This is a genomic window from Plantactinospora endophytica (assembly GCF_016862915.1).
GTDB lineage: Bacteria > Actinomycetota > Actinomycetes > Mycobacteriales > Micromonosporaceae > Plantactinospora > Plantactinospora endophytica.
In genome coordinates this window covers 1-54,860 of record NZ_BONW01000008.1, presented here as the reverse complement: position 1 = coordinate 54,860, position 54,860 = coordinate 1, and the positions used below count along the sequence as shown (strand labels likewise).

Here is a 54,860-nt window from a genome sequence, read left to right as displayed (position 1 = left end):
TCCGGCTACGAAAGAAGGACCGATGGGAATGATCAAGCGGGTCGGCATGGGGGTCGCGGTGGCCGCACTGGCGATCACCGTGCCCGGGGTGGCCTTCGCCACCGACCGGGGCACCTGGGACCGCGCCGAGTTGCTGAAGTTCGCCGCGCTGCCGGCCGAGACGTTCGTCCCGGGCAGTGAGCCGGCCGGGTCCCTGCTCGGCGGTACGCCCACCAACGGCGTCGTCCCGCCCTTCGCCGACCAGCCGGTGCAGGGCTTCAGCGGCGTACTACGCAACAGCGACGGCACGTTCGACGTACTGTCCGACAACGGGTTCGGCAACAAGGCCAACAGCGCGGACTTCCTGCTCCGGATCCAGCGGGTCGGCCCCGACTTCGACTCCGGTGAGGTCGACCTGCTCGGCGGGATCACCCTCACCGACCCGGACGGCAAGGTGCCGTTTCCGCTGACCCGCCCGGACCGGGTACTCACCGGTTCGGACTTCGACGTCGAGTCGATCAGCCGGACCGCCGACGGGACGTACTGGATCGGGGACGAGTTCGGGCCGTGGCTGCTGCACTTCGACCGGGCCGGCCGGCTGCTCGCGGCGCCGGTGCCGCTGCCGGGGGTCTTCGCCCCGGAGAACGCGACCCGTGGCGGGACGGCGGCCAACCTGAACAGCAGCAAGGGTTTCGAGGGCATGGCGCAGTCCCCCGACGGCCGTACGCTCTATCCGCTGCTGGAGGGTACGGTCGCCGGTGACGCCCCCGGGACGCTGCGGTTCAACGAGTTCGACATCGCCACGAACGCCTACACCGGGCGGCGCTGGACGTACCTGCTCGACGCCCCGGGCAACGCGATCGGCGACGCGATCGCGGTCGACAAGGACCGTTTCCTGATCATCGAGCGGGACAACGGCGAGGGGGCGACGGCCAAGGTCAAGAAGATCTACCTGGCCGACCGGCGGGACCGCAACCGCGACGGCCAACTCGACAAGACCCTGGTCGCCGACCTGATGGACATCGCGAACCCGAAGCGGGTGGGTGGCTTCGGCAAGACGTTCACCTTCCCGTTCCAGACCATCGAGGACGTCGTCATCCTCGACGACCGCACCCTGGCGGTGCTGAACGACAACAACTTCCCGTCCTCCAACGGTCGTACGCCGGGGCAGCCGGACGACAACGAGTTCATCGTGATCAAGCTGGACCACGACCTCGACGCCGACAAGCGGGTGCTGCGGCGGTACTGAGGCCGCGTCGATCCGCCGCCGTCCGGGCGGCGCGGGCAGGTGTCGAACGGAATCCCCGTTCGACACCCCGCGCCGCCCGGGGTCAGTCGGCCGCCGAGGCGGTCGCCGCCGGCTCGGCCTGCGGCAGCGGCTCGCCGGTCTCCAGCAGCGTCTTCAGGCTGGAGAGCAGCTCGGCCCAGCCCTCGCTGACGGTCTCCAGCAGCGGGCTGCCCGGCGCGAACCCCTCGTGTACGACGATCAGCCGCACCGCCCGGCCGCGCGGTTCGATCTCGAAGCTCACCTTGCTGCGCGGCTCGTCGGCCAACTTGGCCACCTCGGCCGGATCCATCTCGTACGCCCTGGCGAACTCCGGCGTGAAGCTGTGCCAGGAGTACGACAGCCGACGGTACGGCTCCGCCTCCAGCACGACCTGCTCCGGGTCGGCGATCCGTACGCCGTTGTGCAACCAGGCCATCTCCGAGCCGACCCGCCAGTCGGTGTCGAAGGTGACTCCCCAGTACCGCTCCGTGAACGCGGGATCGGTGAGCGCCTGCCAGAGGCGTTCCGGGGTGGTGTTGATGTAGCTGGTGTAGACGAATTCGCGCTCGCCCATCGGTTCCTGCTCCAATGCCCTCTTGAGGTCGGCGAGTGCGTGCACCCGCCCCTGGTCGTACTGGTTGATCCAGCGGTCCGCAATGGCGTTGATCGGCTCGGCGTTGAGGTAGTGCAGCTTCTCCCGGCCCCGCCAGAGCGTGGTGACCAGGTTGGCCGCCTCCAGCACCGCCAGGTGCTTGCTGACGGACTGCCGGGTCATCGCGAGTTCGGTGCACAGCTCCCGCAGGCTCTGCCCGTTACGGGTGTTCAGGCTGTCCAGCAGCCGGCGGCGGCTGCCGTCGGCCAGCGCCTTGAACACCTCGTCCATCCCGACCATCCCCCTAACATGCAGCCAACTGGTTGCCTGAACAATAGGCAGCCAATTGGCTGCATGTCAACCCACGCCGATCCGCAGCGCCGAGGATTCGTGGTTTCCGATGCCCCGCCCTGGGTAGAGCTCGAACAACGGACAATCGAGCAGGAGGAGCAGCATGACGGCCCGAACCGAATACCACGTCGTTCCCGAGGCCAACGGCTGGAAGGTGGAGCACGGGTCGACGGTGGTCGGCCACTACGACACCAAGGAGACCGCGCTCGGCGCCGGCCGCGACGCGGCCAAGGCGAACCAGCCGAGCCAGCTCGTCGTACACAAGCAGGACGGCCAGATCGAGACCGAGCACACCTACCGCGACGACCCCTTCCCGCCCGCCGGATGAGAACGGCCGCCGGAACCCGGCGGACCCCCACGCAGCGGCCCACGCCAGCACGCTGGCGTGGGCCGACTCGCGTCTCGGACAGTCGGTGCCGGACGATTCTTCGGGGCCGGGAACAACTGCCCGGCCCCGACAGGTGACCTCGCGGGACCCGTCAGGCGACGGCCTTGCGGGCCCGCTCGGCGTCGTCGGCGGCCAGGGCCAGCCGGGCCAGCCGCTCGCAGTCGGCGTACGTCCGTGCGGCGAGCGCCGCCCGGACCGGGGCCAGCGACCGGCCCGACATGGAGAGGCTGGTCATCCCGAGGCCGACCAGGACCGGGGCGAGCAGCGGGTCGGCCGCCGCCTCGCCGCAGACCCCGACCGGCTTGCCAGCGGCGCGGCCAGCCGTACCCACCTCGGCGATCAGGCGCAGCAGCGCCGGCTGCCACGGGTCCAGCAGTTCGGCCAGTACGCCCGACTGCCGGTCGGCGGCGAAGGTGTACTGGCTGAGGTCGTTGGTGCCGATGCTCAGGAAGTCGACGACCTCCAGCAGTTGACCGGCGCGCAGCGCCGCCGCCGGCACCTCGACCATCACCCCGGCCTTCGGCAGCCCCGCCTCGTGTACCGCGTCGGCGAACTGTGCCGCCTCGGCCCGGGTGGCCACCATCGGCGCCATCACCCAGACGTCCGCCCCGGTCTGTTCGGCCGCCCGGGCGATCGCCGCCAACTGGGTACGCAGCAGCTCCGGTCGTTCCCGGACCAGCCGCAGGCCGCGTACCCCGAGGGCCGGGTTCGGCTCGTCGGTCTGGTGCAGGAACGGCAACGGCTTGTCGGCGCCCGCGTCCAGGGTCCGGATCACCACCCGTCGCCCGGCGAGAGCCGCGAAGACCTCTCGGTATGCCTCGGCCTGCTCGGCCAGCTCCGGCTCCCGGGTCCGGTCCAGGAAGAGCAGTTCGGTGCGGAACAGCCCGACTCCCTCGGCGCCGTCGGCCGCCGCCAGGTCCCGAGCCGCGCCGATATTGGCCAGCAGTGCGACCGGGTGCCCGTCGGCCGTCCGCCCCGGGCCGGAGGTCGCCGCCACCGCCGTGCGCCGCTCCCGCTCGGCCGTCTCGGCGGCGGCCAGCTCGTCCGGGTCCACGTCGACCCGGACCGCCCCGGTGGTGCCGTCGACCAGCACGACCGTGCCGTCGACCAGGTCGCGGGCGCCGGAACAGGCGACCACTGCGGGCAGCCCGAGCGCGCGGGCCAGGATCGCGGTGTGGCTGGTCGGGCCGCCGGACTCGGTGACCAGTGCGACGACCTGCTCCGGATCCAGGTCGACGGTGTCGGCCGGGGCCAGGTCCCAGGCGGTGAGCACGTACCGGTGCCCCGGCGAGGGCACTCCGGGCATCGGCCGGCCGAGGCAGACCGCCACCGCCCGGTCGCGCAGGTCGTCCAGGTCGGCGACCCGCTCGGCCAGGTACCCGCCGGCCGCCTCGAACGCCGCCCGGTGGGTCGCGAAGGCGGCGTCGACGGCGTGCGGTGCGTCCGTCCCGGCCAGCACGTGCTCGCGTACGGCGTCCAGCAGCACCGGGTCGTCGGCCATCATGGCCTGCGCCCGGAGTACGTCGACCAGGGTCTTCTCCCCGGACCGGTCGGCCCGGCGGGTCAGTTCGGCGACCACCTCGCGCAGCGCCGCCACCGCCCGATCGGCCTCGGCGTCGGGATCGGTCACCGGCACCGGTGCGGGCAGCGGCGGCACCGGGGCGACCCGGAGCACCGGACCTCCGGCGAGCCCCGGGCTGACCCCGATCCCGTGCAGCGGCGCCGGTCCGGCCGGCTCAGACATCGGCCGGCTCCTCCGCGTCCAGGTCCCGGGCGAGCAGGTCGGCGAGGCTGTCCAAGGTGGCCTCGGCGCCCTCGCCGTCGGCCTCGAGTACCACCTCGGTGCCCTGCTTGGCGCCGAGCGAGAGCACCGACAGCATGCTGTTCGCCGGTACCGCCCGCTTCTCACCGGTCCGGATGGTGACCCGGACCGGTGCCGCCCCCGCCGCCGCGACGAAGAGCGCCGCCGGGCGGGCGTGCAGGCCGCTGGCGGAACCGACGGTGACCGTACGGGTAGCCATGGGAGCCTCCCTCTCAGGGTTCGATCGTGACCTTGATGGCCTCGCCCCGGGCGACCACGCCGAAGGCGTCGATCGCCTGGTCCAGCGGAAGCCGGTGGGTGATCAGATCGGACACCGGCACCGCGCCGGTGGCGATCAGGCGGAGCGCCTCGGCGTTGTGCACCGGGCTGGAGCCGTTGGCGCCGACCAGCATCAGCTCGCGGTAGTGCACCAGGTTGGAGTCGAGCGAGATGATCGGGTTGTCCTTGGGCAGGCCGCCGAAGAGGCTGATCCGACCCTGCCGGGCAGCCATCTGCACCGCCTGCTCCTGGGCCGCGCCGGAGGCCGCCGCCGTGATCACCACGTCGGCTCCGCGCCCGTCGGTCAGCTTCAGCACCTCGTCGACCGGGTCCACCTCGGAGCCGCAGATCGCCGCGTCCGGATGCACCAGTGCGGCGGCCATCTCCAGCCGGTCGCGGTTCAACTCGACCAGGAAGACCCGGGCGGCGCCCCGGGCCCGGGCCAGCCGGACGTGCAGGCAGCCGATCGGGCCGGAGCCGATCACCACCACGTCGTCGCCGTCGCCGACCAGCGCCAACTCCTGTCCGTTGAGTACGCAGGCCAGCGGCTCGGCCACCGACGCCTCGGCGAAACCGACCCCGTCCGGAATCCGGTTCAGCCCGTCCACCGCCAGCACCTTCGCCGGCACGACCAGGTATTGCGCGAAGCCGCCCTCGTAGTGGTAGCCCATCGACTCCTGATTGGGGCAGACGGTCATCCGGCCCCGCCGGCACTCGGCGCAGGTGCCGCACGGGATCGCCGCGATCACCTGTACCCGGTCGCCGGGCGCCCAGCCGGTCACCTCGGACCCGGTCTCCACCACCTCACCGGCGATCTCGTGCCCCATCACCCGGGGCGGGTGGATGTGGTGGTGCCCGAACTTCGAGATCTTGACGTCGGTACCGCAGGTGGAACAGTTGCGTACCCGGATCTTGACGTCGCCGGGCCCCGGAGTGGGCTCGGGCACGTCCTCGATGCGTACGTCACCGGGTGCGTGGAATCGAACGGCCTTCATCGGTTGCTGTCCTCCGGCGCCGGCACCAGCAGTGCCAGCACGTCTTCGGGTTCGGTGGCCTCGCGCAGCGCACGGGCCCGGTCGGCGTCGAGCAGGATCTCGGCGAGGCTGGCCAGCAGCTCGACGTGGCCGTCGCCACGGGCGGCGATCGCCACGCAGACGGTGACCGGCTGGCCGCCCCAGTCGACTCCGGCGGGAAACCGGAGCACCGCGAGCGCGTCCCGGTGCACCAGGTCCTTGCCGGCGAGGGTGCCGTGCGGGATGGCCACCCCCTCCCCCACGTACGTGGAGACCGAGCGCTCGCGGGCGAGCATCGTCTCGACGTACCCGGGATGCACCGCTCCGGTGTCGACCAGCGCCTCGCCGCAGCGCCGGATCGCCTCGTCGCGGTCGGCGGCCTCCTCGGCGAGCCGGATCGCCCGCCGGTCGAGCAGGTCGCCGGTCAACTCAGCCACTGACCTCACCACCCGACTCGATCGCCTTGACCACGGCGGTCACCGCCGGGTCGCCGAGGAAGACCTGGAACGGCACCACGACCTTGTCGGGTGCGGCGGCCCGGGCCCGGGCGGCCAGCCCGTTGTGGGTGATCACCACATCGGCGTCGCCCGGGATGGAGTTGACCGGGGTGTGTTCCACCGTGACCGAGAACTTCTTGAGCTGCTTGCGAAGTTGGCTGGCGAGCATGACGCTGCTGCCCATCCCGGCGTCGCAGGCAACCACGACCTTGTGGATGTCCTTACCGTTGATGCTGCCCATGGCAGTACCCCTTCCGTTCGTACGCTGGTCTGGTCAGCCCTCGGCGGTGGCGGAGCGGGCCACGGCCGGGCTGGTCTCGCGGTCCCGGGTCCCGGTCGTCGGCTCGGCGGTCGCGGGGCCGGTCGAGGTCGGGTCGTCGGTCTCGGCCGCGGCGTCCTCGTCGGCCTTCGGCTCCCCGTTCAGCTTGCCGAAGCCGAGCAGCGCCGAGGCGACCACGAAGGAGACCACGGTGGCGACCAGTACGCCGAGCACCATGCCGAACCAGCCGCCCCTCGGAGTGACCGCCGCGTAGGCGAAGATGCTGCCCGGCGAGGGGGTGGCGACGAGTCCGGCGCCGGTGACCATGAAGGTGCCGACCCCGGCGGCCCCACCGGCGATGGTGGCGAGGATCAGTCGCGGCTTCATCAGCACGTACGGGAAGTAGATCTCGTGGATGCCGCCGAGAAAGTGGATGATGCCGGCCGCCGGCACGCTGGGCCGCAGCGAGCGGGGTCCGAAGAGGAAGAAGGCGAGCAGCAGGCCGAGCCCCGGGCCGGGGTTCGACTCGATCATGAACAGGATCGACTTGCCGGTCTCCTGCGCCTGCGCCACCGCCAGCGGCGACAGTACGCCGTGGTTGATCGCGTTGTTCAGGAACAGCACCTTGGCCGGTTCGACGAGTACGGAGGCGACGGGCAGCAGGTTCTGCCCGATCAGCCAGTCCACTCCGCTGCCGGCCCAGTCGCTGAGCCGGCCGACGACCGGGCCGGCGCCCCAGACGCCGAACAGCGCCATCGCGCCGCCGACGATGCCGGCGGAGAAGTTGTCGACCAGCATCTCGAAGCCGGGGCGGATCCGGTCCTCGACCAGCTTGTCGAAGAGCTTGATCAGGTACGCGGCGGCCGGACCCATGATCATGGCGCCGAGGAACATCGGGATCTCCGCGCCGACGATCATGCCGACCGTGGCCACCGCACCGACCACCGCGCCGCGCTGGCCATGCACGATCCGGCCGCCGGTGTAACCGATCAGGATCGGCAGCAGGCTGAAGATCATCGGGTCGACCAGCTTGGCGAAGTCCTCGTTGGGCAGCCAGCCGGTCGGGATGAAGAGCGCCGTGATCAGGCCCCAGGCGATGAACGCCCCGATGTTGGGCATGACCATTCCGGCCAGGTGACCGCCGATCCGCTGGACCTGGGCTTTGAAGCCGCTGCCCTGGACCTGCGGTGTGTATGACATGGCCATGAGGGGGACTCCTTCGCAGAGTATGGCCCGCGTTACCGAACGCGGCCGGGTTCGAATGTCATGCCGTCGGCCTCAGGGGTCGGCCGACGTTCGGGGTGCTGTCGCTGACTGCCTGACATGACCGGCTCAGCCCTGTGGCAGCAGTGGCCGGACCAGGTCCGGCCGGGGGTGGACTCGGACGGTGTTCCGGAGCAGGTCGGCGGGACCGGGCATCCGGCTGCCCGGCAGGCTGACCGCCGCCGCGCCCCAGGCGAGCCCCTCGGCGAGGGCGTCCGGGCCGCGCGCGCCGGCGGCCAGGAAACCGGCCAGCAGCGCGTCGCCGGCCCCGACCGTGCTCTTCGGCTGCGCCACCGGCGACTCGCCGGTGACCACGCCCTTGGCGTCGACAAGTACCGCGCCGTCGGCGCCGAGGCTGGCCAGTACGGTGCCGGCGCCCCAGGTGCGGACCTGGGCGGCGGCGTCGACCACGTCACCGAGGGACCGCAGCGGGGCGCCGACCGCCTCGGCCAACTCCTCCCGGTTCGGCTTGACCAGTGCCACCCCGGCCTCGGCGGCGGCCCGCAGCGCCGGTCCGCTGGTGTCGACCGCGAGCCGCACCCCGGCGTCGACCAGCCGGGCGCAGAGGTCGCCGAAGGCCGCCACCGGCAGTCCCGGCGGCACGCTGCCGCAGGCCACCACCCAGTCGGCCGAGTCGGCCGCCGCCAGCACCGCCCGGGTCACCTCGGCGAACTCCGGGCCGGTAAGCACCGGGCCGGACTCATTGATCTTGGTGACCGTGCCGTCCGGCTCGGCGAGGGTGATGTTCGACCGGGTACGCCCGGCGATCGGCACCACCAGCAGTTCGACGCCCTCGCTCTCCAACAGCCGGACGAGCTGGGCGCCCTCCTCGCCGCCGACCGGCAGCACCGCCCGGGACGGTACCCCGTTGGCGAGCAGTGCCCGGGAGACGTTGACGCCCTTGCCGCCCGGGTCGAGGTGTGCGGAGGCGGCCCGGATCACCTCGCCCCGGGCCAGCCTGTCGATCTCCATCGCCCGGTCCAGGCTGGGGTTGAGCGTGACCGTGAGGATCATGCCCGCACCACCCGTACGCCGGCCGCCTCCACGTCGTCGGCGAGTTCCTCGTCCAGCCCGCTGTCCGTGATCAGCAGGTCGAGGTCGGCCAGGGTGCCGAACCGGGCCAGGTAGTCGTTGCCGATCTTGGTGTGGTCGGCGAGCAGCACCACCCGGCGGGCGGCGCTGATCATCGCCCGCTTCACCGCCGCCTCGGCCGGGTCCGGCGTGGTCATCCCGCGCTCCACCGAGCAGCCGTTGGCGCCCATGAAGGCGACGTCGACGTACAGCTCGGCGAGCGGTCGCAGCGCCCAGTCGTCCACCGTGGCCAGCGTCTTGCCGCGCAGCCGGCCGCCGAGCAGCAGCACCGTGAGGTTGGGCTTCAGGCCGAGCGCGGCGGCCAGCACCGGGGAGTTGACCACCACGGTCAGTTCGCGGTCGGCGGGCAGGAGCTGGGCCAGCCGGGCGGTGGTGGTGCCGGCGTCGAGGATGACGGCGCCCTCGTCGGGCAGTTCGGCCAGTGCCGCCTTGGCGATCCGCTCCTTCTCGTCGATCAGTACGGCGTCCCGGGCGGCGAGTGCGGGCTCGAACCCGATCCGCTCCACCGGGATCGCCCCGCCGTGCACCCGGCGGAGCACTCCGGCCCGCTCCAGCACGGTCAGGTCCCGGCGGATCGTCTCCGCGGTCACGTTCATGCCCTCGGCCAGCGCCATCACGTCGACCCGGCCCGCCTCCCGGGCCAGACGCAGGATCTCCTGCTGACGTTCCTCGGCGTACATCCGTGAGATCTCCCGCCCGATCGTTTTTGCTTGCTTTCTGTTTACGCCCGTTCTTGTGGTCCGTCAACATCCGGCTGTAACAGTTCGGTCATCTGCGCGACCCGGGCCGGCATGATCCGAGACATACCGCCCGTGGTGACAGGCATGGTCCGGGAGGTCCGTCAACCCGGGCAGCCTGCACCAGGACGGACGAGTCCGGACCCAAACCGACAGGGATCTCCGTTTGTGTGGTTTCCGCCGAGGAGAGTAGTGATCTTCGGCGGGAACAGCCGGTGGCGCATCGATTAACTTCACCGCCACCCCCTACCGGCGGCGGCTCCGACTGTCGAGGATGGAGCCGACCCGCACACCCCGCGGGCTCCGTCCGAACAGGAGGACACCTTGGCCGTACCCGCCACTGCGCACTGGACCCCCCGTCCGCTTCCGGCCACCCCGGCCCGGGCCCGGCGGTTCCTGACCACCTTCGCGACGCTGGCCGTCCTGGTCGCCGGCCTGTTGGTCGGCCCGGCGGTCGTCGCCCCGACCCAGACCGACTCCGCCTCGGCCGCCGTCTACAGCTCCTGCACCATCGCCCGCTGCGCGGACGCCCGGACGGCCCGCAGCGGCTGGGCCAGCCGGGGCTTCCCCACCGCACGGAACTGGTACTCCTGGAGCGGCGGGCTCTACAACTACGCCGGTGGGCAGCACTTCAACCGCGAGGGCCAGTTGCCGACGAACGCCACCTACTACGAGTACGACGTCTACCCCCGCAACCGGGGTGCGGCCCGGGACGCGTACCGGATCGTGGTCAACAAGGCCACCGGGGCGACCTGGTTCACCCCGAACCACTACACGGACTTCTACCGGCTCTGACGCGCCTCTACCGGCTCTGACGCGGGCGACGGCCGTCCGGTGCCCCGTCACCGGGCGGCCAGGCCGCGAGCGTACGCCGGTCAGTAGGTGCCGGGGTCGGCCAGCAGCGCGGCGACGGTGCGGGTCATCACCGCGCGGGCCTGGTCCACGCCCAGCCCGAGGCCGTCGCGCAGCATCGACCAGCTCGGCCACATGCTGGTGGCGACCAGGGCGTGCACCAACTGTTCCCGACCGGCCCCGGCCCGGTCGAGTTCGTCGGCGAACAGCTCCTCGACCTCGGCACGTACCCGGTCGACGTGCTTGCGGCGGTTGCGGTGCAGCGTGGCGGAGACCGGCTCGCGCATCTGGGCGGCGCGGGCGGCCGGCGCGATCAACTGGAGCAGCCGGGCCCGCTGCCGGCAGTACGCGTCGACCCGTCGGGCCAGCGGCAGCGTCGGGGAGATCGGCCGGTACGCCGCGTCCTGCTGCCGGAGCACCTGCTCGCCGCTGGCCTCGAAAAGTGTCTCCATGTCCTTGAAATTCGTCCACAGTGTCCGCAGCGACACCCCGGCCCGCTCGGCGATCCGTTCCCCGGTCGGCCGCGGGTCGCCCTCGCCGATCAGGGCGAGGTGCGCCTCGACGATCGCCGCCCGGGAGCGTTCCGCCCGGGCGTTGCGCCCGTCGACCCGGGCCGGCGGCTCCGCCCCGGTGGCGCCGAACCGGTCAGTCATCGGCCGACCCTTCGAGATCCCGCTGCACCCGGTTCATCCCGTGCAGCCAGCGGTCCGGGTCGGCGGCCCGCCGGGTGTAGTACGTCGCCACCTCCGGATGCGGCAGCACCAGGAACCGGTCGTCGGCCAGCGCCGCCACCACCAGCTCGGCGACCTGCTCCGGAGTGACCGCTCCGGCGGCCAGCAGGGCGGCGCCCGGCCCCTCGCCCTGCTCCAGCATCGGGGTGCGGACGCCCTGCGGGCAGAGCGCCTGCACGACGACGCCCCGGTGTGCGTAGCTGGCCCGCAGCCACTCGGCGAAGGCCAGCGCCCCGTGCTTGGAGACCGAGTACGGCGCGGCGCCGAGCAGGGTGAGCAGGCCGGCCGCCGAGGCGGTGACGAGCAGCCGGCCACGCCCGGCGGCCAGCCAGTCCGGCAGCAGTTCGCGGGCGGCGTACACGTGGGACATGGTGTTGACCCGCCAGGCGTGCTCCCAGGTCTCGTCGGGGGCGTCCAGCCCGCCGGTGCCGGGCACTCCGGCGTTGGCGCAGAACAGGTCGATCCGGCCGAACCGCTCCCGGGCGTGCCGGACCAGCGCGGCGACCTCGGCCGGATCGGCCACGTCGGCGGGGAAGACCTCCCCGCCGATCCGGGTCGCGACCGACCGGGCCGCGTCGCCGTCGAGGTCGTTGACGAGCACCCGGGCGCCGTCGGCAGCGAACCGGGTGGCCAGGGCCGCGCCGATGCCGGAGCCGGCCCCGGTCACCACCACGGCCGCGCCGGCCAGCGCGAATCCGAAACTTTCTGCATTCACGATGCAGATACTATCCCGACTATGGTACGCCTCGTCAACGCCGCCCGGCCATCCCGACCGCTGCGGACCGCCCGGTCGGACCCGACTCGCCGCAACCGGCCGGGCGGCAACCTCCGTCGATACCGGAAGGGCGGTCACCTCCTCGGCACCCCGGGCTACCAAGCCCGGCGGACCCGCCGGATCGCCGGTCGCCGCGTCGCCCGTTCGGGCGTGGTGAAAAGCTGATGGGCATGAGTTCCGAAAGCGCACCGCCCGCTCCGCCGGTCAGCACGAGCCCGAACGACCCCGACGACGCCGCCACCTTCGCCGACCTCGGGCTGCGGACCGAACTCCTGGACGCGCTCGGCACGCTGGGCTACGAGGAGCCGACCGCCATCCAACGGGCCGCCATCCCGCCCCTGCTGGCCGGCCGGGACCTGCTCGGCCAGGCCGCCACCGGGACCGGCAAGACGGCCGCGTTCGCGCTTCCGCTGCTGCACCGGCTGCCGGCGGACCGAAGCTCCGGTGCGCCGACCGCGCTGATCCTGGTGCCGACCCGCGAGCTGGCCGTGCAGGTCTCCGAGGCGATCCACCGGTACGGCCGCGACCTCGGCGTACGGGTGCTGCCGATCTACGGCGGTCAGCCGATCGCCCGGCAACTGCGGGCACTCGACGGCGGGGTGGACGTGGTGGTGGCCACTCCCGGACGGGCGCTGGACCACATCGCCCGGGACACCCTGCGGCTGGACAGCCTCGCGACCGTGGTACTCGACGAGGCGGACGAGATGCTCGACATGGGGTTCGCCGAGGACATCGAGACGATCCTGCAACACGTACCCGAGCAGCGCCAGACGGTCCTCTTCTCCGCGACGATGCCGGCCCGGATCGACGGGATGGCCCGGCAGTACCTGAGCGATCCCGCCCGGATCGAGATCGGCCGGCAGCCCGCGCCCACCGGCACCGCCCCGCTGGTCCGGCAGACCGCGTACGTGGTCGCCCGGGCGCACAAGCCGGCCGCGCTCGGCCGGGTACTCGACGTCGAGGCGCCGACCGCCGCGATCGTCTTCTGCCGCTCCCGGGAGGAGGTCGACCGGCTCACCGAGACGATGAACGGTCGCGGCTACCGGGCCGAGGCGCTGCACGGCGGCATGACCCAGGAACAGCGGGACCGGGTGATGGGCCGGCTCCGGGCCGGCACCGCCGACCTGCTGGTGGCGACCGACGTGGCCGCCCGTGGGCTGGACATCGAGCAGCTCACGCACGTGGTCAACTACGACGTGCCGTCGGCGCCGGAGTCGTACGTGCACCGGATCGGGCGGGTCGGCCGGGCCGGCCGGCAGGGTGTGGCGATCACCCTGGCCGAGCCCCGGGAGCACCGGATGCTCAAGACGATCGAGCGGACCACCGGACAGCGGATCTTCGTCGACAAGATCCCCACGGTGGCCGACCTGCGGACACGGCGGCTGGAGATGACCCGAGCCGCGCTGCACGAGAGCCTGCTGGAGGACGACCTCGACCCGTTCCGGGTGATCGTGGAGACCCTCACCGACGAGTTCGACGTGATGGAGGTGGCGCTGGCAGCGGTCAAGCTGGCGCACGAGTCGGCCGGCGGCCCGGTCGACGAGGAGGAGGACATCCCGCAGCTCGCGTTCCGGACCGAGCGGGACGGCCGGCCCCGGCGCGACGGCGGCCGGGACGCCGGTCGGGACGACCGGCGCGGCGGCCGGCCCCGCTCCGGCGACATGGCCTGCCTGTTCATCGGGGTCGGCCGGCGGGCCGGGATCCGCCCGCAGGACCTGGTCGGTGCGATCACCGGGGAGACCCGGGTCAGCGGTCGGGAGATCGGCTCGATCGAGATCGCCGACCGGTTCTCCCTGGTCGAGGTGCCGAGGTCGGCGGCGAACGAGGTGATCACCCGGCTCCGGCAGAGCACCATCAAGGGCCGCAAGGCGACGGTACGCCGGGACCGCGAGATCGGCCAACGGGACGACTGAGCCGGGTGGACATCCCCCGGGTACCGGCCGGCGGGGCGGAAGAGGCCCCTCCGGGCGGCGTCGCCGGGTATCGCGGCGGTGCATGAGTCGGGCTGACGCCGAGTGGCATGGTGGCGCTGGCCCGGTCCCGGGTGCCCGCCGCCGACATCCGGATCGGCGACGCCGAGCGGCTGCCCTGGCCGGACAAACTGGGCGGGAGGGCGGCACAACGCGACCGATCGAGCGGGCGGGCGGTCAGGGCTGGGGGCGGAGCAGGTTGCGCAGTTCGCGGGCGAACTCCGCGATGGAGAGCGCGGCGGTGAACGGCGGCAGCACGATCACCGCGATGTTGCGCGGGTCGAGCGACTGCTTGGTCAGTACGAGGCCGAAGACGATCTGCGTGATCGTGCCGATGGCGACCAGGATCCAGGGATAGAGCCGGGAGGAGCGTTGCGGGTCGATGGTGGCCGCGACCAGTCCGAGGCTGCCCACGATCACCAGACCGACCACGACGACGGGATAGAGCCAGGCCGGTGAGTCGGAGACCTCGACGCTGAGGCCGCCCGCGGCCCGGTAGGAGACCGCCAGGCCGGCCAGGTAGATGACGAACACACCGATCGCGCTGAGTACGCCGAGGAGCCGGGCCACGGCAGCGGCGCGGGGTGGTTCGGTGCCTTCCCACTGTCTCGTCATTTGTCGCCCACCACGGGATGAGATACGCCGGTTATTGGCGCCAATCATTCCCGGGTACGACGGCGCGTCCCGTCGTACGGTCGGATTGTCCTGGGCGCTTTCCGTGGCCGTACCCGAGCCGATCGAGTGGCGCCGTCGCCGACCGTCCGAGGTGGACAAACCGGGTGCCCGAGTGGCTTCGGGCGCACCGGTCCGGTGGTCCGGCCGGACGACGGTACGGCGCCGCCGGGCGGGCCGAACAGGCGCGTACACACTGTCGGCAAGCGGCCATGACACTGCCGCCAACTGCCGGACGCCCCGCCGCTCGGCGAGTGGTTCCCGGCGCACTGCCGGCGACTGCTCCGGAACGTGTGGCCGCCCCTGCGACAGCCGGACGCCCGCCGGGCCGGTGGTGCGGCTGGCCCGACGGGCGTGCGGGGTTGCTCGGCGCGGTTCACCGCCCGTCCAGGCCCACCGCCTGCCGGATGTAGTCGCGCAGCGCGTCCTGCGGCACCGCGTCCGGGTTCTTGAGCTTGACGTGCCGGGTGGTCCTGCCCACGCCCGCCAGCAGGCCGTACCCGTCGGTGAACTCGGCACCCCGGGCGAAGGCGAAGGTGAGGTGGGTTTTGCTCGGGCTGATGATGGCGACGATCCGGTCACCCCGCCAGGCGAGCGACCCGTTGTAGACCACCTCCCGGATACCCGGTGCCGTCTCGGCCATCAGGTCGCGCAGCACCCCGATGATCGCCTGGTGCGCGGCCGAGTAGGTGCTCCGGACGTACGCGTCGAGATCCGGGCCGCTGGTCGGCTCGCTCGTCGGACCGGTCATCGGAGCACCCGGGCGACCTCGACGGCGATCAGTTCCGCCCCGGCGTCGTTGACGTGCAGCCGGTCACCGGCGTCGTACTCCGGCCGCAGCGCGTCCGGGTCCGTCGGATCGGCGAGCAGACGGTCCAGGTCGACCAGGGCGTCGTACCCGACACCGGCCCGGAGCCGCTCGTTCACCCGGTCCCGGACCGCCTCGTTCGCCGGGGTGTCGTAGCCGAACGCCCCCTTCATCGGCGGGATCGTCAGACCGACGACCTCGATCCCCTGCCGGTGCGCGGCCCGGACCAGCGCCCGATGCCCGTCGACGACCTCGTCGGCGGTCACCACGGGCGAGGCGCCGCAGCCGAAGTCCGGGAAGCCGCCCCCGCCGATGTCGTTCGTGCCGATCAGGACGACCGCCGTACGCACACCCGGTTGGCCGAGTACGTCCCGGTGGAACCGGGTCACCCCCCGCTCGCCGTAGCAGGGCGAGTCGGCGAGCAGCTTGTTGCCGTTGATCCCGACGTTGACCACGCCCAGCCGGCGCCCCTGGGCGACGAGTCGCTCGGCCAACCGGTCGGGGTAGCGGTTGTCGGCGTCGGGGGTGGTGCCGTAGCCGTCGGTGAGGGAGTCGCCGAACGCCACCACCGTGCCGGTCGCGCCGAGCGACCCGCCGGTCCGACCGGACGGACCGGCGGGACCACCACCGGCGCCGGGCCGTCCCGCCGCGCGTGGCGGTACGCCGGACACGTCGACACCGGCCAGGTAGTACCACGAGTGGCTGGTGGCGCCGCCGAACGCCGCGTCGCCCGGGTCGGCCCGCCGGTCGCCGGCCGCCCGGTAACTGGTGGTGAGGCCGCCCTGGTGGAAGGTGGCCGGGCCGGTCGAGCCGGCGAAGTAGAGCGTGACGGTCACCCGGTCCAGCGCCGCGACCTCGAACGGCACCGGATCGGAGACCAGTTCCGCCCCGGCCGGGACGGTCACCGACGACCGGTGCCCAAAGGTCAGCGGTCGCAGTGTGCCGGGCCGGACGGTGGCGCCCGGACCGGAACTGCCGACCGTCGCACCGGTCAGCCGCAGCGGCTGGCTGCCGTACCGGTGGGAGAACCGGACGCGCAGCCGGGAGCCGCCGGCACTGACCCGTACCACCTGGCGTACCGATTCGCCGTTGAAACCGTCGACCGACCAGTTCGGCCCGTCCCAGTCGTTGCTGGGCACCGGGTGGTGCACGCCGGTCGCCCAGGCCGCCGACCAGTCCTGCGACCCGCCCGACCCGGCGGCGCCCACCGGTACGGCCAGTACGGCCGCCGACACGATCGCGGCCACCACGACACCGCGTGCTCTCGGAGATCCCACGGAACCGCCCTTTCCTCGGAGGTGTCGTCGACCCGGCATCCGATGCCGCCGGCCCCGTCGCCGGTGTCGACGTCACCCACTCTGCGGAGCACCCCTTACGGTTTCTTTACGGCCGTCGGTGGACCGGCCGGAAGGTGATCCGGCGGGGTCGTATCCTGGCCGCCATGCGGTTCGGCGTGCTCGGCCCGGTGGCGGTGTGGACCACCGACGGCGCCGTCGTGCCGGTGCCCGGGTTGAAGGTCCGCGCCCTGCTGGCCGCGCTGCTGGTGCACGAGGGCCGGCCGGTCTCGGCCGACCGGCTGGTCGAGTACCTGTGGGGCGACAACCCGCCGGGCAATCCGGCCGGAGCGCTGTCGGTGAAGGTCTCGCAGTTGCGTCGGGCGCTGGAGGATGCCGAACCCGGCGGGCGGGAGCTGGTGGTGTCGCCACCGCCCGGCTATTCGCTGCGGGTCGAGGCGGTCGACGCGTACCGGTTCGCCGAGTTGACCGGCCGGGCCCGGGAGACCGCCGAGCCCGGGAAGCGGGCCGCGCTGCTCGCCGACGCGCTGGCCCTGTGGCGGGGACCAGCCCTCGCCGACTTCGCCGACGAACCGTTCACCCGGGCCACCACCACGCGACTGGCGGAGCAGCGGCTCGCCGCCCTGGAAGACTGGTCGGAGGCCCGGATCGCCCTCGGCGAGCACGCGGCGGTCGCCGCCGAACTCGCCGGCCTGCTGGCCGAGCATCCGTCCCGGGAGCGGCTGCGCGGGCTGCACATGCGGGCGCTGTACCGGTCCGGCCGGCAGGCCGAGGCGCTGCGCAGCTACGACGAACTCCGCGACCATCTTGCCGAGGAGCTGGGCCTGGACCCCGGTCCGGCCCTGGTCGACCTGCATCGGGCGATCCTCACCCAGGATCCGGAGCTGACCGGGCCGGCGACCCCGGCCAGTGCTGCGGACCGGCCGACGAGCAACCTGCCGGCCCCGCTCACCGACCTGGTCGGCCGCGAGGAGGCGGTGGCCGAACTGGGCACCGTGCTGCGGCGCGAGCGGCTGGTCACGCTCACCGGCCCGGGCGGGGTCGGCAAGACCCGGCTGGCCGTCCGGGTCGCGGCGCCGTGGGCCGAGCAGGACGACGGCGCCTGGCTGGTCGAACTCGCCACGCTGCACCGTCCCGACGCGCCGGAGGTGCTGGACCCGCTCGCCGACATGGTGCTGGCGGCGCTTGACGTCCGGGACACCGCCCCGGCCGGCCGGCCGGAGCCGCAGGTCGACCGGCTCACCCGGGCCCTGCGTACCCGACGGCTGCTGCTGGTGCTGGACAACTGCGAGCACCTGGTCGAGTCCGTCGCCGAGCTGGCAGGCGGGCTGCTCCGGGCGGTACCGGGGCTGCGGATCCTGGCGACCAGCCGGGAACCGCTCGGCCTGGCCGGCGAGGTGGTCTGGCCGGTACCCCCGCTGACGGTCCCCGGGCCGGCCGACGCCCCGGACGTCGAGACGGTACGCCGCTCCCCGGCGGTACGGCTCTTCGTGGCCCGGGCCGCCTCCGCCGCGCGCGGGTTCCGGCTCGACGCCGACAACGCCCCGGCCGTCGCCACCCTGTGCCAGCGGCTGGACGGGTTGCCGCTGGCACTGGAACTGGCCGCCACCCGGGTCCGGGCGCTCGGCGTACCCGGTCTGCTGGCCGGGCTCGACGACCGGTTCCGGCTGCTGGCGACCGGTCACCGGGGTGCGCCGCCGCGTCAACAGACCCTGCTCGCGATGATCGACTGGAGTTGGCAACTCCTCACCGATCCCGAACGCCGGGTACTGCGCCGGTTGGCCGTGCACGCCGACGGCTGCACCCTGGCCGCCGCGCAGGCGGTCTGCGCGTCGGACGGCGAGCCGGCCGAGGACGTACCCGAACTGCTGGCCCGGCTGGTCGACCGCTCGCTGGTGGTGGTCACGGAGCGGGCCGGCGACGAACCCCGCTACCGGCTGCTGGAGTCGGTGGCCGCCTACTGCGTCGAGCGGCTGCACGACGCCGACGAGGTCCGGCGGATCCGCGACCGGCACCGGCGGCACTACACAGAGCTGGCCGAACGGGCCGAGCCCGAACTGTACGGGCCGGACCAGCGGCGCTGGCTGCGCCGGCTGGACGCCGAGGCGGCGAACCTGCGGGCCGCGCTGGACAACACGCTACGGGCGCCCGACCCCGACCTGGCGCTGCGGCTGGTCAACGCGCTGACCTGGTACTGGTTCCTGCGTGGCCGGCTGACCGAGGCGGAACGCTCGCTGCGCGCCGCGCTGCTGCTCCCGGGCGGGTCCTCCCCGGCGGCCCGGGCCCGGGCGACGGCCTGGCACACCGGCATCCTGTTCCTGCGCGGCGACGTCGCGGACTGGCCGGCCCGGCACGCGGCGGTGATGCGCGGCTACGCCGAACTCGACGATCCGACCGGCCGGGCCAGGGCCGAATGGTTCCTCGGATACGCCGAGATCGACCTCGGCGACGTGACCGACACCGGTCTGCTGCTCGACCGGGTGCTCGCCGCGTTCGAGGCGGTCGGCGACCGCTGGGGCGTGGCGGCCACCCTCGGCCTGCGGGCCAAGCACGCGCACGTGACCGGCGACGTCGCCGCGCTCGACCGGGACGGCCGGCGCAGTGCGGACCTGTTCCGGGAGATCGGCGACCGGTGGGGCCTGCTCCAGGCCACCGAGTGGCTCGGCGCGCACGCCGGGCTGACCGGCGAGTACGACCGGGCCGCCGAACTGCACCGCGACGGGCTGCGGATGGCCGAGGAACTCGACCTCTGGGCCGATGTCTCCGGCCGGCTCTCCTGGCTCGGCTGGGTCGCCATGCAGCGCGGCGCCTACCAGGAGGCGCGGGAGTACTGCCAGCGCGGCCTGCGGCTGGCCACCGAGCAGGCCGCACCGCTGCTGGTCGTCTTCGCCGAGTTGGGGCTCGCCTTCGCGGCCCGCCGGGCGGGCAGCCTCGACGTCGCCGAAACCCACCTGCGTGGTCTGCTCGACACGGCCGATCGGCAGGACAGCGGAACGGGCCGCCCGCTGTACGTGCCGAGTGTGCTCAGTGAACTCGGCTACGTCGAGGAGTTGCGCGGCGATCCGGCCGCCGCCGTGGCCCGGCACCTGGCGGCGCTGGCCGTGGCCCGGGAACTCGGCGCCGCCGGGGACACCGCCCAGGCACTCGCCGGGCTCGCCGGGGCGTACGCGCTCGGCGGCCGGTACGGAGACGCCGCCCGACTGCTCGGCGCGGCCGACTCCGCGCGGGAGTCGATGCGGCTACCGGTCACTCCCGCCGAGCGGGGCGACCTCGACCGGGCGACCGCCACGGCCCGGAGCGGACTGGGCGAGGCCGACTTCGCCAGCGCCTTCGCGCAGGGCCGGCGGCTCGATCCCGAACAGCTCCGGGAACTGCTCGACCGGGCGCTGCCGACGCCCACCGGCTGACCCGCTCGGCGGTCGAGAAGATCGCGGTCGTCCAGGGTGGGGAGCCGGGCCGGCCCGGCCGCAGTCCGGTGTACCCGACCGGCCCCGGGCCGGTCGGAGTCCGCTGTGAACGGCACAGACCGGGTCGCCGCAGCCCGGTGTGGACGGCCGAGCCCGGGCCGCACGCCGGCCCTCGCAGCCCACCTCAAGCCGGCCGCCGGCCGGAGTCCGGTGTGGACGGCCGGCCCGGGACCGTCCCCGGATCAGTCCGCCGGCAGCGCGGCGGCGACGACCTCGGCGATCCGGTGGAAGCTGCCGTAGTCACCGGCGGTCACCCGGTTCTTCGCCACCGCCACCACGATTCCGGTCCGGGTGTCCGCGTACGCGGCGGTGCCGCCGCTGCCGGCCATTCCGAACAGGGTCGGGCTGTCCAGCGGGCCGGGAAAGCCGATGTCGTAGCCGAGTCCCCGGGTGACGGGGAAGCTGGTGATCTCGTCGGTGCCGCTGACCGCCGGACGGGTCACCTCGGACAGTCGGGCGGCGGAAACGAGCCGGACGCCGTCCACCTCGGCCAGCAGCGCGGCGTACATCCGGGCGATCGCGCGGGCGGTCAGCACCGCGCCGGCCGGGATGTCCGCGCCGAGCACGTCGGGCCGGTTGCAGTAGGCCGCCGTCGGCAGGGCCGCCGGTGGCGCCGCGGTCCAGCCGTCCACGATCCGGAAGAACGGCACCTGTTCGGCCATCGCCGCCATCGCCTCCGGGGTCAACTCCGGGGCGCCCGCCGGATCCTCCAGCTTGGCGACCCGGTCCCGCGCCCGCACCGGTACGCCGAAGAACAGCTCGTCGGCCATGCCGAGCGGCCCGGCGACCCGGTCCCGGAGCACCCGCGAGACCGGCTCCCCGGTGACCCGGCGGACCACCTCGCCGAGCAGCCAGCCGAACGACTGCGGGTGGTAGCCGGTCTTCGTGCCCGGCTCCCACCACGGGGTCGCCCCGGCGACGACGGCACACATCCGGTCCCAGTCGCAGACGTCCGCCGCGGTGGTGTCGACCGGAAGCGCCGGTACGCCCGCCGTGTGGGTCAACGCGTGCCGCACCGTCACCCCGTCCTTGCCGTGCGCGCCGAACTCCGGCCACAGCCGGGCGATCGGGGTGTCGTAGTCGAGCAGGCCCTGCTCGACCAGGACGTGCAGCACGGTGGCGGTGACGCCCTTACCGGTCGAGGTGACGTGGAACAGGGTGTCCGGGGTGACCGGCCGGCCGGTCGTCGCGTCGGCCACCCCGGCCACCACGTCGACCAGCGGGGCGCCGTGCCGGTAGACGGCGACCTGTAGGCCGCGTTCGGCACCGGACTCGACGAGTTGGTCGGCGACGTCCTGCACCTGCTTCTGAAGCTGCTCCATGGCGTACTTTCCTCTCTCGGCTTGCCGGCCGCACCGGTGGCGGTCCCGGCCGCGCGCGGCGCCGTGTCCCGTCGCGCCGCGCTGCGACCGGACCACTGTGCCGAGGGCGACTTACGGTTTGTTTACCGTTGCCCGGCGCCGGGCCGGCCACCGCCGTCGCACTCGGTAATCCAGGCCGGCTCCAGAAAATGCGCCACGCCGGTTGCTACCGTTTACCGGCACGAGTGGAAAAGGGGGTGACCCGGCGCATTGTCCCCAGTCGACAACACCGTCGGCCCGCAATTGTCCCGGGTGTCGGTCATCGTTCCGAACTACAACAAGGAAAAGACTCTCCGGGCCTGTCTCACGGCGATCTACGCCCAGACCAGCCCGGCGGCCGAGGTGATCGTCGTCGACGACGCGAGTACCGACCGGTCCCGGCAGATCGCGGCCGAGTTCCCCTGCACCGTGCTGGCGTTCCCGGAGAACCGGGGCGTCTCGGCGGCCCGGAACGCCGGTGCCGACCGGGCCGGCGGCGACCTGCTGTTCTTCGTCGACTCCGACATCGCGCTCGCTCCCGACGCGCTGGCCGGCGCGGTCGCGGAACTGCGGGCGCACCCCGGCTGCGGGGTGCTACAGGGGATCTACGACCTGACGCCGCTCTTCCCGGACGGGCCGGTGGAGTCCTACAAGCTGCTCTTCGAACACTTCTGGCGGCGGCGCGACGTCGGGGTCACCGCGACCACCATGTTCGCGCTGACCGCCGTACCCCGGGAGGTGTTCACCCTGGTCGGCGGCTTCGACGAACGGCTGCGCGACGCGGAGGACGTCGAGTTCGGCACCCGCCTGCCGGCGTCGTACGAGATCCGTACCAGCGATCGGGTGGTGGGCCGGCACGACGACGTGGACCGGCTGTGGCCGTACCTGTCGGAGCACTTCCGCCGAGCCCGGACGTACGCCGGGGCGGTCGTCGCGGCGCGCTGGGCGCCGGCCCCGACACCCGCCGGGCCGGAGTCCGCGCAGCGGCGGGCGCCGCACCGGATCGACCTCGGGTCGGTCGTCGGGTTGCTGGGCAGCGCGCTCGCGGTGACCGGCCTGCCGCTGGCCGGCTGGTCGCCCTGGCTGCTGGCCGTACCGCTGGCCGGGCTGGCCGCCTTCCTGGTCGCGGACCGGGCGTTGCTGGGTTTCGCGCTGCGGCAGCGCGGGCCGGGCTTCCTGCTGTTCGCCACGGTGATGCGGTTCCTGACCCACCTGACCGAGTTCGCCGGGCTGGCGCTCGGGCTGGGCCGGGCGCTGCTCCGCCGGTCCCGGACCGGCCGGGTCGCCGCGATGTCCCCGGAGTCGACCCGGTGACCCGGCCGACGGACGGGACCGGTCCGGCGGGTGTGATCGGGTTCGCGGGGCGGGTCGTCGACGGGGTCCGGCGGCTGATCCAGCGGCACCCCGACGGATGGCGGCGGCTCAACCAGCTACTGGTCGTGGTCTTCGTGCTGGCGCTCACCACCGGGCTGGTGCTGTTCCTGCGGGACCAGGACTGGGCCCCGGTACGGGAGCTGGCGCGACGGCTCGACCCGGTCCAGGTCGGACTGGTACTGGCCGGCGCGCTGCTGATCAACTCGGTCGGGCTGCTGCTCGGGTACCACTCCTGGCAGGCGCTCTTCGTCGACCTCGGCGCGGCGGTGGACCGGTGGACCGCCGCCCGGCTGTTCTTCGTCGGTTTCCTCGCCAAGTTCGTCCCGGGCCGGTTCGTCGCGCTGCCGGTGCTGCTCAGGATGGGCAAGGAGATCAACGTCGGGGCCGTCCGGCTGGCCGGGGTCTTCCTGCTCAGTTGGGCGGTGGTGGCGCTGACCGGGATGACCGTCGGGCTCGCCGCCGGGCCGGCGATGCTGGGCGGGACGGCCGGGTGGATGCTGCTCGCCGTACTGCCGCTGGTCGCCCTCTTCGTCCGTCCGGAGCTGCTCAACCGGGCGCTCGCCGCGTCGGCACGACTGCTCCGGCGGCCACCGCCGCAGGTCAGCGCGTCCCGGGTCGGTATCCGGCGGGCGATCACCACCCAGTCGCTGTCCTGGGTGATCTCCGGGCACCACCTGTGGCTGCTGGCGGTGACGGCCGGTGCCCCGCCGCTGCGTTCCTATCTGGTCTGTGTTGCCGGCTTCGCCGCCGCGACCGTGGCCGGGCTGCTGGTCATGGTCGTCCCGGACGGGCTCGGGGTACGGGAGGCGGTGCTGATGGTCGGGCTGGCCACCGTGATGCCGGTGGCGGTGGCCGCCCCGGTGGTGCTGACCAGCCGGCTGGTCTGCGCGCTCAGCGAGGTGGCGGTCGGTGCCGGCGGGCTGGCCATCGCCGAGTACGTGCACCGGCGCCGGCTCGGCCTCCGTCGGGGCGCCGACCCCGCGCTGACCGGCGCGACCGGGTAATTGCCGTCGCCCGATGACACGCCGCCCCGGTAGCCCGTTCCCGCAACGTCCACGGTGCCATTCCTAGTCGAGAAACGTCGGTGACACCATGACCAATGCATTCCTCCGTGCGGTGGCACATCTGTTCCGAATTCCCGTCCGGGTGCTGATCCGGTCCAATCCCAGAATGAACAGCGTGTGGTGGAACGCGCAGTACCGGTTGGGGTTCTGGCGCTATCTCGACGGCATGTCCGACGGCGAGATGCCGCTGTCGCTGATCGAGACCTGGGCGCCCCGGCCGGCGATCCTGGACCTGGGTTGCGGCACCAGCGTCAACCTGCCGCTGGCGCCCGGCCGCTACCGGCACTACCACGGCGTCGATCTCAGTTCCCGGGCGATCGAGGCGGCCCGGGCGCTCGGCCGGCCGGACACGTCGTTCGAGGTGGCCGACATCCGGACCTTCGACACGGCGGAGCGGTACGACGCGATCCTGCTCCGTGAGGTCATCTACTACCTGACCGAGGACGAGTCCGCCGCGCTGCTGCGCCGGCTGCCCGCGATGCTCACGCCGCGCGGTCGGATCGTGGTGCAGATCTACGACGTGACCCGGGCCGAGGAGTTCGTCCGGGTGATCCGGACCTGTGGCCTCTCGGTCACCGAGGAGGTCCCCGCGCGCCTCGGGGACGGTCCTGCTGTCGCCTTCTTCGTGCTCACCCGCCCGGACGACGCCGAGCGGGTCGATGGCCGGGCACGGGACGGATCCGTCGGGTGGGATCCCGCCGAGCCGACTGGTGGGCCGGGTCGCGCCGCCGATCCGGCCGCGAGGGTCAGACCCGGACCCGCCGCTCCCACCACGGCCGTACCGTGACCGGCTCGCTGCGCAGCAGTCGCCGGTGCAGGTCCTGGAGCCGGTGCCCCGGCTCCACCCCGAGCCGGTCGGCCAGGGTGATCCGGGCGTCCTCGAAGGCGGTGAGTGCCTCGGCCCGCCGCGAGGTCTGGCCGAGTACGACCAGCAGCAGTTCCCAGAGCCGTTCCCGCATCGGTTGTTCGGCGAGCATGCAGCGCAGTTCGGAGACCAGGTTCTCGACGTCGCCGAGCAGCAGGCGTACCCCGGTGGCCTCCTCCACGGCGTCCTGACGCAGCTCGGTGAGCCGGATCCGTTCCGCCTCGGCCAGTGGTCCGGTCGCCTCCTGGAGGGCCAGGCCGGACCAGCGGGCCAGCGCCACCTGGAAGGAGTCGAGGGCTCGGCACAGGTCGCCCTGGGCCCGGGCCGCCCGGGCGACCTTCACGTCGTGTTCGAACCGGGTGATGTCGACGACGTTCGACGGCAGGTCGAGGGTGTACCCGGGACGGGTGGACCGGAGTACCCGGGCGAGCGCCGGCGGCCGGCCGGGATGTTCCAGCACCCGGCGCAGCCGGCCGATGTAGGTGTGCACCATGTTCTCCACCGAGTCGGGCCGGCGTCCGTTCCAGATCGCGTCGACGATCTGCGGCACCGACATCACCATTCCGCAGCGCAGGGCCAGCACGGCGAGCACCTCCCGTTGCCGGGGCGTGCCCAGATAGAGGTTGGTACCGCCCCGTTCGGCCCGGATCGGGCCGAGGAGCAGGATCATCAGGTCGTCTTCCGGCATCTTCGCTTCCCCCTAGACAGGCATCGCGGCTTCCCCCCGCACGGCCGGGCGGCACTGCCCGGCGTCGTCGTACGACAGATCGGCACGTCGTCCCCTACCGCTCGGCAGCGGGTACGACGAACCGCAGTCCCCGGTCGAGCAACCGGGGCAGTACGGTCTCCAGGGCCGCCACGGTCTGCGACCGGTCACCGCCGCCGTCGTGGCAGAGCAGGACGTGCCCGGGGCGGCTCCGGGACAGCCGCCGGACGATCCGGTGCACGCCGGGGCTGCGCCAGTCGCTGGGGTTGACCGTCCAGTCCACCGGCACCAGGCCGAGGTCGGCGGTGGCCCGCAGTACCGTCGGCGACCAGTTGCCGCCCGGCGCCCGGAACAGCCGGGGCGAGAACCCGACCGCGTCCTCGATGCGCCGCTGCGCCTGCCCGATCTCGGCGTGCAGTCGGTCCGGTGGCAGCGCCGCGAAGGGCTGCGGGTGCGACATGGAGTGGTTGCCGACCAGGTGCCCGGCGTCGTGGATCCGGCGGGCCAGCCCGGGGTGCTCGGCCACCCTGGCGCCGATCAGGAAGAAGGTGGCCCGGACCGAGTGCCGGTCGAGCAGGTCCAGCATCCGGGGCGTCCACTCGGGATGCGGCCCGTCGTCGATGGTCAGCGCCACGCTGTGTCCGGGTACGCCGAAGACCGGCCGGTTGCCGTCGCCGAGCATCGGCCGGCGGGTGGCGAACTGCTGGGCCCGGAGCGCGAACAGCAGGTAGTGCAGGGCCTGGGCCGACAGGTACGGCCAGGAGATCCGTCCGGCGCCCGGCTCCGCGTTCATCGGAGCGGTTTCGCGGCGGGCAGCCGGGCCGGGCCGAAGTCCCGGTCCACCAGGTGCCGCAGCCCGCCGACCACGGCACCGGCGACGACGGTCAACTGGACCAGCAGGTGCACGGCGTAGAAGAAGACGGCGAAGCCGGCGCCGCGCTGGCGGAGCACGAAACGGAGCAGTCCCGGGTCGGCGGCGGCGAAGAGGGCCAGCAGGCCGAGCGGGACCAGTAACAGTCCGGGTGTGTAGAGGCCGAGTGGCAGGGTCGTCGGCACCAGTGCGGCGGTGAGCAGCCCGGCCGGGCTGTTGGCCCGGATGCCGGCCGGCCCCCGCTCGGCGAGGGCGACCGGGACGAGGAGCTGGGAGCGGCTGAACTGCTTGCGCAGCAGCCGGCCCAGGTGGCTGTCGTCGTCGTGCCGGCAGACCACGGTGTCGGTGAGCACGATGCCGTACCGGTCGCCCATCCGGTCGCCGATCTCGACGTCCTCGGAGGCCCGCAGCCGCTCGTCGAATCCGCCGACGTCGGTGAAGACCGCCCGGCGGATGAGGCAGACCGCGAAGAGGGTGGTCCGGACCCGCCCGACGTTGCGCAGCCGCCAGTAGTGCCCGTGCAGCAGCCGGTACGCCTCGACCGGCCCGTCGTCGTGCAGCGGCCGGAGCGAGTAGATGCCGTGTACGCAGGCGACGTCCGGCTGCGCGGTGAGGATCGCCAGGGCGTTGCCCAGGGCGTCGGGCTCGGGCGCGCAGTCGGAGTCGAGGAAGAAGAGCAGCTCGCCGGTGCTGGCCGCGATGCCCCGGTTGCGGGCGGCGGCCGGCCCGGCGTTCGTGTCGGTGACCAGTAGTCGGCACGGGAACTCGGCGGCGATCTCGCGGGTGTCGTCGGTGCTGGCGTCGTCGACGACGATCACCTCGGTCACCGGGTGTCGCTGCGCGTAGACGGCCGCCAGGCACGCGCGTAGAGTCTTCGAACCGTTGTGTACGGGGATGATGACCGACACGGTCGGCGACATGTGCAGCACCTCAGCGGCTACGCGGGACAACTGTCCGGGACATTGACATTCCGAGATCTACTCCGTCGCGACCAAGCTATCCAGTCGCTTCTCCACTGGCAAGCGTTGCCTTGGGTAGTCAAGGTTGCGTACAGCACCGATCCAGAGAAGATCCCGTAGCAATCGATAGCGTCACGGCATGCCCAATCTGGTCAGCCTGTCCGATTGCGATCGACTCACCGTACGCGAGGTGCACGACCTCTATCGTCGTTACGTCAACGCGAGCCAGGTCAGCCTGATGACCTCGTTCGGGTTCGGCCGGGAATTGGTCGACCACGCCGAAGGCGCGTACCTGGTGCTGCGTGACGGCCGCCGTGTCCTCGACCTCACCGGCGGTGTCGGCGTACTCAACCACGGCCACAACCATCCGCGCATCCTGGCGGCCCGGCAACGGTTCGCGGAGCAGCGGCGGATGGAGGTGCACAAGACGTACTTCTCGCCGTACCTGGCGGCGCTCGGCCACAACCTGGCCCAGCTTCTCCCCGCTGACCTGCAGATGTCCTTCCTGCCCAACTCGGGTGCGGAGGCGGTCGAGGGGGCGGTGAAGCTGGCGTACAAGTACCACGGCGGGCGGCGCGGGACGATCCTGCGGGCCGACTGCGGGTTCCACGGAAAGCTGCTCGGATCGGGTGGGCTGACCGGTCAACCATCGTTCGACTTTCCCACCATTCCCGGCATAGTTCCATTTACCTATGGGAATCTGGACTCCGTCCGCGAGGCCATCGCCGCGCACCCCGGCGACGTCTACGCTCTTGTCGTCGAGCCGTTCAGCGCCTCGACGGTCACGTGGTGCGACGAAGACTTCCTGCGCGGCATTCGCGAGCTGTGTGACCGGCACGACATCGTGCTCATATTCGACGAGATCTACACCGGGTGGGGTAAGACCGGCAGCCTCTTCTACTTCATGAGGTATCCGGGTCTGGTGCCCGACGTCCTTACCACATCGAAGTCATTCGGCGGCGGGAAGTCATCGATTTCTGCATTCGTCGCGCGGGAAAAGGTCTTCCGCAAGGCGTACGACAACCTGACCGACGCGCTTCTGCAGAGCACGAGTACCACCTACTACGGCATGGGCGAGGAGTGCGTCACCGCGCTCGAGGCGATCAACATCGTGGTGGAGGACGACTACCCGGCGCGCGCCCGCGAGTTGGAGCGGGTGCTGGAGCCGGCGCTGAAGCGGCTGGCCAAGGAGTTCCCGGACGCGGTCGGTCGGGTCGCCGGGGCGGGCGCGCTCTGGGGCGTACAGATCGACGGCGGGCCGAAGATCCTCGACCTGGTCGCCCGGCTCGCCCCCAGCGGGATGGCCCGGGACCCGAGGTTCAAGGCGAAGCTGGTCACCTGCGCGGTGATCCAGGCGCTCTACCGCGACCACGACATCTTCACCTACTACACCCTCAACGGCCGTAACCCACTGATTCTCGGCCCGTCCCTGGTCACCGACCCGGCCGACGTGCAGCGGGCCACCGACGCGCTCGGCGAGGTGCTCGACCAGGGCCTCAACAAGCTGGTCACCCGGTTCGTCGCACAGAAGGTGGGTTCACTGTGGTGATCACCGTGACCGGGGCCGCCGGGATGCTCGGCTCCCGGCTGGTCGAGCGGCTCACCGCCGACGGGCACGAGGTGCGCGGGGTGGACCTGCGGGCCGAAGCCGGCGTCACCGTGGTCGGCGACATCCGCGACCCGGCGGTGATGGACCGGGCCACCTCCGGGGCGACGGCACTGCTGCACTGCGCGGCGGCGCTGCCCAGCTATCCGGCCGCCGAGATCCGCTCGATCATCGTCGACGGGACGGAGAACGTGCTGCGGGCGGCCCGGAAGGCCCGGGTCGACCGGGTACTGCACGTCTCGTCCACCGCCGTCTACGGGCTGCCCCGGCAGGTGCCGACGCCGGAGGAGCACCCCCGGGAGCCGGTCGACACGTACAGCGCGGCCAAGGCGACGGCCGAGGAGACCGCCGAACGGTACCGGGCCGGTGGGCTGCCGGTGGCGATCCTGCGGCCGAAGACCTTCCTCGGACCGGGCCGGATGGGGCTGTTCGCGATGCTGTTCGAGTGGGCCGAGGAGGGCCGGAACTTCCCGGTGCTCGGCCGGGGCGACGTGCGGATCCAGATGTTCGCCGTCGACGACCTGGTGGACGCGGTGATGACCGTGCTCACCGCACCGGACGAGTTGGCGAACGACACCTACAACCTCGCCGCCGAGCGGTTCCGTACGCTGCGCGAGGACTTCCAGGCGGTGCTGGACGCCGCCGGGCACGGCAGGCGGGTGGTCGGGGTACCCGCCCGGCCGGCGCTGTTCACCCTGGAGTTGCTGGAACGCAGCCGGCTCTCCCCGGTCTACGGGCGGCTGCTGCACAAACTCCGGCACGACTCCTACGTCAGCATCGACAAGGCCGTCGAGCGGCTCGGCTTCGCCCCCAAGTTGTCCAACGAGGACGCCATCCTGCGCACGTACGAGTGGTGGCGCGCGGAACGCCACCGGGCGCGGCCGGGACGGGGTGGGCGGACCAGCCGTGACCCGTGGCGGCAGGGCGTGCTCTCCCTCGCGAAGATCTTCTTCTGATCGGAGTCGTAGGTGTCTTCAATCGATCGGAGTCGACGGTGACCGCCGTCGAGACCGTCGTCGAGACCGCCGTACCGGCCGTTCCCGCGCGCGGTCTCCGGACGCCCGCGCTGGCCCGGCAACTCGTCGTACTCACCCGCCCCGGCCACGCGGTCAAGAACCTGCTGGCCGTACCGCTGGCGCTGCTCGACACACCACTGTGGAGCGCGTCGGCGGTGCTGCGTACCGGCTGGGCCGTGCTGGTGTTCACGGTCGCCGCCTCGACGATCTACGTCGTCAACGACATCGTGGACCGCCGGCTGGACCGCACCCACCCGGTCAAGCGGTACCGTCCGGTCGCCGCCGGACTCGTCCCGGTCCCGCTGGCCTGGCTGCTCGCGGTCGGACTGGCCGGGCTGCTGCTCGGGATGGTGCTGCTCGGCCCGGCCCTGTCCTGGTGGCCACTGGTCGGCTACCTCGGACTCAGCATCGCCTACAGCCGGTGGCTCAAACACCTGCCGATGCTGGACATCTGCGTGGTCGCCGCCGGCTTCGTGCTGCGGGTCCTCCAAGGGTACGCGGCCACCGGGGCGGCACCGTCGGGACTGCTGCTCACCGCCGTCTTCGCCGGCTGCCTGGTGCTGATCCTCGGCAAGCGGCGGCACGAACTGGCCACCGCCGGTACGGCGCACCGGCCGGCGCTGGCCGGCTACAACGTGCTGCTCGCCGACCACCTGCTGGGGCTGAACACGGCGCTGGCCAGCACCACCTTCCTGCTCTACCTGAACACCGACGCGCCGCTCGGGCCCTGGCGCCCCGCCACCCTCGCCGTGGTGGTGCCGCTCGGCCTGCTCGCCGCGTTCCGCTATCTCCAGGCGGTACTGGTCCGGCAGTCCGGCGGGGATCCGATCCGGGCCCTGCTGCGCGACCGGATGATCGTGGCCAGTGCCGTCCTGATCACCACCACGCTGACCCTGGCGGAACTCGGTGCCCGCTATCCCGCCCTGCTGACTTGGATGGATCGATGAACACACCGCTCGTCTCGGTGATCGTGCCGAACTACAACTATGCGAGGGCGCTCGGACTGTGCCTCGGCTCGGTGCGGGCGCAGACCTACCCGCACCTGGAACTGATCGTGGTCGACGACTGCTCCACCGACGACTCGGTCGCGGTCGCCGAGTCGTACGGTGCGCGGGTGCTGCGTACCCCGACCAACTCCGGACCGGCGGCGGCCCGGAACCTGGGCGCGGCGCAGGCGCAGGGCGAGATCCTGTTCTTCCTCGACTCGGACGTCGCCGCCAAGCCGGACGCGGTGGCCAACGCGGTCGAGCTGCTCACGGCCGACCCGGAGATCGGGGCGATCTGCGGCAACTACGACCCGGTGCCCCTGGTCCGGGACAGCCTGCTGGAGGAGTACCGCTGCCTCCAGCAGTCGTACTGGCTGATCGCGGACGAGGGCCGGATCTTCACCCTCTACACCGCACTGCTGGCGGTCCCGGCCCGGGTCTTCGCCGAGATCGGGCCGTTCAACCCGCGACTGCGGGAGACCGAGAACGCGGACTACGGGATGCGGCTGGCGCAGCGGTACCAGATCTGGCTCTCCCCCCGGGTGCGCGGCGTGCACGACCACGACGCCGACCTCGGCGTGCTGGTCCGCAAGGTCTTCACCCGCACCGCGTTGCACATCCCGATGTACGCCCGCAAGCCGGAGTTTCCCGGCGGGCTGAGCAGCGGGCCGCGCGCCTGGGTCAGCGTGGCCGCCCTGCTGACCGTGTTGACCGTGGCGCTGCCGGTGCTGTTCGGCCTGGCGTTCCTGGTGGTGCCGCTGGCCGTCCTCGCCGCCTGCCTCGCCGGCGACCTGCCGATGTACCGGTTCGTCCGCCGGGAACGCGGCGTGTTGTTCCTGGGCTACTTCGTCGCGATGCACTTCTTCCTTAACCTGGTGATCGCGGTCGCCGCCATCTCCGGGGTGACCGCCTGGCTCGCCTCGGGCCGGTTCCGTGGCCTCTACGACCGGCCGGAGGTGGCCACCCGATGACGGTGAACGGTGCCCGACCGGGCGACGGCCCGCTCGTTTCGGTGATCGTGCCGAACTACAACTACGCCGAGTCGCTCGACCTGTGCCTGCGGTCGATCCTGGACCAGACGTACCCGAACATCGAGATCCTGATGGTCGACGACTGCTCGACCGACCAGTCGGTGGCGGTGGCCGAGGCGCTCGGCGTCCGGGTGGTCAGCACCGGACGCAACGGCGGCTGCGGCCGGGCCCGCAACATCGGCGCCGCGCACACCACCGGCGAGCTGATCTGCTACGTCGACTCCGACCTGGTGCTGGCGCCGGACGCGGTGGCGAACGCGGTACGGCTGATCCTCGGCGACTCCCGGATCGGGGCGGTCTGCGGGATCGAGGATCCCGAGCCGCTGCTGCACGACACGGCGGTGGCCCGCTATCGTGGCCTGCAATATCACTACTGGTCGATCAGCTCGGAAGGTGACGTGTCGTTCCTGTTCCCGGCGGTCTGCGTGCTGCGCCGGCACGTCTTCGAGGAGATCGGCCCGTTCAACCCGGAGCTGCGGCACACCGAGGAGGTCGACTACGGCTACCGGCTGAGCCGGCGCTACCGCCTGGTGCTCACCTCGCTGGTCCGGGGCCGGCACGACCACGACCACGCGCTGCGCGGGCTGCTGCGCAAGCTGTTCCACCGGGGCCGGCTACGGATTCCGCTGTACGCCCGGGCCCGCCGCTTCGGCCAGGGCTTCGAGACCGCCGCCAGGGCCTGGGGCAGCCTCGCCGCGTTCGGGGTGTTGCCGGCGCTGGCGGTGCCGCTGCTGCTCGGCCCGTGGGGGCTGCTCGCCCCGGCCGCCCTGCTGACCGCCTCGCTCGCCTGCGACGCCGGCATGTACGGCTTCGTCCGCCGCCGGCACGGCGTACCCTTCCTGGTCTTCTTCGCCGGGCTGCACTTCCTGGTCAACGTCACCATCACCGCCGGGGTCGCCACCGGTGCGGTGCAGTGGCTCGCCTCCGGCCCGTTCCGCCGGCTCTACGACGCCTCGTTCCCGGTCGACCCGACCCCGCTGCGGGGTCCGGCGTGACGGTCGCCGCCCCCGGCAGCGACGGACTGCTGCCCGCCCGCTCGGCCGCCGACAGCCCCCCGAGGGTCGACACCGCACGGGCCGTCGACACCGCATCGACCGGCGTCACCCCGTCGCTCGACGCGGCGGGAGCCGGTGCGGCGGCGATCGAGGGTGTGCGGGCGGGCCGGCGGCGGCGCGGGTGGCGGTGGTGGCTCTACACCGCCCTGGTCGCCGCCGGCGGGCTGTGGCTGGCGTTCACGGTGGCCCACCTGGTGCTCAGTGGACAGTGGTGGCTGTGGCTGGCGGTGGACGCGATCCCGCCGCCGGCCTTCCTCGTCGTGCCGGTGGTGCTGGCCGTGGGCGCTTCGCCGTGTCGCCGGTCGCGCGGGCCGGTGGCGATGCTCGCCGCCGCCGCGCTGCTGCTCGGCGGGCCGCTGTCCGGGCTGAACCTGCGCGGGCTGGCCGGCGGCGACGGTCCGGCCCCGCCCGACGCGGTCCGGATCTTCAGTTGGAACCCCGGCTACTGGGACGAGGGCGGCCAGACCGACGGAATGTACGCGCAGCTCCGGGCCGCCGACGCCGACGTCTACCTGCTCCAGGAGTACTGGTACGAGCACTCGGCCGGGCCGGGCGAGGCGGAGTTGGCCCGGCTGCGTACCGAGTTTCCGGGGTTCGAGGTCGCGGTGGCCGGCGAGCTGGTGACGCTGTCCCGACATCCGATCCTGCGCCGGCTGCCGCTGGACGCCCCGGACATGCCGCCGCCGAAGTGGGGTTCGGCGGACCACTGGCGGTACAAGGTGCTCCGTACCGACCTGGACGTGGGGGCGGGACGGGTGCTGTCGGTGTACAACCTGCACATGCCGGTGCAGTTGGTGCCGGACCACAGCCCGCTGGGCGGCGAGTTCTACCGGGTGATCCGGGAGCAGCACACGCTGCGGGAGCCGCAGTGGCGGGCGCTGGCCCGGGACGTGGCGGCGAACCCGCATCCGATGCTGGTCGCCGGTGACCTGAACACCAGCCCGGCAATGGGCGACCTGGCGAAGGTGCCGGACCGGCTCCGGGACGCCAGCTACGCGTCGTCGGCGCGCTATCCGGCGACCTGGTCGGACAGTTCCGGCTGGCCCCGCTGGTGGCGGTTGGACTGGGCCTTCGTCTCGGCTGCCGTCCGGGTGCACTCCTACGGGTTCGGCGGCCCGACTGGCGGGGTCTCCGACCACCGGGCCCAGCAGCTGGTGATCTCGCTGCGGTAGCCGGGCGGAGGCGGCCAGAACCGGGAGAAGGCGTCGTGCGGGTCGCCCGCGCTCGTCTGCGGGTGGTGGAGAGCCGGCGGGACCTTCGCCGCGCCGGATCTCCATCCGTCACGGGTTCTCGCCGCCCGCTGTCAGCGCCGCGTCCTGTGCGGGCGCGGTCGCGGCAGCGGTGGGCGCCGTCGCGGCAGCGGTGGGCGCCGTCGCGGCAGCGGTGAGCGCCGGTCTGGTAGCGACCGGTGCCGGCCGGTGCAGTTCCAGCGCCACGACCTGTCGGGCGGAGAGTGCGAGCAGCGGATGGGCACCGACGCCGACCAGTTCGTCGAAGCCCTCGGCCAGCAGCGCCCGGCGTTCCGGATCGGTCAGCTCGGCCGCACCGACCACGGCGGCCCGGTCCCGGACGAACTCGGACCGGAAGCCCGGGTTCACGATGATCTGGTGCAGTAGGCGGTTCAGCGCGAAACTGCTCGGCTCCGGGAACCGGTACCAGCGGTAGTCGGTCTGGGTGAAGACGTGACCGCCGTAGCGCGGCACGGTCGGCTCCGGCGCCGGAGCGGCCGGGGCTACCGGCGGGACCAGTTGCACCACGCCGTGCCCGTGGTGGGAGAGCGCCTGGTAGGAGAGCATCGACGCGGGCAGTTCGCCGGTGATGCCGAGCATCACGAACCAGGTGAGCAACTCCCCCTCCCCCACCTCGTCGAGCTGTACCGGCGTCAGGTCCAGTAGTTCCTGCCAGCGGCCGGCGCCCACCTCCTGCAACACCCACTCGTCGAAGGAGAGCTGCGGGTCGTGGTAGCGGGCGGTGCCGGGGAAGTGCGACATCCCGCCGCTGGCGAGTACGGCGACCCGCTCGGGGCGGGACGCCAGGACGTCGGCGATCGCCCGACCCAGCGCGTAGCAGCGGCGCGGGCTCGGCAGCGGCGGCAGGTAGACGTTGACCAGCAGCGGCACCACCGGGATCGGGCGATCCTGGAGGACGTACTGGAACGGGGTGAGGAAGGCGTGCCCGAGGATGCCCTCCTGGGAGAATGTCATGTCGAAGTCCCGGGCGACCAGTCCGTTGAGCAGGTCCACCGCGAGGTCGGTGTGCACCGGCACCTTCCGGTGCACCCGTCCGGCGTAGTCCGCCTCGGCGTGCTCGCCGACGAAGACGGTGAAGGTCGGTGCCGCGCCGAGCCAGAACGTCTCCAGGTGGTCCAGGCCGATCACCAGCAGGACGTCCGGCGACGTCTCGTCGAGTACCCGGCCCAGCCGGTGCAGCGCGTCGGTGCCCCGGTCGAGCTTCTCCAGCTCCTCGTTCTGCGGCCGGCTGATCAGTTGCGGCGCGTGGACGGCGGCAGCCGCCGCGACGATCTCAGCCATGCCGGCTCCCCGATGTGCTCATGTCACGGTCCTTCCTGTCGGCTCTTCCCGTCGGCCTCGGCCGCGTGCGGGGCGCCGGTCGCGGTCGGGGTGGCGTGGTGGCCCTCGGGGTGCGCGTCCAGCCAGTCCCACATCGCGACCGGGTCCGGGTCCTGGTGCCGGGCACCGCAGAAGCAGGTACCGGTCAGGTCGGTCGAGCCGGGCGTCCAGGTGGCGGAGAACTCCTCCACCACCGGCCCGTCCGACGTGCCGGCGCCCGGCCCGTTCCTCATCGCAGCAGCCCTCCCCCGTCGTACACCACCGTCTGGCCGGTCGGCAGTACGGCGTCGTCGGAGACCAGGTACGCGACCAGTCCGGCGAACCCCTCCGGGGTCACGTACTCCCGGATCGCCTGCTGCCGCATCGTTCGCTCGAACACCTCGGGTCCGGAGTGCCGGGCGGTACCGGGTGTCTCCACCTCGGCCGGTACGGCCGCGTTGACCGTGATCCGGTGTTCGCCGAGTTCCCGGGCGAGTACCCGGGTCGTCCCCACCAGCGCGCCCTTGCTGGCCACGTACGCGAGCTGGCCGGGGCTGCCGGTGCAGAAGGTTCGGGAGGCGACGTTGACCGCCCGGCTGGTCTCTTCGACCGGCAGTACGTCGAGCCCGGCGACCAGGGCGCCCTCGTCGTACAGCCGGCGGGCGATGGCCCGGCCGAGCCCGCCGGCCGCCCCGGTCAGCACCGCGACCCGGCCCCGCAGCCGTTGCGCGCCGGTCATCGTCAGCCGGCCAACCGCAGCAGCGCCTCGGCCAGCGCCCGAGGTGCGGTGACCATCGCCTCGTGCCCGGTCGGCAGCTCGACCACCGGCCAGCCGCGCTCCCGGGCCCGCTCGGCGTACGGGGTGAAGACCCGCATCCAGTCGACGCACTCGACGAACGCGCCGGGCACCTCGTCGACGGCGGTACCGATCCGCAGTGGTTCGGTGTAGCTACGCCACGGGTGCGGGGTCAGTCGTGGGGTGAGCCAGGCCAGGTCGTCCGGCTCGGTGACGCCGAGCACCTGGAGCGAGCGGGGCGGGATCAGCCAGCCGTGCCCGGCACCGGCTATCGACTCCCGGTAGTGCCCGGCGACCTTCTCGGGCAGCAGGCCGATCCCGGACTCGCCGTCGAACGGCAGGAAGGCGTCGAGGTAGATCCGCCGGGACACCTTCGCCGGCCGGCGGTCCGCGACCCCGGTGACCACCAGTCCGGCGTAGCTGTGCCCGACCAGTACCACCTCGCCGTCGGCGTCGGTCTCCGCGTCGACGCACCGGACCACGTCCTCGATGTGCGTCTCCAGACCGACCAGCGGGCTGACCAGGTGTGCCCGGTCGCCGACCCCGGTCAGCGTCGGCGTCAGCACCTCGTGCCCGGCCGCCCGCAGCAGCGGGGTGACCCGGCGCCAGCACCAGCCGCCGTGCCAGGCACCGTGCACCAGCACGAAGGTGCTCACGCGGCGCTCCCGACCAGGTTGCCTGCCATCGTCGTCCTCTCCCGTCTCGTCCCAGCTCGCCGTGCTGCCTCGACCGTCCACTGTCAACCGCCGGCCAACCGCCGTCGGCCGGATACCTATCGCCGGACGTCTACCGCCGGACCGCCAGCGGTGGACGCCTACCACTGGGCGCCTGCCGTCTGACGCCTACCGGGTCGCCGGTACCGGGCCGGCTGTCGTCTTCTCCGCCGCCTCGGCGGCCAGCATCTTCTGGAGCACCCGCCGGCCGCGCAGCGCGGCGAGGTCGGAACGGATGCTCGACTCGACCACCCGGCGCCGCTCGGTGGCGTACATGACCTCCTGGACCTCCAGCGCCTGCACGTCCTCGGCCATCACCGAGAGCTGCTGCTCGTGCTGAAAGGTGGTGAGCTGCTCGTCGTCGGTCGCGTAGTCCCGGGCCAGCGCGTAGAAGTCGTGGCACTCGTTCTCGGTGGCCGGCGTCATTCCATAGAGAACCTTCATGTGGAAGCCCTCCGGCTCCTCGGTCCCGGTGGCGGCCAGCCGGATGTTGAGTACGAAGATGCCCGGCGGGTGGAACTCGCCGTCCTGCCAGCGGTCGACCGGCCCGGTCAGCCCCATCGACTTCTCGTAGAACGGCGGCGCCTGCACCCCGGTCATTCGGCGCTGGAAGTAGACCTTCGGCCCGGCGGTGGTGACCTCGATCGGGGTGGCGGCCACCGCCGCGTTGCCGATCGTCGACGGATGCAGGAACGTCTCGTGCGACAGGTCGAGCAGGTTCTCCACCAGCAGCAGGTGCCGGGCCTTCAACGGCAGTACGCCCCTGACGTGTGTCCAGTTCGGATCGGTCAGCCAGGAGGTGTCCGGAAGCTGCGACTCGTCCGCCCGGTCCGGGTCGCCGGGCCAGATCCAGACGATGCCGTCCCGTTCGAGCAGTCGGAACCGGCGGGTCGCGGCCCGGGGCTTGTCCTGCTGCTCGGCGACGCCGACGCAGGCACCGGTGCCGTCGAACCGGTACCCGTGGTAGTTGCACTCCAGCACGTCGCCGTCGAGCCGGCCGAGGGAGAGCGGGAACTTCCGGTGCGGGCAGCGGTCCTCCAGGGCGACCGGGGTGCCGTCGCCCAGCCGGTACAGGCAGACCGGGTTACCGGCGATCCACCGCTGGGTCAGCGTCCGCCCGACCTCGTCGGACCAGGCGGCCAGGTACCAGCCGTTCTGCACGTGTGGCATCAGATCTCCTTGAGAGTCACCGAGGCACGCCGGGCCGGGTCCGGGCGCCCCCACTTCGCCGACGGCATCGCGCGGGCCACGGGCTCAGAGGTCGCGGACGAGCCGGTCGCCACGGGCTCGGGAGAAGCTGATCATCCGGGCCGCCGCCGGGGCGGCGCTGCCGGTCCCATCGCCAACGCAGTCCCTCCGTGGCTGGTAGGGGAGGCTGCCTCCCCCGGTGCAGCCGAGACTAGGTCGGCCGAACGGGCCGGGGCTTCACGCGAATGACGGCACCCGACGGACACTCTGTAGCGGTCCGGCTACGTCATCCGTCGCGTCCAGCGTCATCCGGCAGGGTCCGGCACCATTCGGCACGGTCCGGCGTCAACGGGGCATGGTCCGGCGTCAGTCGGCCCCGGGCGGCGTCATCCGTCGCGTCCGGCGTCAGTCGGCCCCGGGTGGCGGTACGAGTCCCTCCCGGATCGCGACCAGCGCTGCCTGGGTCCGCGACGCCAGGTTCAGCTTGCTGAGTACGTGGCTGACATGGGTACGCGCGGTCCGCTCGCTGATCACCAACTGCTCGGCGATCTGCTGGTTCGACCGGCCCTGGGCGACAAGCGCGAGGATGTCCCGTTCCCGTGGGGTGAGCGCGGAGAGTCCGACGTCCCGGGAGACCATCTGCCGGGTCAGCCGGCGGGTCACCGCCGCATCGAGGTGCACCTCGCCCCGGGCGGCGGCGAAGATGGCCTGCACGACCTCCTCCGGCTCGGCGTCCTTGAGCAGGTAGCCGGCGGCGCCCGCCTGCAACGCCGTCTGCACCCGCTCCACCTCGCCGAAGCTGGTCAGCACGACCACCCGGACCTCCGGATGGCGGCGGGCGATCTCCCGGGTCGCCGCGATCCCGTCCATCCGGGGCATCACCAGGTCCATCAGCACCACCTCGGGCGGCCGGTGCTCGGTGGTCAGCCGGGCGATCCGGTCCAACGCCTCCTGCCCGTCGCCGGCCTCGGCGATCACGTCGATCCCGTCGACCACTTCGAGGTAGGCGCGCAGGCCACGGCGGACCACCGTGTGGTCGTCCACCACGAGTACGCCGATCCGGGCATCACGGTCGGTCAAGCCGGCTCCTCTGCTCAGGGTGGTCGGTCCCCGGCCCGGCACCGGCCAGCAGTCGGGGGAAGACGGCCCGGACCTGGTACCCGCCGCCGGGCAGCCGGCCGGCGTGCAGCGATCCGCCCCAGCGCTGGGCGCGTTCCCGCATCGACAGCAGGCCGAGGCCGAGGGTGTGGTTGCCGTACCGGCCGTCTCCGGGCCCGTCGTCCTGGACGTCGAGTTCGAGCCCCTCGCCGGTCGGCCCGACACGCCGCAGCCGGACCCGGGCGGTGTCCGCGCGGGCGTGCTTCACCACGTTGTTCAGCGTCTCCTGGACGATCCGGTAGAGGTCCTCCTGCGCCTCGGTCGGTACGTCCTCCAGCGACTCCGGCAGCTCGATCCTGATCCGCATCCCGGTACGCGCCTCGGTCGAGCGTACGTGCATCCGGAGCACTTCGAGCAGACCGGCGTCGACCAGTTCGGCCGGACGCAGCTCGAAGATCAGGTCACGGAGGTCCGCCAGCGCCGTCCGGGACAACGTGATCAGCTCGTCGGCGATCGGTCCGAGATCGCCGACGGACTCCGGTGCCCGCTGGGCGATCCGGGCCCGCAGCGCGGTGGACTGCATCCGCATCGAGAAGACCCGCTGCACCACCGAGTCGTGCAGGTCCCGGGCGAGGCGCTGGCGCTCCTCCCGGCGTACCTCGGCACGGGAGGCGGCGAGCAGTCCGGCGTAGTCGACCGCCATCGCGGCCTGGTCGGCGATGGCGGCCAGGAACTCCAGTTCGGCCGGGCCCGGATCCTCGCCCGGGGTGAAGAAGGCGTTCAGCACGCCGACGCAGGAGTCCCGAGCCGACAGGGGCATACTGACGAAGCTGTCCCAGTCGACCGCGCCCATGATGTCGTGCAGCGGTTCCCAGGCGGGATCCGACATGATGTCCGGCTTGCGGTGCAGTACGACGATCGGGGTGCACCGCACGGCGGCTTCGAGCATCTTGAGTTCGGCGCCCCGGCGGCGGCACTCGGCGAGCTTCTCGCTGAAGTTCTCGACGTCGAAGAATCCGGCCTCGCCCATCATCCGCAGTTCCCGCTCGTCGCCGTGCAGGGTGAGGATCTGCACGGCGGCCAGCCCGGTGGACTCGAAGACGGCCCGGGCCAACGCGTCGAGGGTGGCGCTGAGCCGGCCCGCGTCCGCGACGCTCGACGCGGCCCGGGCCACTGCGGCCAGCCGCCGCTGCTGACGGCGCGTCTCGGTCAGGTCCGTGATCGACACGAGTACCCGCCGGACCCCGTCCACCCGCACCCACCCGGCCCGGTACTGCACGACCCGCCGCACGCCGGAGCCGTCAAGGTTGACCGAGGCGTCAAGGTTGGCCGAGGCGTCCAGGCTGACCGAGGCGTCCAGGCTGACCGAGGCGTCGTGCTGGCCGGACGCCCGCCCGGCCAGCGCCTCGGCGAGCGACACAACCGGGCCGCCGTCGTTGAGCGGGGGCAGTTCGGCCGGCCATGCCCGCCCGAGTAGTGCCGACGCCGGTTCACCGAACAGGTCGGCGGCGCCGGGACTGAGCCACACCAGCCGGTGCCGCTCGTCCAGCAGCGCCAGGCCGCCGGCCACGACCTGCCCGACGGCGTGCAGCAGTGCGAGTTCCGGCCCGGGGGTGATATCCCCGGGCCGGGCTCGCGGAAGCGCCGTCGTCATGGTCCGTTCCCTGCCCCGCCGGCCGGCGACTGCCGCGCTGACCAGCGATAACGTCGTTCGATCAGGATATGGCGACCGTCAAGTGCCGACCGCCGACGGAGCTGACCGGCCGTTCGGGGTGGTGTCCTGGGTCAGCGGTCCGACCTCGCGGGCGTAAACGTCGGGCCAGCCACAGCCGACGGCCGGGACGGGCGGCGAGCGGCAGCGCTGCCTGATCTACTCGGGCCGGCCGGTGCGGCAGCACTGCCTGGTCCACCCGTGCCGGCAGGTGCGGCAGCGGTGTCCGGTGGCAGGTCGGTGCCGAGGTAGGCGCCGTTCTCGACCAGCCGCTTCTGCAAGGTCGCCACGTCGACGTCGCGCAGCGCCACCCCGGCGGAGAGGGCGAGGTCGGCGGCGGTGCCGGCGGCCTGGCCCATCGCGAAGCACGGGCCGGTGACCCGGGCCGAGGACTGGCCCCGCTGGGTCATCGACGCGCACCGGCCGGCCACGAAGAGGTTCTGCACCACCTGCGGCAGCATCATCCGGTACGGAAGCTGGTTGAACCCGCGCGAGGCGAGGTCGGCGCGGGGGAACCGGAACTCGACGTCCCCGGCGACGTGTGCCTCCACCGGCCAGCCGTTCACTCCGATGGTGTCCGGGAAGTCGACGCAGTCCAGGATGTCGTCCTCGGTGAGCTGGTACGGCCCGATGATCCGTCGGGTCTCCCGGATGCCGATCTGGGGCGAGAGGTCGACGACGTACGAGTCCTCGAAGCCCGGGGTGTGGTCCCGGATGAAGGCGAACGCGTCGCGTACCTGCCGGCGGCCCTGGATCTCGCCGTGGGTCAGCCCGTCCACGTCGGTGCCGTCCACCGCGCTGCCGTCCGGGTTGCTCAACTGGGTGAGGTTGGCCCGCCACTCCAGCGGGTTGCGCTGTGGCCGGACGATCGGCTTCTTGCGCGGAAAGGTGTGCGTACCGGCCCGTTCCGCCTCGTCCATCAGCCGGGCCACGGTCTTCCACGCCTCGCCGGCCCGGTCGGGTCCACCCCGTTGATCCGGAACATCAGCGACGGGTAGAGCAGTTTCGGCGACACCTCGTACGGCGCACCGGACCAGGCCGCCAGGTCACCGTCGCCGGTGGCGTCGACGAAGACCCGGCCCCGGACGGCGCTGCGCCCCGACTTCGACTCGACGATCACCGCGTCGATCTCGGTCGGGCTGGCCATCGAGACGCCTACCGCCATCGCGTGGAAGAGCAGCCTGCCGCCGCCGGCCAGCACCAGGTCGTCGGCGGCCATCTTGTACGCCGAGATGTCGAACGCCTGCGCCATGATCCGGTCGGCGACCGACAGGTGCGGTGCGTTCAGCCCGTCCATCCGTTCCAGCCGGTCCAGCAGTTCGTCGGCGAGTCCCCTGATCACCCGACGGTGCTCGCCGCGCACCCGGGCGTGCAGCCCGCAGAACGTGCTCAGCCCGCCCATCGTGCCGGCGCCACCGAGGAAGCCGTACCGCTCCAGCAGGATCGTCGACCGGCCGGTACGCGCCGACGCGGCGGCGGCCATCAGTCCGGCCGGTCCGCCGCCGACGACCACCACGTCGTACTCGCCACGTACCGGGATGGTGCGTTCCGGTTCGCGGATCCGGGAGTTGCGGGATGCCATGGATCGCCTTTCGCACGGTCGGTGGTCGCCCCGGTGGCCGGTCGGCTTGACCGCGGTCAGTGAACCTTTTTCAACCTCCCCTTGCGGTTCGACCGACCGCGAGGTCAGACGCGGAGCGTGAGCCGCGCGCGGTTCAGGTTGAAAAAGGTTCAGTGGTCGGCGGGCAGTTCGACCCGACCGACGTGGTAGCCGGTGCCTTCCAGGGCGCTGCCCAGGATGGCCTCCATCACCGGTGCCGGGACCAGGCACTCCGCGCAGGCGTTCTCGGTGGCGGCGACCCGGAAGGTCACCGCGCCGTCGGGGTCCAACTCCCAGGCGGCGGCGTAGCCGTCCCGGGCGAGTACGGTCACGATGTCGGCGAACGCGGCGTCCAGGGCCGGGTCCGGGGCCTGCTGCTCGGTGGTCATCGCCTCTCCTTCGGCTCCTGCACTGCGACGGTGGCCGGGTGGCCACCGCGTGGTCCGGGCGTGTCGGCGACCGCCGAGACGCCCGCGTCGGCGGCACCGGCGACGACGACCACAACCGGGTCCGGGGAGTTGACCACCCGGTGCCGGGCCTCGATCACCGACCGCCGCGACGGCGAGGTCACACTCCTGCACGATCCGCTCGACCCGGGTCTGTTCGACGGGCGTACCGAAATGGGCTCGGTATAGCGGACTACCCCCATACGCCGTATCCGCGTCGGAGTTGCCCGCCGGGTTTGTGCAGCAGGACGGCCGCATTCGGCTCGGTATTGTTCGGCAGACCGAGAGTACGGCCACGTATTGTTTCCGGTCGGGATGCCGGAGTGGTGTTCGCCGTCAGTTCGCCAGCACCGATCGGACGGACGAGTGGTTCGAATGCCATCGTGGTGACGATCCTCCCCGATTCGGTGGTGCCGCCAACCGTCCTGTCCCGTGGGTTAGAAAATATGGAAACCGGCGGACCGGGTCGATACGCAAATGACGGCTCGTGCCGGCCGGCCGGGACGGGTCGGGCTACGTCATTTGACGCAGCCGGCCGCCCGACCGACTACTCCGGGCCGGAGCCGGCTGCCGGCGCTGCCGACGCCTTCCGCTCCTGCGGATGTACCGCCAGCGGCTCGATCTCGATCTCCAGCCAGGGGAACATCGGCAGCGAGGAGAGCGCGTCGTGCAGCACGGTGACGTCCTCGGCCTCGTACAGCCCGATCGCGTGCTGGGTGCCCGGCACCCGCCACAGCCGGCGCAGGATGCCCGCCTCCCGCAACCGCTGCGCGACCTGACGCTCGCGCGGGCGCAACTCCTCGCGGAGCCGTCGGGACTCCTCGTCCGCCGGCATCCGGTTGAACTGCCGTACCAGGAACTCCATTCGGCCGTGGCCTCCTCGGTGCGGCCAGGTCGCCGGCCGGCCGCGACGGTCCGCGACCGGCCGGCGCCCAGGCAGGGGTATTCGAAAGGTGCTGGTCAGCGCCGTAGGGCTCAGGAGGGCCCGGTGGCGCCGGGATCGGTCTCCAGAGCGGCACCGTCCGCCGTACCCTCGGCGTCGACGTAGCGGACGCCGAGCCGGTCCAGCAGTGGGCGGAGGTTGTACATGTCCAGCCCGAGTACGCCGTCGGCGAGTTGGCGGCGCTTCTCCTCCTCCTTGGCCTCCCGTTCGGCTCCGGCGGCGGCCACCTCGCGGGCCCGCTCTCGCGGCACGACCAGGGCGCCGTCGTCGTCGGCCACGATCACGTCGCCGGGTCGCACGTAGGCGCCGCCGAGCACGATCGGGACGTTGACCGAGCCGGGGCTCGCCTTCACGGTGCCCTGTGCGGAAACCGCCCGGGACCAGACCGGGAAGCCCATCTCGGTCAGTGCGGCCACGTCGCGGCAGCCCGCGTCGATGACCAGGCCGAGCACGCCCCGGGCCCGCAGCGAGGTGGCCAGCAGTTCGCCGAAAGCACCGTCGGTGCTGGTCGAGGTGAAGGCGACCACGAGTACGTCGCCGGGCCGGGTCTGCTCGACCGCCGCGTGGATCATCAGGTTGTCGCCCGGCTGGGCGGACACCGTGACCGCCCGACCGGCGATCCGGGCACCGGGGTAGATCGGTCGGAGCAGCGGTCCGAGCAGTCCGGTGCGGCCCTGCGCCTCGTGCACCGTCGACACGCCCTGCGCGGCGAGCTGCGCGACCGCGTCGGCCGGGGGTGCGGCGTCGGTGCGGACGATGACGTGACCGGTCACAGCAGTTCGTCCCCGACGACCGGGAAGACCCGCTGGTACGCCTCGGCGTGGCTGATCGACTTGGCCCCGCCGTTGCGGACCGCCTGCACCCCGCGCCGTACCCCGAGGTCGGTGTAGTACGCGACCAGGTGCCCCTGGGCGCCCATGATCCGCATTGCCTCGACCTTGCGCTCGAAGACCGGGCTGATGTCCAGCAGCAGGTTCGGTACGAAGCCGCACTGCTCGGGCTGGTGCGGCTCGAACTGGAGTACGTTCGGTGCGCCGATCGGCTGGCTGTCCCGGTCGTGTCCGGCCGCCTGGGCCACCATCCTGGACCGGAGCACGATCTCGTGGGTCAGCGAGTGGTCGAGGTTGTACGGGTCCTTGGCCGGATGGGTGATGATCACGGCCGGGTTCACCCGGCGGATGGTCGTGACGACGCTGTCGTAGAGCTCGTCGGTCGCCCGCAGCGGGTAGTCGCCCACGTCGAGGAACTCGATGTCGGCGCCGAGCACCTTCGCCGCGCGACCGGCCTCGTCCCGCCTCGCCTCCTTGACCCGGTCGAGGGTCATCCCGGGCTGCTTCCACAGCCCCTGCGACTCCCCCTTCTCTCCGAAGGTGAGGCAGAGCACGTGCACCTGCTGGCCTCGGGAGGCGCTGAGTGCGATGGCGCCACCCGCACGCCAGACGAAATCGGCGGCGTGTGCGCTTACCACAAGGACCGGACCCGGCCCGATCGGAGACGCTGTCATCGACAATCCTTTCCGCGCGGTTCCGCCAGTGCGGCATGGCGTCGCGGGCGGAAGCCGCCATGTTTGTCGGAGGCAGACCGATCATAGGTGCGGGCAACACTATTGCCAATAAGATTGTGAACAATCTTGGCGACACGCGGGCGTACCGAAAGATGGCGGGAGGCCGCCCCGGCCGAGTGCCGCCGGATACGTCCGGGAACGTTATCCGAATTGGCCGCACCGACGGCCGGGACGGCACGGAGTCGCCGCCCGGCTACCGTCCGACGCGGTTCGGGATACCGATACCGTCCGTCGTTCCGGCGCCGTTCGGGGTTCCGCCGTCACTCGCTGTCCCTGCGCCGTTCGGGGTTCCGCCGCCGCTGGCGGTCCCGGTGCCGTTCGGCGTTCCGGTGCCGCTGGCGGACTCCGTGCCGCTCGGCGTTGCGGTGCCGCCGTCGGCGGTCGAGGCCGCGAACGGGATCTCGGTGGCCGGTGCCGGCGCCTCGCCGGACGGGTGCCGCCACAGCCCGCGCCGGCGCAGGATCGGCAGCACCCCCTCGCCGACCCAGTACGCCTCCTCCAGGTGCGGATGTCCGGAGAGGATGAACTCGGTGATGCCGAGGGCGTGGTACTCGGCGATCCGGTCGGCGACCTCGGTGTGGCTGCCGACCAGTGCCGTACCCGCGCCGCCGCGCACCAGCCCGACTCCGGCCCAGAGGTTCGGCGAGACCTCGAGCCGGTCCCGGGAACCGCCGTGCAGTTCCAGCATCCGGCGCTGTCCCTCGGACTCGCTGCGCCCCAGGCCGGCCTGCACCGCCGCGACGTCGGCGTCGGCGATGCCGTCGAGCAGCCGCTGCGCCTGTGCCCAGGCCGCCTCGGCGGTGTCCCGGGCGATGACGTGCAGCCGGATCCCGAACCGGAGTTCCCGGCCCGCGTCGGCGGCCAGCCCTCGGATCCAGGCCAGTTTCTCGGCCACCTGTGCCGGCGGTTCGCCCCAGGTCAGGTACACGTCGCTGTGCCGTACCGCCACCGGGCCGGCGGCCTTGGAGGAGCCGCCGAAGTAGATCGGCGGCGCCGGGTCGGGCAGCCGGTTCAACCGGGCCTGCTCCACCCGCAGGTGCTCCCCCGCGTGGCTGACCGTCTCGCCCCGCCACAATGCGCGTACGACGTGCAGGAATTCGTCGGCACGGGCGTACCGGGCGTCCTTGTCGAGGAAGTCGCCGTAGCCGCGCTGCTCGTGCGACTCCCCGCCGGTGACGACGTTGAGCAGGAGCCGCCCGTGGGAGAGACGCTGGAAGGTGGAGGCCATCTGGGCGGCCAGCGTCGGCGAGGTCAGCCCGGGGCGGAACGCGACGAGGAACTTCAGCCGCTCGGTGACCTCGGTGAGCATCGCGGTGGCCAGCCAGGCGTCCTCGCACCAGGCGCCGGTCGGGGTGAGCGCGCCGACGAAACCGAGCTGTTCGGCGGTGCGGGCGATCTGCCCGAGGTACGCCACGGTGGCCGGCCGGGCGCCTCCGGCGGTACCCGGTGGCAGGCCGTGCCCGCCGCCGACGATGTCCCGACTGTCGCCATAGGTCGGCAGGAACCAGTGGAAGGTGAGCGTCATGGTGTTCCTCCGGTGAGGATGCGCCCGGGGCGCGGTGGAACGAATGGGCGTCGGGCGGAGAGCGGGTGGTCGCCGGGGCGAACCGTCCGCCGTCCGATCTCCGGCCCCGACACTCTATCCATAAATCCTATCGGTTTAGTAGGCTAAGCTGCGGTGGTCCCGGGCCGGCGACGTACCCCTGTCGCGTCCGGCCGCCCTCCCTCGGCCGGCACCGGCGCCCGCCGTCCATCCCGACTGCACCTCGACCGCGGCCCGCCCGTGCCCGCCATACCCCCGACTCGAGCCGACCGCCGGCACGCCGTGCCCGCCCTGCCCACCGACCTCGCCGGCCGGACTCCACCCCTTCAGGAGCATCCCGATGTACCAGCGCACCCCTGCTCCCGCCCATCGTCACCGGTCCGCCGACGACGGCCACCGCCGTCCGCCCGGCCATAGCCGCACCGGGCGGCGACCCCGTAGCCTGCTCGCCGCCCTGCTCGCCGTGGCCCTGACCGCGACCGGGGCACTCGCCGGCTGCGGCGAGGACGACAGTGCGGGCGCCGACTCCGGCAAGCTGCTCGTCGGCTACCAGCGCTTCGGCGGTCTGAGCCTGGTGAAGGCCCGTGGCGAGGCCCCGGACGCCACCTGGTCGCTGTTCGAGAGCGGCCCGGCACTGACCGAGGCGCTCAAGGCCGGCGCGATCGACATCGGCCAGGTCGGCGAGGCACCGCCGGTCTTCGCCGCCGCCGGGAAAATCAAGTTCCGAATCATCGGTACGTCGGAGCCGGTGCCCCAGGGCGAGGCGGTGCTGGTCAAGGAGGCCAAGGGTTTCCGCAGCTTCGCCGACCTGAAGGGCAGGACGGTGGCCCTCAACAAGGGGTCGAACGTCAACTGGCTGCTGGTCAAGCTCCTGGAAGCGCACCAGATGACGCTCGCCGACATCAACGTGAAGTACCTGAAGCCGGCCGAGGCCCGACCGGCTTTCGACAACGACCAGGTCGACGCGTGGATCATCTGGGACCCGTACTTCGCGCTGGCCGAGCAGCCCGGGGTGAAGATTCTGGCCGACGCCACCGGACTGGCCAGCAACCGCGAGTACATCCTGGTCTCTCCCGAGGCACTGGAACGCAAGCCCGACCAGATCCGCGAGTTCCTGAAGACGTACCGGACGGTCACCGACTGGGGCATCGCCAACCCGGCGGAGCGGACGAAGATCCTGGCTCCCGAGCTGAAGATCGACGAGCCGACCACCGCCCGTGCCCTGGCCCGCAGCGCCAAGCCGCTCGCCCCGGTGACCCCCGAGATCGGCGCCGAACTCCAGGCGATCGCGGACGGCTTCACGAAACTGGAACTGATCCCCGAGCGGGTCGAGATCGCACCGCTGGTGGACGACCGGTTCGGCGAGGTGTTCCGGTGACCGACACCCTGGTCGAGACAGCCCGAGGGGCACCGGCCGCCGCGCCGGACACCCGCCGATCCGGCGGTCGGACCCGGTCGGCGCGACGCTGGCGACGGGCCGTCACCCCGGTCGCGCTGCTGGTGCTCTGGCAGGCGGCGGCCCAGACCGGACTGCTGCCGCCGGAGAAGCTTCCCGCGCCGATTGCGGTGGCCCAGACCGGCTGGCGGCTCGCCCGGGACGGCACGCTCGGGGTACACCTGCTCGACTCGCTCACCCGGGCCGGGATAGGGCTGGCCATCGGCGGCATCCTGGCGCTGGTACTCGGTGCCACGGCGGGTCTGCTCCGACTCGGCGACGACCTCGTCGACCCGCCGGTGCAGATGGCCCGGATGCTGCCGCACCTCGGGCTGGTGCCGTTGCTGATCATCTGGGTGGGCATCGGCGAGTCGCTGAAGATCAGCCTCGTGGCGCTCGGCGCGTTCTTCCCGATCTACTTCAACACGTACGCCGGCATCCGGGACATCGACGAACGCCTCGTCGAGGCGGCCCGTACCTGCGGACTCGGCCAGCTCGCCCGGATCCGGCACGTCGTACTGCCCGGTGCGCTGCCGTCGCTCTTCCTCGGGCTGCGGCTGGCCCTCGGCGCCGCCTGGCTGAGCCTGGTGGTCGGCGAGCAGGTGAACGCGCAGACCGGGATCGGCTTCCTGATGATGGAGGCGCGTGAGTTCAGCCAGACCGACGTGGTGCTGCTCGGCCTGCTCGTCTACGCACTCCTCGGGCTGCTGTCCGACCTGGCGATCCGGTTCCTGGAAGGGAGGACCCTGACGTGGCGACGCGGACTACAGGCGGTCTGAGCACCGCCACCCGACCGGTCGTCACCGCGCGGAACGTACGCCGCTCGTTCGGCGCGGCGGTGGTACTCGACGGCGTCGACCTCGCCATCGTGCCGGGCGAGGTGGTGGCACTGCTCGGCGGCAGCGGCTCCGGCAAGAGCACTCTGCTGCGCATCCTGGCCGGTCTCGATCCCGAGGCCACCGGGGAGATCACCCGAGCGGGCAGTCAGGCCGTGGTCTTCCAGGAACACCGGTTGCTGCCCTGGAAGCGGGTGGCCGGCAACGTCTCGCTCGGGGTGCCGGGCCCCGGCGTACGGCAGCGGGTCGCCGCCGCGCTCGCCGAGGTCGGGCTCGCCGAACGGGACCGGGCCTGGCCCGCCGAACTCTCCGGCGGTCAGGCCCAACGGGTCGCGTTCGCCCGGGCACTGGTCCGCGAGCCGGCGCTGATGCTGCTCGACGAGCCGTTCGGCGCCCTCGACGCGCTCACCCGACTGAAGATGCAGACCCTGTTCGGCCGGCTGCACGCCGAGCACGGGTTCGCCGCGCTGCTGGTCACCCACGACGTGGACGAGGCACTGCTGCTGGCCGACCGCACCCTCGTACTCGACAGTGGACGGATCGTGGAGGACGCCGAGGTGCCGCTTCCCCGGCCACGTGCCGTCGACCATCCCGGCTTCGGGCCACTTCGCCGGCACCTGCTCGACAGGCTGGGCGTACGCCCGGACCAGGACGGGGCGGCCGGCACCTGATCGGGCGGCCCGGCCGCAGGACGCGGCTGGGCCCCCGTACGGCGCGGCTGTCGGAGGTCTCGCCGAGGATCCCGCCGCCGGCCACCAAGGGCTCGCGGTGTCAGGTCCGGACGGGCAGGGTCGCGGCGTAGGCGTTCGCCAGACCCGGGTCGCCCAGGGTGGACTCGAGCACCGCCAGCCCGGGGCGCACCTCGGCCCCGAGTTCGGCGAGCAGGCCACGCAGGTGCCGCTCGGACTGGGCGGCCTGCTCCGTGGTGGCGCCCACGGTGACCGGTACCGCGACCACTCCGGTGAGGGCCTGGTGCGGCAGGCGGTCGAGGAAGACCTTCAGGATCCCGGTGTAGCTGCCCTTGTAGGTCGGGGTGGCCACCACCAGGACCCGGGCGGCCCGTGCCGTGGCCACGCCCTCCGACACGCCGGGGTCGTCCGGCACGAGCAGGTCCGGTCCGTACTCCGCCAGGTCGACGACGACGGGTGGCGCGGCGTGCTCACGACGGGCGATCGCCTCGCCGACCGAGGCGGCGAGCCCTCGGGTACGCGACCCGGGGCGCGGATTGCCGGAGATGACGACTATCTCGCTCACGTATGCTCCTCCGCCCGGCGCCGACGTTCGGCGCCCTCGTTCCGGCGACCGCCTCCGGCTCTGCACCCGTCCCGGCCGTCCACTGTAGCCACGGCTGCCGCGCGCCACGATCCCGAAGGGATCGAGGGAGGTCGCGGCGCGCAGATCCGAGTAAATCCTATCTACCCGATAGGTTAAAGGGGTACCCGTCGGTATCATGGATCACCGGACCACGGGGAGGACCAGATGACGCGGCGCACCGGGGATGCGGAGCCGGAATCCGAGCCGCCCCCGCCGGTGACGGCCGATCACCTCCGTACCCTGCTCCGGCACCAGGCCGCAACCGTGACCGTCATCACCGCCCCCGGACGACCGCCGGCCGGTTTCACCGCCACCTCGTTCACCTCGGTGTCACTGCGGCCACCACTGGTCTCGTTCTGCCTCGACCAGGGATCGTCGAGCCGACCGACCCTCGAGGCCGCCGAGCACGTCGCCGTGCACCTGCTGGGCCGGGACCAGGCGGAACTGGCCCGGACCTTCGCCACCAGCGGGATCGACCGGTTCGCGGCGCCGACCTCCTGGCAGCCCGGCCCGCACGGAGTTCCGTTGCTCGACGGCGCGCTGGCCTGGCTGGTGTGCCGGGTGGTCGAACGGATCACCGCCGGAGATCACCTGATCATGATCGCCGAGCCGGTGGCCACCCGGTACGTCGAAGGCGAGCCGCTGATCTACCACAACGGCCGGTACGCCCACCTGCACTGACCACCGCCACCTCGGCCGTGTCATGCGTTACCTCGACGCGGTCATGCCGGCAGGGTTGTCATGCCGGCGGAGTTGTCGTGCCAGCGGCGTTGTCATGCTCACAGGGGTGTCATGCCGGCGGCGGGGCGGGCTGATCGGGCAGGGCGGCGGTGACGTCGAGTTCGATCAACTGTCCCGGGTAGCCGAGCTGGACCACCCCGAGCAGGGTGCTGGCGGTGGTGAACGCCGGAGCCAGCGGAGATGCCCGGAAACGCCGCCACACCTCGGCGAGTACCGCCCGGTCGGCACTGACGACGTAGATCACCGTACGGACCACGTGCTCGGGGCCGGCACCGACCGAACCGAGCGCGACCACGGTGTTCGCCGCCACCTGTTCCACCTGCGCGCCGAAGTCCCCCGGACCGACCAGGTCACCCGTACCGTCCAGCGGACACTGCCCCGCCAGATACGCCGTACGACCAGCCGAGACGACCGTGACGTGATGGTAACCCGGAGTGACATGCAGACCGTCCGGGCTGCTGCGGGAGATCATCATGGCCCCGATTCTCCGGGCGAACCGTCCCCGGGCGGCGCGGGGTATGCCGCTGTGCGTGATCCACCGCCGCCGTGTACAGTAATGCCCCGTGCGGCGCTACAGGCGGCCAACGGACGAGATCATCGTCCGGGTTACCGGCGAGCGACGCAATGCAGGTCCGGGTGGCGGAATGGCAGACGCGCTAGCTTGAGGTGCTAGTGCCCGTATAGGGCGTGGGGGTTCAAGTCCCCCCTCGGACACGTAGAGTTACCCCACAGTAATCAGCGTCGGGCTTAGCCTCGACGCTGATTTTGTTTTGACCGGGGTCGTAGGTGAGGGCGAGCCGTAGCTCGCGGTAGACGTTGTTCTTGTCCTTACTGTCGGCGTCTCGCAGCGTGTTGCGGATGTCGTCGAAGCTGCCGACGAGCCGTCGGATGTCGTCCTCGGCGAGGCGACGGGGAGCCGGTTCTCGTCCTGCTTTCTCGCGTCGGGCGAGGGCGGCTGCGCGTTGGGCGTTGACCTCGGCCATCCAGGCGGCGACGGTGGCGGGATCGCCTCCGGCGTCGGCGATGGCGCGTTACTGGACGAGTTTGGCGTCGCAAGCGGCAATGATCTTGTTCACGGTAGCGATCTCCGGCGCGACGGTGCTGGGTCCGGCCTCGGGTTGGGCGGCGTGGAGCCGGCGGATCGTATCTGTCAGCCGGTGCGGGGGGGGGGCGAACGCCTTGAGGAGCCAGTTGTCGAGGGCGGGGACGATGTCTCGTTCCGCGACATAGACGTTGCGGGGGTGCTGGACGTGGTTGGCGAGGGCGTACTCGTTGGGGTACCGGCACCGGTAGTAAGCGGCCCCATGTGCCTGGTGGCTCTGCATCTTGCGTCCGCACAGTCCGCAGAGCATGAGTCCGCGAAGGACGTAGTGGCGGCGCGCCCTTCGTTGCTGGGTACCGGTGCGGCCTCGGCCGCTGGCGGGACTGTCCAATTAAGCGTGTAAGGTCCTGGTCTATCTGTTGATGTTGATGCGGTCGCCGAACTGGATGGCGAACGCGTTGAGGGTGGCTTTCCAGCCGTTGGAGCGGGTGACGCCGACTGCGCCGTCGGGTCGGGTCATGGTGCGGATGGTGAGGAACAGGGTCTTCAGTGCGGCTTGTTCGGTGGGGAACGCGCCTCGGTTGCGGGTGGCTTTGCGGAGTCGGGCGTTCAGCGATTCGATCATGTTGGTGGTGTAGATGACCCGACGGACTGGTTCGGGGTAGGCCAGGAACGGTGTGAACTCGGTCCAGGCGTTACGACACAGCCGGACGATCGCCGGATACCGTCGGCCGAGGACGCTGTCTTCGAGGGCGTCGAGTGCGTCGGCGGCGGCTTGCACGGTGGGTGCGGTGTAGATCGGTTCAGTCCGGCGTTGACCAGGGCGATGTTCCGCTTCGACGCGTACCGCATCGACCCGCGGATCAGGTGGACGACGCATGTTTGGACGATCGCTTCGGGCCAGACGGCGGTGACCGCCTGCGGTAGGCGGGGCAGCCCGTCGCAGCAGGCGCAGCAGACGTCGGTCACGCCCCGGTTACGTAGCTCGGCGAGGACTGCCATCCAGTACTTGGCGCCTTCGCCGTCCTTGCCGATCCACAGGCCGAGGACGTGCTTGGCGCCGGTGAAGTCGACTCCGACGACGACGTAGACGGGCCGGTTCGTGACGACTCCGTCGCGGATCTTGACCCACATGGCGTCGACGAACATGACGGCCCACACCGGTTCCAGGGCCCGGTTCTGCCACTGGCCGATCTCTGCGGCGACGGCGTCGGTGACCTTCGAGACCAGGTCGGGTGAGACGTCTACGCCGTAGAGTTCGTTGAGGTGGGCGCGGATGTCGCGGACGGTCATGCCGCGGGCGTAGAGGGAGACGATCGCGTCGTTGAGTCCGTCGAGCCGACGTTGCCGTTTCCGCACTGCCTGTGGTGTAAAGGTCCCGTTGCGGTCTCTGGGGACGGAGACCTCGACCGGTCCGATGTCGGTGAGTACGGTCTTGCGGCTGCGTCCGTTGCGGGAGTTGCCCGAGCCGACGCCGGCCCGGTCGCCGGGTTCGTAGCCGAGGTGGTCGGCCATCTCGGTGTCGAGGGCCCGTTCGAGGACCTTCTGCGTCAGCTGGGTCAACAACCCACCCGGGCCGACGAGCTGCCGGCCGGTCGAGTCGGCCTGAGCCAGCAGCCTGTTGACGACCTCATCGCTGGTGACATCGTCACCACTGGTGATGTCGGCTTCGGAAGATGATTGAGTCATTCTCACTTCGCACTTCGGGGTGGCGGAGTGTCTTTACTCCGCCACCCTGCCAGGACCAGGGCTTACACACTTCGTCTGACACACCCGAAATTGATTCGTGTTGGGCCTCGGACACGTACTGTTACCCACAGTAATCAGCGTCAGGCTTAGCCTCGACGCTGATTTTGTTTTGGCCGGGGTCGTAGGTGAGGACGAGCCGTAGCTCACGGTAGACGTCGCTTTTATCCGCGCTGTCGGCGTCGCGCAGGATGTTGCGGATGTCCTCGAAGCCGCCGACGAGGCGTCGGATGTCCTCCTCGGTGAGGCGGCGGGAAGCCGACCCTTGTGCCGCTTTGTCGCGTTCGACGATGGCGACGGCGCGTTGAGCGTTGACCTCGGCCATCCAGGCGGCGACGGTGGCGGGGTCACCTCCGGCATCGGCAATGGCCCGATACTGCACGAGTTTGGCGTCACACGCGGCAATGACCTTGTTCGCAGCGGCGATCTCCGGCGCGACGCTGCTGGTCCGGCTCCCGACTAGGCGGCGTGGAGCCGGTGGATCGTGTCGGTCAGCCGGTGTGGGGCGAACGCAAGTGGTCGCGGTGCGCTGGGGTGCCGGGTTGATACCGGCCTGTTCGAGGAGCTCCCAAACGTGGAGGCTGCGACCTCCGCACTCAGCACGAAAGGTTCGCTGGGGATGCGGCAATATCCT

At 72.0% G+C, this 54,860-nt stretch carries 56 protein-coding genes, 1 tRNA gene and 2 pseudogenes; 19 read left to right on the top strand and 40 right to left on the bottom strand.

The features are described from left to right. The first annotated feature begins 22 nt into the window (after window positions 1-22). Window positions 23-1,228: an esterase-like activity of phytase family protein gene (locus tag Pen02_RS09745; RefSeq protein ID WP_203865619.1), complete on the top strand. Its 1,206-nt coding sequence runs from the start codon at window positions 23-25 to the stop codon at window positions 1,226-1,228. Between the two features lie 82 nt (window positions 1,229-1,310). Here the strand turns inward: Pen02_RS09745 and Pen02_RS09740 are convergent, their stop codons facing one another. After that, entirely contained in the window at window positions 1,311-2,129 is an 819-nt protein-coding gene (locus tag Pen02_RS09740) for an ArsR/SmtB family transcription factor (RefSeq protein ID WP_239140371.1), read from the bottom strand. Window positions 2,130-2,292: 163 nt separating this feature from the next. On the opposite strand from Pen02_RS09740, the gene Pen02_RS09735 reads away from it, so the two are divergent. After that, complete coding sequence (locus tag Pen02_RS09735; RefSeq protein WP_203865617.1) at window positions 2,293-2,517, top strand: DUF2188 domain-containing protein; 225 nt, start codon at window positions 2,293-2,295, stop codon at window positions 2,515-2,517. 151 nt (window positions 2,518-2,668) lie between these two features. Here Pen02_RS09735 and ptsP read toward each other — a convergent pair whose 3' ends face one another. From ptsP to Pen02_RS09695, 8 genes are all read right to left on the bottom strand, one after another. Continuing rightward, window positions 2,669-4,321, bottom strand: a complete 1,653-nt coding sequence (gene ptsP, locus Pen02_RS09730; protein WP_203865616.1) for a phosphoenolpyruvate--protein phosphotransferase — start codon at window positions 4,319-4,321, stop codon at window positions 2,669-2,671. Then, the gene (locus Pen02_RS09725; RefSeq protein ID WP_203865615.1) at window positions 4,314-4,598 is read right to left on the bottom strand and encodes an HPr family phosphocarrier protein; all 285 of its coding nucleotides are present in this window, start codon (window positions 4,596-4,598) and stop codon (window positions 4,314-4,316) included. Before Pen02_RS09725 ends, ptsP begins: the two co-directional genes overlap by 8 nt. A gap of 13 nt (window positions 4,599-4,611) precedes the next feature. Then, window positions 4,612-5,652, bottom strand: a complete 1,041-nt coding sequence (locus Pen02_RS09720) for a zinc-dependent dehydrogenase (RefSeq protein WP_203865614.1) — start codon at window positions 5,650-5,652, stop codon at window positions 4,612-4,614. Then, window positions 5,649-6,098, bottom strand: coding sequence for a PTS mannitol transporter subunit IIA (locus Pen02_RS09715; RefSeq protein WP_203865778.1), 450 nt, complete (start codon window positions 6,096-6,098; stop codon window positions 5,649-5,651). The genes Pen02_RS09720 and Pen02_RS09715 overlap by 4 nt, the downstream gene beginning before the upstream one ends. Window position 6,099: 1 nt before the next feature. Continuing rightward, complete coding sequence (locus Pen02_RS09710) at window positions 6,100-6,408, bottom strand: PTS sugar transporter subunit IIBC family protein (RefSeq protein ID WP_203865613.1); 309 nt, start codon at window positions 6,406-6,408, stop codon at window positions 6,100-6,102. 33 nt (window positions 6,409-6,441) lie between these two features. Further along, on the bottom strand, window positions 6,442-7,632 hold the full coding sequence (gene mtlA, locus Pen02_RS09705) for a mannitol-specific PTS transporter subunit IIC (RefSeq protein ID WP_203865612.1): 1,191 nt from the start codon (window positions 7,630-7,632) through the stop codon (window positions 6,442-6,444). A 126-nt stretch (window positions 7,633-7,758) separates the two neighbouring features. After that, window positions 7,759-8,703, bottom strand: a complete 945-nt coding sequence (gene pfkB / locus Pen02_RS09700) for a 1-phosphofructokinase (protein ID WP_203865611.1) — start codon at window positions 8,701-8,703, stop codon at window positions 7,759-7,761. Further along, window positions 8,700-9,461, bottom strand: coding sequence for a DeoR/GlpR family DNA-binding transcription regulator (locus Pen02_RS09695; protein ID WP_203865610.1), 762 nt, complete (start codon window positions 9,459-9,461; stop codon window positions 8,700-8,702). Before Pen02_RS09695 ends, pfkB begins: the two co-directional genes overlap by 4 nt. A 381-nt stretch (window positions 9,462-9,842) precedes the next feature. Here Pen02_RS09695 and Pen02_RS09690 point away from each other — a divergent pair, with 381 nt between their 5' ends. Next, a complete protein-coding gene (locus tag Pen02_RS09690; protein WP_372445597.1) occupies window positions 9,843-10,313 on the top strand; it encodes a ribonuclease domain-containing protein in 471 nt (156 codons plus the stop codon). Between the two features lie 80 nt (window positions 10,314-10,393). On the opposite strand, the gene Pen02_RS09685 is transcribed toward Pen02_RS09690, so the two are convergent. Continuing rightward, window positions 10,394-11,023 (bottom strand): TetR/AcrR family transcriptional regulator, encoded by a 630-nt coding sequence (locus Pen02_RS09685; protein ID WP_203865609.1) that lies wholly within the window; start codon window positions 11,021-11,023, stop codon window positions 10,394-10,396. Continuing rightward, window positions 11,016-11,816, bottom strand: coding sequence for an SDR family NAD(P)-dependent oxidoreductase (locus Pen02_RS09680; RefSeq protein WP_239140369.1), 801 nt, complete (start codon window positions 11,814-11,816; stop codon window positions 11,016-11,018). Before Pen02_RS09680 ends, Pen02_RS09685 begins: the two co-directional genes overlap by 8 nt. Before the next feature lie 230 nt (window positions 11,817-12,046). Here Pen02_RS09680 and Pen02_RS09675 point away from each other — a divergent pair, with 230 nt between their 5' ends. Continuing rightward, window positions 12,047-13,789, top strand: a complete 1,743-nt coding sequence (locus Pen02_RS09675) for a DEAD/DEAH box helicase (RefSeq protein ID WP_203865608.1) — start codon at window positions 12,047-12,049, stop codon at window positions 13,787-13,789. Window positions 13,790-14,023: 234 nt separating this feature from the next. On the opposite strand, the gene Pen02_RS09670 is transcribed toward Pen02_RS09675, so the two are convergent. The 3 genes from Pen02_RS09670 to Pen02_RS09660 all read right to left on the bottom strand — a co-directional run bounded on the left by Pen02_RS09670 (window position 14,024) and on the right by Pen02_RS09660 (window position 16,573). Beyond that, window positions 14,024-14,461: a DUF2637 domain-containing protein gene (locus Pen02_RS09670; RefSeq protein WP_203865607.1), complete on the bottom strand. Its 438-nt coding sequence runs from the start codon at window positions 14,459-14,461 to the stop codon at window positions 14,024-14,026. A gap of 433 nt (window positions 14,462-14,894) precedes the next feature. After that, window positions 14,895-15,269 (bottom strand): DUF1801 domain-containing protein, encoded by a 375-nt coding sequence (locus Pen02_RS09665; protein WP_203865606.1) that lies wholly within the window; start codon window positions 15,267-15,269, stop codon window positions 14,895-14,897. Continuing rightward, a complete protein-coding gene (locus Pen02_RS09660) occupies window positions 15,266-16,573 on the bottom strand; it encodes an SGNH/GDSL hydrolase family protein (RefSeq protein WP_239140367.1) in 1,308 nt (435 codons plus the stop codon). The genes Pen02_RS09665 and Pen02_RS09660 overlap by 4 nt, the downstream gene beginning before the upstream one ends. A 194-nt stretch (window positions 16,574-16,767) precedes the next feature. Here Pen02_RS09660 and Pen02_RS09655 point away from each other — a divergent pair, with 194 nt between their 5' ends. Next, window positions 16,768-20,028 (top strand): AfsR/SARP family transcriptional regulator, encoded by a 3,261-nt coding sequence (locus Pen02_RS09655; protein ID WP_203865604.1) that lies wholly within the window; start codon window positions 16,768-16,770, stop codon window positions 20,026-20,028. A gap of 242 nt (window positions 20,029-20,270) precedes the next feature. On the opposite strand, the gene Pen02_RS09650 is transcribed toward Pen02_RS09655, so the two are convergent. Further along, complete coding sequence (locus Pen02_RS09650) at window positions 20,271-21,410, bottom strand: serine hydrolase domain-containing protein (RefSeq protein ID WP_203865603.1); 1,140 nt, start codon at window positions 21,408-21,410, stop codon at window positions 20,271-20,273. Window positions 21,411-21,701: 291 nt separating this feature from the next. Here Pen02_RS09650 and Pen02_RS41670 point away from each other — a divergent pair, with 291 nt between their 5' ends. The 3 genes from Pen02_RS41670 (at window position 21,702) to Pen02_RS09640 (ending at window position 24,653) form a co-directional block, all read left to right on the top strand. Continuing rightward, window positions 21,702-22,742, top strand: a complete 1,041-nt coding sequence (locus Pen02_RS41670) for a glycosyltransferase family 2 protein (RefSeq protein WP_239140365.1) — start codon at window positions 21,702-21,704, stop codon at window positions 22,740-22,742. Continuing rightward, complete coding sequence (locus tag Pen02_RS41665) at window positions 22,739-23,806, top strand: lysylphosphatidylglycerol synthase domain-containing protein (RefSeq protein ID WP_239140363.1); 1,068 nt, start codon at window positions 22,739-22,741, stop codon at window positions 23,804-23,806. Before Pen02_RS41670 ends, Pen02_RS41665 begins: the two co-directional genes overlap by 4 nt. Window positions 23,807-23,972: 166 nt before the next feature. Next, the gene (locus tag Pen02_RS09640) at window positions 23,973-24,653 is read left to right on the top strand and encodes a class I SAM-dependent methyltransferase (protein ID WP_239140361.1); all 681 of its coding nucleotides are present in this window, start codon (window positions 23,973-23,975) and stop codon (window positions 24,651-24,653) included. On the opposite strand, the gene Pen02_RS09635 is transcribed toward Pen02_RS09640, so the two are convergent. The 3 genes from Pen02_RS09635 to Pen02_RS09625 all read right to left on the bottom strand — a co-directional run bounded on the left by Pen02_RS09635 (window position 24,613) and on the right by Pen02_RS09625 (window position 27,228). Next, the gene (locus Pen02_RS09635; protein WP_203865602.1) at window positions 24,613-25,419 is read right to left on the bottom strand and encodes an AfsR/SARP family transcriptional regulator; all 807 of its coding nucleotides are present in this window, start codon (window positions 25,417-25,419) and stop codon (window positions 24,613-24,615) included. The two genes, Pen02_RS09640 and Pen02_RS09635, sit on opposite strands and share 41 nt — an antisense overlap. 94 nt (window positions 25,420-25,513) lie before the next feature. Beyond that, complete coding sequence (locus tag Pen02_RS09630; RefSeq protein ID WP_239140359.1) at window positions 25,514-26,230, bottom strand: polysaccharide deacetylase family protein; 717 nt, start codon at window positions 26,228-26,230, stop codon at window positions 25,514-25,516. Then, window positions 26,227-27,228, bottom strand: coding sequence for a glycosyltransferase family 2 protein (locus tag Pen02_RS09625; RefSeq protein ID WP_203865601.1), 1,002 nt, complete (start codon window positions 27,226-27,228; stop codon window positions 26,227-26,229). Before Pen02_RS09625 ends, Pen02_RS09630 begins: the two co-directional genes overlap by 4 nt. A 277-nt stretch (window positions 27,229-27,505) precedes the next feature. On the opposite strand from Pen02_RS09625, the gene Pen02_RS09620 reads away from it, so the two are divergent. The 6 genes from Pen02_RS09620 to Pen02_RS09595 are packed head-to-tail and all read left to right on the top strand — an operon-like array spanning window position 27,506 to window position 34,133. Further along, window positions 27,506-28,816, top strand: a complete 1,311-nt coding sequence (locus Pen02_RS09620; protein ID WP_239140430.1) for an aspartate aminotransferase family protein — start codon at window positions 27,506-27,508, stop codon at window positions 28,814-28,816. Then, window positions 28,810-29,829: an NAD-dependent epimerase/dehydratase family protein gene (locus Pen02_RS09615; RefSeq protein WP_203865599.1), complete on the top strand. Its 1,020-nt coding sequence runs from the start codon at window positions 28,810-28,812 to the stop codon at window positions 29,827-29,829. The genes Pen02_RS09620 and Pen02_RS09615 overlap by 7 nt, the downstream gene beginning before the upstream one ends. Window positions 29,830-29,867: 38 nt before the next feature. After that, entirely contained in the window at window positions 29,868-30,836 is a 969-nt protein-coding gene (locus Pen02_RS09610; RefSeq protein WP_203865598.1) for a UbiA prenyltransferase family protein, read from the top strand. Next, on the top strand, window positions 30,833-31,846 hold the full coding sequence (locus Pen02_RS09605; protein WP_203865597.1) for a glycosyltransferase family 2 protein: 1,014 nt from the start codon (window positions 30,833-30,835) through the stop codon (window positions 31,844-31,846). Before Pen02_RS09610 ends, Pen02_RS09605 begins: the two co-directional genes overlap by 4 nt. Further along, window positions 31,843-32,901: a glycosyltransferase family 2 protein gene (locus Pen02_RS09600; RefSeq protein WP_203865596.1), complete on the top strand. Its 1,059-nt coding sequence runs from the start codon at window positions 31,843-31,845 to the stop codon at window positions 32,899-32,901. Before Pen02_RS09605 ends, Pen02_RS09600 begins: the two co-directional genes overlap by 4 nt. Continuing rightward, a complete protein-coding gene (locus Pen02_RS09595) occupies window positions 32,898-34,133 on the top strand; it encodes an endonuclease/exonuclease/phosphatase family protein (RefSeq protein ID WP_203865595.1) in 1,236 nt (411 codons plus the stop codon). Before Pen02_RS09600 ends, Pen02_RS09595 begins: the two co-directional genes overlap by 4 nt. Window positions 34,134-34,241: 108 nt before the next feature. Here the strand turns inward: Pen02_RS09595 and Pen02_RS09590 are convergent, their stop codons facing one another. The 16 genes from Pen02_RS09590 to Pen02_RS09520 all read right to left on the bottom strand — a co-directional run bounded on the left by Pen02_RS09590 (window position 34,242) and on the right by Pen02_RS09520 (window position 47,094). Then, window positions 34,242-35,492 (bottom strand): DODA-type extradiol aromatic ring-opening family dioxygenase, encoded by a 1,251-nt coding sequence (locus Pen02_RS09590; protein WP_203865594.1) that lies wholly within the window; start codon window positions 35,490-35,492, stop codon window positions 34,242-34,244. A 23-nt stretch (window positions 35,493-35,515) separates the two neighbouring features. Then, window positions 35,516-35,764 (bottom strand): hypothetical protein, encoded by a 249-nt coding sequence (locus Pen02_RS09585; RefSeq protein WP_203865593.1) that lies wholly within the window; start codon window positions 35,762-35,764, stop codon window positions 35,516-35,518. Then, the gene (locus Pen02_RS09580; RefSeq protein ID WP_203865592.1) at window positions 35,761-36,249 is read right to left on the bottom strand and encodes an SDR family NAD(P)-dependent oxidoreductase; all 489 of its coding nucleotides are present in this window, start codon (window positions 36,247-36,249) and stop codon (window positions 35,761-35,763) included. The genes Pen02_RS09585 and Pen02_RS09580 overlap by 4 nt, the downstream gene beginning before the upstream one ends. A 2-nt stretch (window positions 36,250-36,251) precedes the next feature. Then, window positions 36,252-36,962 (bottom strand): alpha/beta hydrolase family protein, encoded by a 711-nt coding sequence (locus tag Pen02_RS09575; RefSeq protein ID WP_203865591.1) that lies wholly within the window; start codon window positions 36,960-36,962, stop codon window positions 36,252-36,254. A gap of 186 nt (window positions 36,963-37,148) precedes the next feature. After that, window positions 37,149-38,189, bottom strand: coding sequence for a Rieske 2Fe-2S domain-containing protein (locus Pen02_RS09570; protein WP_203865590.1), 1,041 nt, complete (start codon window positions 38,187-38,189; stop codon window positions 37,149-37,151). Between the two features lie 423 nt (window positions 38,190-38,612). Beyond that, window positions 38,613-39,287, bottom strand: coding sequence for a response regulator (locus Pen02_RS09565; RefSeq protein WP_239140357.1), 675 nt, complete (start codon window positions 39,285-39,287; stop codon window positions 38,613-38,615). After that, window positions 39,274-40,959 carry a sensor histidine kinase gene (locus Pen02_RS09560; RefSeq protein WP_203865589.1) on the bottom strand — a complete coding sequence of 562 codons (1,686 nt, stop codon included), beginning with the start codon at window positions 40,957-40,959 and terminating at the stop codon, window positions 39,274-39,276. The genes Pen02_RS09565 and Pen02_RS09560 overlap by 14 nt, the downstream gene beginning before the upstream one ends. A gap of 131 nt (window positions 40,960-41,090) precedes the next feature. Continuing rightward, window positions 41,091-41,948: an FAD-dependent oxidoreductase gene (locus tag Pen02_RS42500; protein ID WP_203865588.1), complete on the bottom strand. Its 858-nt coding sequence runs from the start codon at window positions 41,946-41,948 to the stop codon at window positions 41,091-41,093. Continuing rightward, on the bottom strand, window positions 41,936-42,598 hold the full coding sequence (locus Pen02_RS42495; protein WP_203865587.1) for an FAD-dependent oxidoreductase: 663 nt from the start codon (window positions 42,596-42,598) through the stop codon (window positions 41,936-41,938). The genes Pen02_RS42500 and Pen02_RS42495 overlap by 13 nt, the downstream gene beginning before the upstream one ends. Window positions 42,599-42,747: 149 nt before the next feature. Beyond that, window positions 42,748-43,005 (bottom strand): hypothetical protein, encoded by a 258-nt coding sequence (locus Pen02_RS09545; protein WP_203865586.1) that lies wholly within the window; start codon window positions 43,003-43,005, stop codon window positions 42,748-42,750. Further along, window positions 43,002-43,187, bottom strand: coding sequence for a hypothetical protein (locus Pen02_RS09540; RefSeq protein ID WP_203865585.1), 186 nt, complete (start codon window positions 43,185-43,187; stop codon window positions 43,002-43,004). Before Pen02_RS09540 ends, Pen02_RS09545 begins: the two co-directional genes overlap by 4 nt. A gap of 68 nt (window positions 43,188-43,255) precedes the next feature. Beyond that, window positions 43,256-43,444, bottom strand: a complete 189-nt coding sequence (locus Pen02_RS43195) for a UGSC family (seleno)protein (protein WP_443678476.1) — start codon at window positions 43,442-43,444, stop codon at window positions 43,256-43,258. A 165-nt stretch (window positions 43,445-43,609) separates the two neighbouring features. Continuing rightward, window positions 43,610-43,927, bottom strand: coding sequence for a muconolactone Delta-isomerase (locus Pen02_RS09535; RefSeq protein ID WP_203865584.1), 318 nt, complete (start codon window positions 43,925-43,927; stop codon window positions 43,610-43,612). Between the two features lie 110 nt (window positions 43,928-44,037). After that, on the bottom strand, window positions 44,038-44,778 hold the full coding sequence (locus Pen02_RS09530) for a 4-carboxy-4-hydroxy-2-oxoadipate aldolase/oxaloacetate decarboxylase (RefSeq protein ID WP_203865583.1): 741 nt from the start codon (window positions 44,776-44,778) through the stop codon (window positions 44,038-44,040). After that, window positions 44,775-45,509, bottom strand: coding sequence for a PIG-L deacetylase family protein (locus tag Pen02_RS09525; RefSeq protein ID WP_203865582.1), 735 nt, complete (start codon window positions 45,507-45,509; stop codon window positions 44,775-44,777). Before Pen02_RS09525 ends, Pen02_RS09530 begins: the two co-directional genes overlap by 4 nt. Window positions 45,510-45,762: 253 nt before the next feature. Further along, the gene (locus Pen02_RS09520; RefSeq protein WP_203865581.1) at window positions 45,763-47,094 is read right to left on the bottom strand and encodes an LLM class flavin-dependent oxidoreductase; all 1,332 of its coding nucleotides are present in this window, start codon (window positions 47,092-47,094) and stop codon (window positions 45,763-45,765) included. Window positions 47,095-47,452: 358 nt separating this feature from the next. On the opposite strand from Pen02_RS09520, the gene Pen02_RS09515 reads away from it, so the two are divergent. Genes Pen02_RS09515 through Pen02_RS09505 form a run of 3 tightly spaced genes read left to right on the top strand, consistent with a single transcriptional unit; the run spans window position 47,453 to window position 50,054 of the window. Further along, window positions 47,453-48,490: an aliphatic sulfonate ABC transporter substrate-binding protein gene (locus tag Pen02_RS09515; protein WP_203865580.1), complete on the top strand. Its 1,038-nt coding sequence runs from the start codon at window positions 47,453-47,455 to the stop codon at window positions 48,488-48,490. After that, window positions 48,487-49,326 carry an ABC transporter permease gene (locus tag Pen02_RS09510; RefSeq protein ID WP_203865579.1) on the top strand — a complete coding sequence of 280 codons (840 nt, stop codon included), beginning with the start codon at window positions 48,487-48,489 and terminating at the stop codon, window positions 49,324-49,326. The genes Pen02_RS09515 and Pen02_RS09510 overlap by 4 nt, the downstream gene beginning before the upstream one ends. After that, the gene (locus Pen02_RS09505; RefSeq protein WP_203865578.1) at window positions 49,299-50,054 is read left to right on the top strand and encodes an ABC transporter ATP-binding protein; all 756 of its coding nucleotides are present in this window, start codon (window positions 49,299-49,301) and stop codon (window positions 50,052-50,054) included. Before Pen02_RS09510 ends, Pen02_RS09505 begins: the two co-directional genes overlap by 28 nt. Before the next feature lie 100 nt (window positions 50,055-50,154). Here Pen02_RS09505 and Pen02_RS09500 read toward each other — a convergent pair whose 3' ends face one another. Next, a complete protein-coding gene (locus Pen02_RS09500; protein ID WP_275413564.1) occupies window positions 50,155-50,637 on the bottom strand; it encodes an NADPH-dependent FMN reductase in 483 nt (160 codons plus the stop codon). Between the two features lie 225 nt (window positions 50,638-50,862). On the opposite strand from Pen02_RS09500, the gene Pen02_RS09495 reads away from it, so the two are divergent. Further along, window positions 50,863-51,378 carry a flavin reductase family protein gene (locus Pen02_RS09495; RefSeq protein WP_203865576.1) on the top strand — a complete coding sequence of 172 codons (516 nt, stop codon included), beginning with the start codon at window positions 50,863-50,865 and terminating at the stop codon, window positions 51,376-51,378. 109 nt (window positions 51,379-51,487) lie between these two features. Here the strand turns inward: Pen02_RS09495 and Pen02_RS09490 are convergent, their stop codons facing one another. Next, entirely contained in the window at window positions 51,488-51,913 is a 426-nt protein-coding gene (locus Pen02_RS09490) for a RidA family protein (RefSeq protein ID WP_239140355.1), read from the bottom strand. A 155-nt stretch (window positions 51,914-52,068) separates the two neighbouring features. On the opposite strand from Pen02_RS09490, the gene Pen02_RS09485 reads away from it, so the two are divergent. Next, window positions 52,069-52,152: transfer RNA gene (locus Pen02_RS09485), tRNA-Leu, on the top strand. Here Pen02_RS09485 and Pen02_RS41655 read toward each other — a convergent pair. From Pen02_RS41655 to Pen02_RS09470, 4 genes and pseudogenes are all read right to left on the bottom strand, one after another. Continuing rightward, complete coding sequence (locus Pen02_RS41655; RefSeq protein WP_239140353.1) at window positions 52,134-52,421, bottom strand: hypothetical protein; 288 nt, start codon at window positions 52,419-52,421, stop codon at window positions 52,134-52,136. The genes Pen02_RS09485 and Pen02_RS41655 overlap by 19 nt on opposite strands. Window positions 52,422-52,469: 48 nt before the next feature. Beyond that, the gene (locus tag Pen02_RS41650; protein WP_275413563.1) at window positions 52,470-52,790 is read right to left on the bottom strand and encodes a recombinase zinc ribbon domain-containing protein; all 321 of its coding nucleotides are present in this window, start codon (window positions 52,788-52,790) and stop codon (window positions 52,470-52,472) included. 102 nt (window positions 52,791-52,892) lie between these two features. Next, a pseudogene (locus Pen02_RS09475) lies at window positions 52,893-54,169 on the bottom strand (IS256 family transposase). 121 nt (window positions 54,170-54,290) lie between these two features. Beyond that, a pseudogene (locus Pen02_RS09470) lies at window positions 54,291-54,860 on the bottom strand (hypothetical protein); the annotation flags it as partial.

Coding starts and splice junctions, on each gene's coding strand:
- Pen02_RS09745 (WP_203865619.1), top strand. CDS start 23: ATGGGAATGATCAAGCGGGTCGGCATGGGGGTCGCGGTGGCCGCACTG.
- Pen02_RS09740 (WP_239140371.1), bottom strand. CDS start 2,129: ATGGACGAGGTGTTCAAGGCGCTGGCCGACGGCAGCCGCCGCCGGCTG.
- Pen02_RS09735 (WP_203865617.1), top strand. CDS start 2,293: ATGACGGCCCGAACCGAATACCACGTCGTTCCCGAGGCCAACGGCTGG.
- ptsP (WP_203865616.1), bottom strand. CDS start 4,321: ATGTCTGAGCCGGCCGGACCGGCGCCGCTGCACGGGATCGGGGTCAGC.
- Pen02_RS09725 (WP_203865615.1), bottom strand. CDS start 4,598: ATGGCTACCCGTACGGTCACCGTCGGTTCCGCCAGCGGCCTGCACGCC.
- Pen02_RS09720 (WP_203865614.1), bottom strand. CDS start 5,652: ATGAAGGCCGTTCGATTCCACGCACCCGGTGACGTACGCATCGAGGAC.
- Pen02_RS09710 (WP_203865613.1), bottom strand. CDS start 6,408: ATGGGCAGCATCAACGGTAAGGACATCCACAAGGTCGTGGTTGCCTGC.
- mtlA (WP_203865612.1), bottom strand. CDS start 7,632: ATGGCCATGTCATACACACCGCAGGTCCAGGGCAGCGGCTTCAAAGCC.
- pfkB (WP_203865611.1), bottom strand. CDS start 8,703: ATGATCCTCACGGTCACGCTCAACCCCAGCCTGGACCGGGCGATGGAG.
- Pen02_RS09695 (WP_203865610.1), bottom strand. CDS start 9,461: ATGTACGCCGAGGAACGTCAGCAGGAGATCCTGCGTCTGGCCCGGGAG.
- Pen02_RS09685 (WP_203865609.1), bottom strand. CDS start 11,023: ATGACTGACCGGTTCGGCGCCACCGGGGCGGAGCCGCCGGCCCGGGTC.
- Pen02_RS09675 (WP_203865608.1), top strand. CDS start 12,047: ATGAGTTCCGAAAGCGCACCGCCCGCTCCGCCGGTCAGCACGAGCCCG.
- Pen02_RS09670 (WP_203865607.1), bottom strand. CDS start 14,461: ATGACGAGACAGTGGGAAGGCACCGAACCACCCCGCGCCGCTGCCGTG.
- Pen02_RS09665 (WP_203865606.1), bottom strand. CDS start 15,269: ATGACCGGTCCGACGAGCGAGCCGACCAGCGGCCCGGATCTCGACGCG.
- Pen02_RS09655 (WP_203865604.1), top strand. CDS start 16,768: ATGCGGTTCGGCGTGCTCGGCCCGGTGGCGGTGTGGACCACCGACGGC.
- Pen02_RS09650 (WP_203865603.1), bottom strand. CDS start 21,410: ATGGAGCAGCTTCAGAAGCAGGTGCAGGACGTCGCCGACCAACTCGTC.
- Pen02_RS09640 (WP_239140361.1), top strand. CDS start 23,973: ATGAACAGCGTGTGGTGGAACGCGCAGTACCGGTTGGGGTTCTGGCGC.
- Pen02_RS09635 (WP_203865602.1), bottom strand. CDS start 25,419: ATGCCGGAAGACGACCTGATGATCCTGCTCCTCGGCCCGATCCGGGCC.
- Pen02_RS09630 (WP_239140359.1), bottom strand. CDS start 26,230: ATGAACGCGGAGCCGGGCGCCGGACGGATCTCCTGGCCGTACCTGTCG.
- Pen02_RS09625 (WP_203865601.1), bottom strand. CDS start 27,228: ATGTCGCCGACCGTGTCGGTCATCATCCCCGTACACAACGGTTCGAAG.
- Pen02_RS09620 (WP_239140430.1), top strand. CDS start 27,506: ATGACCTCGTTCGGGTTCGGCCGGGAATTGGTCGACCACGCCGAAGGC.
- Pen02_RS09605 (WP_203865597.1), top strand. CDS start 30,833: ATGAACACACCGCTCGTCTCGGTGATCGTGCCGAACTACAACTATGCG.
- Pen02_RS09600 (WP_203865596.1), top strand. CDS start 31,843: ATGACGGTGAACGGTGCCCGACCGGGCGACGGCCCGCTCGTTTCGGTG.
- Pen02_RS09590 (WP_203865594.1), bottom strand. CDS start 35,492: ATGGCTGAGATCGTCGCGGCGGCTGCCGCCGTCCACGCGCCGCAACTG.
- Pen02_RS09585 (WP_203865593.1), bottom strand. CDS start 35,764: ATGAGGAACGGGCCGGGCGCCGGCACGTCGGACGGGCCGGTGGTGGAG.
- Pen02_RS09580 (WP_203865592.1), bottom strand. CDS start 36,249: ATGACCGGCGCGCAACGGCTGCGGGGCCGGGTCGCGGTGCTGACCGGG.
- Pen02_RS09570 (WP_203865590.1), bottom strand. CDS start 38,189: ATGCCACACGTGCAGAACGGCTGGTACCTGGCCGCCTGGTCCGACGAG.
- Pen02_RS09560 (WP_203865589.1), bottom strand. CDS start 40,959: ATGACGACGGCGCTTCCGCGAGCCCGGCCCGGGGATATCACCCCCGGG.
- Pen02_RS42495 (WP_203865587.1), bottom strand. CDS start 42,598: ATGGCATCCCGCAACTCCCGGATCCGCGAACCGGAACGCACCATCCCG.
- Pen02_RS09545 (WP_203865586.1), bottom strand. CDS start 43,005: ATGACCACCGAGCAGCAGGCCCCGGACCCGGCCCTGGACGCCGCGTTC.
- Pen02_RS43195 (WP_443678476.1), bottom strand. CDS start 43,444: ATGGCATTCGAACCACTCGTCCGTCCGATCGGTGCTGGCGAACTGACG.
- Pen02_RS09535 (WP_203865584.1), bottom strand. CDS start 43,927: ATGGAGTTCCTGGTACGGCAGTTCAACCGGATGCCGGCGGACGAGGAG.
- Pen02_RS09525 (WP_203865582.1), bottom strand. CDS start 45,509: ATGACAGCGTCTCCGATCGGGCCGGGTCCGGTCCTTGTGGTAAGCGCA.
- Pen02_RS09520 (WP_203865581.1), bottom strand. CDS start 47,094: ATGACGCTCACCTTCCACTGGTTCCTGCCGACCTATGGCGACAGTCGG.
- Pen02_RS09515 (WP_203865580.1), top strand. CDS start 47,453: ATGTACCAGCGCACCCCTGCTCCCGCCCATCGTCACCGGTCCGCCGAC.
- Pen02_RS09495 (WP_203865576.1), top strand. CDS start 50,863: ATGACGCGGCGCACCGGGGATGCGGAGCCGGAATCCGAGCCGCCCCCG.
- Pen02_RS09490 (WP_239140355.1), bottom strand. CDS start 51,913: ATGATGATCTCCCGCAGCAGCCCGGACGGTCTGCATGTCACTCCGGGT.
- Pen02_RS41655 (WP_239140353.1), bottom strand. CDS start 52,421: ATGGCCGAGGTCAACGCCCAACGCGCAGCCGCCCTCGCCCGACGCGAG.
- Pen02_RS41650 (WP_275413563.1), bottom strand. CDS start 52,790: ATGCTCTGCGGACTGTGCGGACGCAAGATGCAGAGCCACCAGGCACAT.